At 47.1% G+C, this 57,671-nt stretch carries 46 protein-coding genes, 3 tRNA genes and 3 rRNA genes (1 of these 52 running past the window's edge); 13 read left to right on the top strand and 39 right to left on the bottom strand.

What is annotated here, in order from left to right; all coding sequences use genetic code 11:
* The 5 genes from M8332_RS00260 to M8332_RS00240 all read left to right on the top strand — a co-directional run.
* Positions 1–2, top strand: a 2-nt sliver of a protein-coding gene (locus M8332_RS00260; protein WP_252780154.1) for an NADPH-dependent FMN reductase. It extends 601 nt beyond the left edge of the window; just 2 of its 603 coding nucleotides fall inside the window; its start codon lies off the left edge, out of view; only part of the stop codon is in view: it crosses the left edge, with 2 bases visible at positions 1–2.
* A 93-nt stretch (positions 3–95) separates the two neighbouring features.
* Positions 96–422 carry a PadR family transcriptional regulator gene (locus M8332_RS00255; protein ID WP_252780761.1) on the top strand — a complete coding sequence of 109 codons (327 nt, stop codon included), beginning with the start codon at positions 96–98 and terminating at the stop codon, positions 420–422.
* The gene (locus M8332_RS00250) at positions 422–1,024 is read left to right on the top strand and encodes a DUF1700 domain-containing protein (RefSeq protein ID WP_252780152.1); all 603 of its coding nucleotides are present in this window, start codon (positions 422–424) and stop codon (positions 1,022–1,024) included. The genes M8332_RS00255 and M8332_RS00250 overlap by 1 nt, the downstream gene beginning before the upstream one ends.
* Positions 1,017–1,202, top strand: a complete 186-nt coding sequence (locus M8332_RS00245) for a hypothetical protein (RefSeq protein ID WP_252780150.1) — start codon at positions 1,017–1,019, stop codon at positions 1,200–1,202. Before M8332_RS00250 ends, M8332_RS00245 begins: the two co-directional genes overlap by 8 nt.
* A 131-nt stretch (positions 1,203–1,333) precedes the next feature.
* The gene (locus M8332_RS00240; RefSeq protein WP_252780149.1) at positions 1,334–2,278 is read left to right on the top strand and encodes a DUF4097 family beta strand repeat-containing protein; all 945 of its coding nucleotides are present in this window, start codon (positions 1,334–1,336) and stop codon (positions 2,276–2,278) included.
* Between the two features lie 119 nt (positions 2,279–2,397).
* On the opposite strand, the gene M8332_RS00235 is transcribed toward M8332_RS00240, so the two are convergent.
* The 3 genes from M8332_RS00235 to M8332_RS00225 all read right to left on the bottom strand — a co-directional run bounded on the left by M8332_RS00235 (position 2,398) and on the right by M8332_RS00225 (position 5,536).
* A complete protein-coding gene (locus M8332_RS00235; protein ID WP_252780147.1) occupies positions 2,398–3,276 on the bottom strand; it encodes a ketose-bisphosphate aldolase in 879 nt (292 codons plus the stop codon).
* A gap of 16 nt (positions 3,277–3,292) precedes the next feature.
* The gene (locus M8332_RS00230; protein WP_252780146.1) at positions 3,293–3,895 is read right to left on the bottom strand and encodes a 5' nucleotidase, NT5C type; all 603 of its coding nucleotides are present in this window, start codon (positions 3,893–3,895) and stop codon (positions 3,293–3,295) included.
* 195 nt (positions 3,896–4,090) lie between these two features.
* Entirely contained in the window at positions 4,091–5,536 is a 1,446-nt protein-coding gene (locus tag M8332_RS00225) for a catalase (protein WP_252780144.1), read from the bottom strand.
* A gap of 122 nt (positions 5,537–5,658) precedes the next feature.
* Here M8332_RS00225 and M8332_RS00220 point away from each other — a divergent pair, with 122 nt between their 5' ends.
* A complete protein-coding gene (locus M8332_RS00220; RefSeq protein ID WP_252780142.1) occupies positions 5,659–6,276 on the top strand; it encodes an NADPH-dependent FMN reductase in 618 nt (205 codons plus the stop codon).
* Positions 6,277–6,394: 118 nt separating this feature from the next.
* Here the strand turns inward: M8332_RS00220 and M8332_RS00215 are convergent, their stop codons facing one another.
* Entirely contained in the window at positions 6,395–6,985 is a 591-nt protein-coding gene (locus tag M8332_RS00215) for a cadmium resistance transporter (RefSeq protein ID WP_252780141.1), read from the bottom strand.
* A gap of 256 nt (positions 6,986–7,241) precedes the next feature.
* On the opposite strand from M8332_RS00215, the gene M8332_RS00210 reads away from it, so the two are divergent.
* From M8332_RS00210 to M8332_RS00195, 4 genes are all read left to right on the top strand, one after another.
* On the top strand, positions 7,242–8,471 hold the full coding sequence (locus M8332_RS00210; protein ID WP_252780140.1) for an MFS transporter: 1,230 nt from the start codon (positions 7,242–7,244) through the stop codon (positions 8,469–8,471).
* Positions 8,455–10,020 carry a bifunctional metallophosphatase/5'-nucleotidase gene (locus M8332_RS00205; RefSeq protein WP_252780139.1) on the top strand — a complete coding sequence of 522 codons (1,566 nt, stop codon included), beginning with the start codon at positions 8,455–8,457 and terminating at the stop codon, positions 10,018–10,020. Before M8332_RS00210 ends, M8332_RS00205 begins: the two co-directional genes overlap by 17 nt.
* Positions 10,021–10,759: 739 nt before the next feature.
* Positions 10,760–11,080: a hypothetical protein gene (locus tag M8332_RS00200; protein ID WP_252780138.1), complete on the top strand. Its 321-nt coding sequence runs from the start codon at positions 10,760–10,762 to the stop codon at positions 11,078–11,080.
* Positions 11,070–11,588 carry a hypothetical protein gene (locus tag M8332_RS00195; RefSeq protein ID WP_252780137.1) on the top strand — a complete coding sequence of 173 codons (519 nt, stop codon included), beginning with the start codon at positions 11,070–11,072 and terminating at the stop codon, positions 11,586–11,588. Before M8332_RS00200 ends, M8332_RS00195 begins: the two co-directional genes overlap by 11 nt.
* A 109-nt stretch (positions 11,589–11,697) precedes the next feature.
* On the opposite strand, the gene M8332_RS00190 is transcribed toward M8332_RS00195, so the two are convergent.
* The 10 genes from M8332_RS00190 to M8332_RS00145 all read right to left on the bottom strand — a co-directional run bounded on the left by M8332_RS00190 (position 11,698) and on the right by M8332_RS00145 (position 27,082).
* The gene (locus tag M8332_RS00190) at positions 11,698–12,249 is read right to left on the bottom strand and encodes a transposase (protein ID WP_252780136.1); all 552 of its coding nucleotides are present in this window, start codon (positions 12,247–12,249) and stop codon (positions 11,698–11,700) included.
* A gap of 870 nt (positions 12,250–13,119) precedes the next feature.
* Positions 13,120–16,293 carry a carbamoyl-phosphate synthase large subunit gene (gene carB, locus M8332_RS00185; protein ID WP_252780135.1) on the bottom strand — a complete coding sequence of 1,058 codons (3,174 nt, stop codon included), beginning with the start codon at positions 16,291–16,293 and terminating at the stop codon, positions 13,120–13,122.
* Positions 16,294–16,308: 15 nt separating this feature from the next.
* Entirely contained in the window at positions 16,309–17,388 is a 1,080-nt protein-coding gene (locus M8332_RS00180) for a carbamoyl phosphate synthase small subunit (RefSeq protein WP_252780134.1), read from the bottom strand.
* A gap of 264 nt (positions 17,389–17,652) precedes the next feature.
* Positions 17,653–18,942: a cation:dicarboxylate symporter family transporter gene (locus M8332_RS00175; RefSeq protein WP_252780760.1), complete on the bottom strand. Its 1,290-nt coding sequence runs from the start codon at positions 18,940–18,942 to the stop codon at positions 17,653–17,655.
* Between the two features lie 112 nt (positions 18,943–19,054).
* Positions 19,055–19,171 (bottom strand): 5S ribosomal RNA (gene rrf / locus M8332_RS00170).
* Positions 19,172–19,240: 69 nt separating this feature from the next.
* Positions 19,241–22,156 (bottom strand): 23S ribosomal RNA (locus M8332_RS00165).
* A 167-nt stretch (positions 22,157–22,323) separates the two neighbouring features.
* A tRNA-Ala gene (locus M8332_RS00160) sits at positions 22,324–22,396 on the bottom strand.
* Positions 22,397–22,431: 35 nt separating this feature from the next.
* A tRNA-Ile gene (locus M8332_RS00155) sits at positions 22,432–22,506 on the bottom strand.
* 84 nt (positions 22,507–22,590) lie between these two features.
* Positions 22,591–24,166: ribosomal RNA gene (locus M8332_RS00150) — 16S ribosomal RNA — on the bottom strand.
* The 16S, 23S and 5S rRNA genes sit together here with 2 tRNA genes alongside, the layout of an rRNA operon.
* Positions 24,167–24,547: 381 nt before the next feature.
* On the bottom strand, positions 24,548–27,082 hold the full coding sequence (locus M8332_RS00145) for a M1 family metallopeptidase (RefSeq protein ID WP_252780133.1): 2,535 nt from the start codon (positions 27,080–27,082) through the stop codon (positions 24,548–24,550).
* A 162-nt stretch (positions 27,083–27,244) separates the two neighbouring features.
* Here M8332_RS00145 and M8332_RS00140 point away from each other — a divergent pair, with 162 nt between their 5' ends.
* Positions 27,245–28,432 carry an MFS transporter gene (locus M8332_RS00140; protein WP_252780132.1) on the top strand — a complete coding sequence of 396 codons (1,188 nt, stop codon included), beginning with the start codon at positions 27,245–27,247 and terminating at the stop codon, positions 28,430–28,432.
* A 59-nt stretch (positions 28,433–28,491) separates the two neighbouring features.
* Here the strand turns inward: M8332_RS00140 and M8332_RS00135 are convergent, their stop codons facing one another.
* The 11 genes from M8332_RS00135 to yycF form a co-directional block, all read right to left on the bottom strand.
* A complete protein-coding gene (locus M8332_RS00135) occupies positions 28,492–28,641 on the bottom strand; it encodes a hypothetical protein (protein WP_252780130.1) in 150 nt (49 codons plus the stop codon).
* 48 nt (positions 28,642–28,689) lie between these two features.
* Entirely contained in the window at positions 28,690–29,472 is a 783-nt protein-coding gene (locus M8332_RS00130) for a sulfite exporter TauE/SafE family protein (RefSeq protein ID WP_252780129.1), read from the bottom strand.
* A 124-nt stretch (positions 29,473–29,596) separates the two neighbouring features.
* On the bottom strand, positions 29,597–31,417 hold the full coding sequence (gene spxB, locus M8332_RS00125; protein ID WP_252780128.1) for a pyruvate oxidase: 1,821 nt from the start codon (positions 31,415–31,417) through the stop codon (positions 29,597–29,599).
* A 132-nt stretch (positions 31,418–31,549) separates the two neighbouring features.
* Entirely contained in the window at positions 31,550–32,308 is a 759-nt protein-coding gene (locus tag M8332_RS00120) for a YibE/F family protein (RefSeq protein ID WP_252780127.1), read from the bottom strand.
* The gene (locus M8332_RS00115) at positions 32,305–33,426 is read right to left on the bottom strand and encodes a YibE/F family protein (protein ID WP_252780126.1); all 1,122 of its coding nucleotides are present in this window, start codon (positions 33,424–33,426) and stop codon (positions 32,305–32,307) included. Before M8332_RS00115 ends, M8332_RS00120 begins: the two co-directional genes overlap by 4 nt.
* 10 nt (positions 33,427–33,436) lie before the next feature.
* On the bottom strand, positions 33,437–33,916 hold the full coding sequence (gene rlmH / locus M8332_RS00110) for a 23S rRNA (pseudouridine(1915)-N(3))-methyltransferase RlmH (RefSeq protein ID WP_252780125.1): 480 nt from the start codon (positions 33,914–33,916) through the stop codon (positions 33,437–33,439).
* Between the two features lie 507 nt (positions 33,917–34,423).
* The gene (locus M8332_RS00105; RefSeq protein ID WP_252780124.1) at positions 34,424–35,224 is read right to left on the bottom strand and encodes an MBL fold metallo-hydrolase; all 801 of its coding nucleotides are present in this window, start codon (positions 35,222–35,224) and stop codon (positions 34,424–34,426) included.
* Positions 35,221–36,066, bottom strand: a complete 846-nt coding sequence (locus M8332_RS00100; protein ID WP_252780123.1) for a two-component system regulatory protein YycI — start codon at positions 36,064–36,066, stop codon at positions 35,221–35,223. The genes M8332_RS00105 and M8332_RS00100 overlap by 4 nt, the downstream gene beginning before the upstream one ends.
* Positions 36,066–37,391 carry a YycH family regulatory protein gene (locus M8332_RS00095; protein ID WP_252780122.1) on the bottom strand — a complete coding sequence of 442 codons (1,326 nt, stop codon included), beginning with the start codon at positions 37,389–37,391 and terminating at the stop codon, positions 36,066–36,068. The genes M8332_RS00100 and M8332_RS00095 overlap by 1 nt, the downstream gene beginning before the upstream one ends.
* Entirely contained in the window at positions 37,375–39,219 is a 1,845-nt protein-coding gene (walK, locus tag M8332_RS00090; RefSeq protein WP_252780121.1) for a cell wall metabolism sensor histidine kinase WalK, read from the bottom strand. The genes M8332_RS00095 and walK overlap by 17 nt, the downstream gene beginning before the upstream one ends.
* A gap of 30 nt (positions 39,220–39,249) precedes the next feature.
* A complete protein-coding gene (yycF, locus tag M8332_RS00085; RefSeq protein WP_252749553.1) occupies positions 39,250–39,963 on the bottom strand; it encodes a response regulator YycF in 714 nt (237 codons plus the stop codon).
* Positions 39,964–40,170: 207 nt separating this feature from the next.
* Between yycF and M8332_RS00080 the strand changes: the two genes are divergently transcribed.
* Both M8332_RS00080 and M8332_RS00075 read left to right on the top strand, forming a co-directional pair.
* Positions 40,171–40,243 (top strand) — tRNA-Lys (locus M8332_RS00080).
* Positions 40,244–40,354: 111 nt separating this feature from the next.
* A complete protein-coding gene (locus M8332_RS00075) occupies positions 40,355–41,269 on the top strand; it encodes a prenyltransferase (RefSeq protein WP_252780120.1) in 915 nt (304 codons plus the stop codon).
* A 36-nt stretch (positions 41,270–41,305) separates the two neighbouring features.
* Here M8332_RS00075 and M8332_RS00070 read toward each other — a convergent pair whose 3' ends face one another.
* The 14 genes from M8332_RS00070 to dnaA form a co-directional block, all read right to left on the bottom strand.
* Entirely contained in the window at positions 41,306–42,250 is a 945-nt protein-coding gene (locus M8332_RS00070) for a DMT family transporter (RefSeq protein ID WP_252780119.1), read from the bottom strand.
* Between the two features lie 139 nt (positions 42,251–42,389).
* Positions 42,390–43,361 (bottom strand): GMP reductase, encoded by a 972-nt coding sequence (locus M8332_RS00065; protein ID WP_252780118.1) that lies wholly within the window; start codon positions 43,359–43,361, stop codon positions 42,390–42,392.
* 130 nt (positions 43,362–43,491) lie between these two features.
* Positions 43,492–44,895, bottom strand: a complete 1,404-nt coding sequence (gene dnaB, locus M8332_RS00060; RefSeq protein ID WP_252780117.1) for a replicative DNA helicase — start codon at positions 44,893–44,895, stop codon at positions 43,492–43,494.
* Between the two features lie 32 nt (positions 44,896–44,927).
* On the bottom strand, positions 44,928–45,380 hold the full coding sequence (gene rplI, locus M8332_RS00055; RefSeq protein ID WP_252780116.1) for a 50S ribosomal protein L9: 453 nt from the start codon (positions 45,378–45,380) through the stop codon (positions 44,928–44,930).
* A 48-nt stretch (positions 45,381–45,428) separates the two neighbouring features.
* Positions 45,429–47,450 carry a DHH family phosphoesterase gene (locus M8332_RS00050; protein ID WP_435370807.1) on the bottom strand — a complete coding sequence of 674 codons (2,022 nt, stop codon included), beginning with the start codon at positions 47,448–47,450 and terminating at the stop codon, positions 45,429–45,431.
* Positions 47,451–47,602: 152 nt separating this feature from the next.
* Positions 47,603–47,854, bottom strand: coding sequence for a 30S ribosomal protein S18 (gene rpsR / locus M8332_RS00045; RefSeq protein ID WP_252749546.1), 252 nt, complete (start codon positions 47,852–47,854; stop codon positions 47,603–47,605).
* A 41-nt stretch (positions 47,855–47,895) separates the two neighbouring features.
* Positions 47,896–48,420: a single-stranded DNA-binding protein gene (gene ssb, locus M8332_RS00040; RefSeq protein WP_252780114.1), complete on the bottom strand. Its 525-nt coding sequence runs from the start codon at positions 48,418–48,420 to the stop codon at positions 47,896–47,898.
* A gap of 30 nt (positions 48,421–48,450) precedes the next feature.
* Positions 48,451–48,744, bottom strand: a complete 294-nt coding sequence (gene rpsF, locus M8332_RS00035; RefSeq protein WP_252749544.1) for a 30S ribosomal protein S6 — start codon at positions 48,742–48,744, stop codon at positions 48,451–48,453.
* Positions 48,745–48,940: 196 nt separating this feature from the next.
* Positions 48,941–51,424 carry a DNA gyrase subunit A gene (gene gyrA, locus M8332_RS00030; protein WP_252780832.1) on the bottom strand — a complete coding sequence of 828 codons (2,484 nt, stop codon included), beginning with the start codon at positions 51,422–51,424 and terminating at the stop codon, positions 48,941–48,943.
* A 72-nt stretch (positions 51,425–51,496) separates the two neighbouring features.
* The gene (gyrB, locus tag M8332_RS00025) at positions 51,497–53,446 is read right to left on the bottom strand and encodes a DNA topoisomerase (ATP-hydrolyzing) subunit B (RefSeq protein WP_252780113.1); all 1,950 of its coding nucleotides are present in this window, start codon (positions 53,444–53,446) and stop codon (positions 51,497–51,499) included.
* A 10-nt stretch (positions 53,447–53,456) separates the two neighbouring features.
* A complete protein-coding gene (gene recF / locus M8332_RS00020; RefSeq protein WP_252780112.1) occupies positions 53,457–54,569 on the bottom strand; it encodes a DNA replication/repair protein RecF in 1,113 nt (370 codons plus the stop codon).
* 8 nt (positions 54,570–54,577) lie between these two features.
* Positions 54,578–54,796: a S4 domain-containing protein YaaA gene (yaaA, locus tag M8332_RS00015; protein ID WP_252780111.1), complete on the bottom strand. Its 219-nt coding sequence runs from the start codon at positions 54,794–54,796 to the stop codon at positions 54,578–54,580.
* 169 nt (positions 54,797–54,965) lie between these two features.
* Positions 54,966–56,105: a DNA polymerase III subunit beta gene (gene dnaN, locus M8332_RS00010; RefSeq protein ID WP_252780110.1), complete on the bottom strand. Its 1,140-nt coding sequence runs from the start codon at positions 56,103–56,105 to the stop codon at positions 54,966–54,968.
* Positions 56,106–56,327: 222 nt separating this feature from the next.
* Complete coding sequence (gene dnaA / locus M8332_RS00005; RefSeq protein WP_252780109.1) at positions 56,328–57,671, bottom strand: chromosomal replication initiator protein DnaA; 1,344 nt, start codon at positions 57,669–57,671, stop codon at positions 56,328–56,330.

Below are 57,671 nucleotides of genomic sequence, written 5' to 3'. Positions count from 1 at the left end.
AATAAAAACGACCATGAAAATTCATGGTCTTTTTTTTACTTGCTTTTTATATTATACGATGTATAATATTAATGAAAGTGAAGGAGCTGATCATTATCGCCATTCAAATTAGTTCAGAAGTGCTGGAAGGCATCGTGTTAGCCTTGCTCGCCCAGGAAGATTACTACGGCTACGCCTTAACCCAGGGAGTCAAACAGTTTATTCCGATTTCAAACTCAACCCTCTATCCGATTTTACGTCGCCTAAAAAAGGAAGCTTGGGTCACCACTTACGACCAGCCCTTTGACGGTCGTAACCGGCGGTATTATCAAATTACGGAGACCGGATTAACCCAACTTGAAAAGGTCAAGACCGACTGGAATCATCACAAGCACATCGTTGACCAGGTCTTTAACAATCAAATGCCTAAGGAGGATGCCTAATGCCAACGGATCAAGAACAATACATCACGGAACTTAAGTACTACCTAAAAAACATTCCAACTAAGGAACGCGATGAGGCCGCGACCTACTACCTCGACTATCTCAAAGACGGTCAACTTAGTAACTACAAAGAAATTGTCGCAAACCTGGGGACGCCCCGGCAGCTAGCGCGCCAACTTGCCGCGAATTACTCCATCTCAGAGGACGAAAAGCAACCGACAAAGGGGAGCGTTAATCACAACGTTAAACTCATTATTACCATTTTGGCAGCCCTTGCCTCCCCCCTGCTGCTCGGGATTGCGGGCTTGATCTTACTGATGCTATTTATCTTTGTGGTTACCATGGCAGCCTTCCTGTTTGCCACCCTGTTTGCCACCGGCCTCCTAATTTGGGTCGGGGTTACGACCATTGCCAGCAAGGGAATCATTGCGCTCAGCCTACTAGGACTTGGCTTATTAATTTTGGGGGTCTTGCTGATGATTCCACCCATCGTGTACTTTGTAATTCGCTTTATTATTCAAATTGGGGCGAACTGGACCAAGAAAATCTATCGGTATTCACAAGCTAAATTGACTAACAGAAAGGATGGTTATCATGGCTAAATTCATGAAACGAATGCTAATCACTGGAATCATACTATCTGTGTCTGGATTAGTAATGGGTGTCATTGGTTTTTATGGTGGTGGTCGAACACACGGCTTAGAAAAGGCGTACTCCCACACTTCAACTCACATGTCGCTTAATTTTAGTGATGACGATGATGGTGACGACGATTACTAAAGGAGTTTGATTTAATGAAATTAGCAATTATTGGCATTCCCGTTTGTCTTAGTCTGTTACTAGCGCTGGGTATTATTGTTCTAGCGCTGATCATGGAATTAGGTTAGATAACCTAAGAAAGGATGTTTCATATGTACAAAAAAATCATTGGATTGACAATGTTAGGGTTATCCCTAGCAGTTTTACCAGCTGCATTCACACCACAAGCAACGGCCGCTAGCCAAACCCAGACCGTCAAAAATACCGCTCAACTTGATACTTTAAAAGTAAACGTTCCCGCCCAGGTGACAGTAAAAGCGGGTAACGAATTTACAGTGCAATCTAACTTCCGGGACCAGCAAAAACCCCACGTTACCAAAAAAGGTGATCAAATTGAGATCAACATCAAGGACCAAAAGCTCTGGGATCAAATGAACCACAGTCACAGTGACAAGCTTAAGCATAAGGTTGTAATCACCCTGCCCCAGGTCACTAATCCCAAGTCGGTCAAAATTAACGCTGGAACCCTGGACTTTAAAACGCCCACTCCCATTCAGAACTTTCAAGCTAATAGTAACGCATGGGACATGACAATAAGCAAGGCTAACTTCAAGCAAGCCAAACTAGCAAGCGAAAGTGGAGATGTAAATAGTAATGACAGCCAGCTCGGGACGACCATGATTAAGTCGGAAAGTGGCAACGTGTACTTACGCAACACCAAGCTGCAAGCTACCCAGATTGAATCAGAAGCTGGGAACGTCTTGCTTGAAAAAGTTGACTCAAAGCAGCCACTTAAAATCAACAGTAATTCGGGTGACATTAACATGAAGCAGGTCAACTTAACTAAAATCACCCTTAGCTCCGATGATGGTGACATTGAAACTCATAATTTAATTGCAAAAGACCTCGACTTTAACAGTGGGGCTGGAAATGTAGCAATTGATAACCAAAAAGCCATCACCTACGACCGAGTTAAGCTTAATACCGATAGTGGTGCTGTTCAGATTAAAAATGCCAAGATTAACCACAGTAAAATTAATGCTGATACTGGCGATGTCAGCTTAAAACACGTCAACATTAAGCATAAGGATAATTAAAGGTCCATTGTCAAAGAGACCTGGAAAAATAATCGTTCATATAAAAAATAGCTGGAAGTTAAGCTTAACTTCCAGCTATTTTTTATTTAGAAACTAATTTTTCTAGCCACGGTTTTTAACTAGGCTTTGTTTCCCGAACCAAAGACCCGAATCCGGTCTAAGCACATCTCAACCAACTGGTCGGTTCCAGCCGTGAGCAGGATCCGAGGATCATAGTGCTTACCCTTTAAGTCCGCATCACTCAGGATGTAATCCCGCAAACCCTGGTGAAAGGCTAGTTGTCCTTCGGTATTCACGTTCACCTTAGCAATTCCCAGCTGAATGGCCTTGCGTACCTGGTCATCCGGAATTCCAGAACCACCGTGTAGTACTAATGGAATCCGTTTGCCTAACGCGTCATAGATCGCATCATCAATCTTTTGCAAGTGCGCAAAGTTGAGCCCTTTCCAGTCCTTCGGGTACTGACCGTGAATGTTCCCAATGCCGACTGCTAACATATCAACGCCCGCTTTCGCCATGGCCACCGCGGAATCAACCGGCGCAATTTCACCATCAGCGATCACCCCGTCTTCTTCGCCACCGATTGTCCCAACTTCGGTTTCTAAACTAACGTCCTGATCCTTGGTGAGGTCTCTCAGTGTGGCGGTCTTCTCCAAGTTTTCATCAAGGGGTAGACTCGATCCATCGAACATAATTGACGTGTAACTAATCCCTAGCGTTTTAAGTGAGTCAAAGTAAGTTCCATGATCCAAGTGAATGGAAATCGGAACGGTAATGTGTAAGGCATCGTGCATGTCAACGATTAAATCGTAGGCGAGCCGGAAGCTCCCCATGTACTTAGCAGCTCCGCTGGTCACCTGTAAGATCAGGGGTGATTGGGCTTTTTCTCCGGCTTGTAAAATCGCCTTGGCCCATTCCAAGTTGTTCACGTTAAAGGCTGGAACGGCGTAGTGCCCAGCCCGGGCGGCTTGTAACATTTCCGTACTGTTTGTAATCATTAGTTGTTCTCCTTTATTATTCCCACGTTGCTGCCTGAAAATCCTTTAAATCACCGTGAACGAGATACGGGTTGGGACGCGCGTTCGCCGTTGTGATCGCAGCTGGTAACGCCTGTCCCTGTGCCTGGTTTTCGGCAATGTCTAAGAGGAAGTTCGTTAGTTCGTGCTGCCACTGCAAGCGCTCGTCAGCACCGTATTGCAACCAGGCGCTTGGAACCGCTGGGTCCACCCAAGCACTCGCCCCGTGGTATGGACGATCATCAACCAGTAATCCCCCGGTGCGATGGACCAAACCCTTGTCGTGCGCAATAATTACCCGTTTGTAAAAAGGATTCTCTGCCCCGACCCCAAAGTACTGTTGCAGCCAGGCGAGCTTATCCTGCCACGCACTCGGATTGTCCCACGGAGCCGTTGAGAGCACGTACATCTCATAGTGCTCTGCGAGTTTCGGTACACTCGTTAGGATGCCTGGCAACGGTGCCAAATCCCGAAAAACTCCCGTGATTTGATCGGGCTTGGGCTTGGTAAAGGGGAGCTTGGCTAATTCGTTCAAGACGGGAAGGGTATTGACCATCACATTGTCCATGTCTAAAAATAATTTGGGTTTCGCACCTGTCATCCTTGAACCTCACTTTTAAAAATTATCGGAGCATTAAACCCGCTCCCACTACTACTGATGATAAGGGAAGCCAGCACAAATGCAACTGAAATGACTCTCGGTCACCTTAACTACTCTCATTTTACCACCACTTCCACTGCTGGAGAAACACACAAAAAAAGAACGGCACTATAAAGATGCCGTTCTTAAGTTGGGTTAGTCTTTAATTTCGTCTACATCAAGTCCGAGTGCTGCTGCAACCCGCGTTCCGTATTCTGGATCCGCCTTGTAGAATTGCTTCGTTTCCAACACTTGAATTTCATGGTTATCAAAGGAGCCTAAGCCACCTTTAATCGTCTTAATCAGCCGATCCTGTTCTTCCGGACTCATCAACCGGTACAAAGCCCCAGCTTGGGAATAATAATCCTGGTCGTAGGGCCGGTAAGCTCCGGTTGCCCCTTGTAATTGTTCCGGCGTAATCGAAGCGTGCGGATCTTCAACCGGTCCATTTTTACTGTTAGGTTCGTAGTTAACTTCACTACCTTGATTATCAGCCATGAAGCCGTCTCGTTCGTAATTGTGGACTTCATTAACGGGCCGGTTAATCTTCAGTTGTTCATAGTTAGCGCCTAACCGGTACCGTTCAGCATCCTTGTACGCAAAGAGCCGTCCCTGTAACAACTTATCTGGAGAAGCTTCAATCCCCGGAACCAAGTTGGCCGGTGAAAAGGCAATTTCTTCCACGTTATCGAAGTAGTTCGTTGGATTTTCATTCAACGTGAACTCACCCACTTCTTGCAATGGGTAATCGTGGTGGGAAACAACCTTGGTCACATCGAAAATGTCGGCTGGGTAGTCAATCCCTTCTTGGTACGGCAAAATTTGAACGTAAACCTTCCAGGACGGGTAATCTTTTTGTTCAATCGCATCGTAGAGGTCGTGCATCAAGTAATCCGTGTCCTTAGAAGCAGCCTTGGCGGCCGTTTCGTCGGTCATGTTTTCAACTCCTTGTTGGCTAATGAAGTGGTATTTAACCCAGTAAACATCGTCAGCCTTGTTGACCCACTTGTACGTATGACTTCCATACCCGTTCATCGTCCGGTAACTAGCTGGATTACCCCGGTCTCCCATCAAGTAGGTCACTTGGTGGACTGATTCTGGTGAGTGGGACCAGAAGTCCCACTGCATTTCATCACTCCGCAAGTGCGTCTTGGGATCCCGCTTTTGCGAGTGAATGAAGTCGGGGAACTTTAATGGATCGTTGACAAAGAAGATGGGAGTGTTGTTCCCCACAATGTCATAGTTTCCGTCTTGAGTGTAGAACTTGATAGCAAAACCACGGACATCTCGAATTGTATCTGGGTAACCAGATTCACCAGCCACCTGCGAGAACCGAATGGCGAGTGGGGTTTCTTTGCCAACCCCGTTAAACAAGTCGGCCTTAGTGTATTTGCTCATGTCATGCGTTAACTTAAAGACTCCCTTAGCTCCGGCACCCTTTGCGTGCACCACCCGTTCTGGGATTCGTTCCCGGTTAAAGTGCGCGAGCTTTTCTAACAGTTGGTAGTCCTGCATTAAAACGGGGCCACGAACTCCAGCCGTTTGGGAATGCTCATTGTTCGCCCACGGTTGACCTGCTTCGGTCGTTAATTTATCTGCCATGTTAGGTTCCTCCTATTACGTAAAGTTATATGTAAATGATTCCAACCCTAGTACATAACAAAATCATGTTACTGTCAACGTAAAAGCCTTATAATTAAGTGATTCCAACCCACGAAAATTAGATGATTAGAAAGTGTGTCCCAATGATTACCATTAACGTGATTTTAGGCAGTTCCCGCGCTAACGCCGCGGGCCACCACCTCTTTGCTTACCTGCAAACCCACCAACCGACTTTTACCAATCCTGCTGACGTCCAGCTTAACTTCATGGACATTGCGAATTACGACTTACCCTTTTTCAATGAACCAGCGGCGCCCATGGATAATCCCAACCGGACCTTAACGCCTCCCGAACAGCAGTGGCTTAACGATTTACAAGCGGGCGATGGCTACGTGATCTTGACGCCGGAGTATAACCACTCCATCCCGGCCGTGCTTAAAAACGGACTGGATTACGTCGCCTTTGAAATGCAAGGAAAGCCGGTCCGCGTGCTTACGTATGCTCCCAGTGCTCAAGGTGGTCAGTTTGCCTTTTTAGCCCTATTACCAACCCTGAACCAACTCGGTTGTTGGGTGCTACCAAAGCCCACCATCATCGGGCGGGTAACGCAAAACTTTACGGCGGACGGAGAAATGCCAGTTGATGCCCCAGCAGCGGGACGCTATCCCGACCGGTTGGAACGCATGCTACAAGAGCTTGCTTTTTATGCGCAGGTCTTGCGGGAAAATCGCTTTGCATAACGCACATTCGTTGCTAATTTAAAACCAGGCCCGGACCCATTCAAAATGGATACCGAGCCTGGTTCGATTTGAAATGAAACTACGTTCCTATCCTGGGAATTGTCTTCTAGAAGCTGGCTTATTTCAAAAAATGCTGAATCGTCCCACTCCCAATTAACACGGAAAGGCCCAGGTAAATATAAATGACTCCCGCTAGATACCGACCATAGCGATTCAAGATTCGTTCCAACTGTTTGTTCTTACTAATCAGCAGGGCAATCAGGAAAAAGACGATTGCCATCCCAATCATCACGATGTAAATCACCACTAGCTGTTGCAAGGAGCGGTGCACGAAGAGCGGGATGTACACGGCAATGTTATCGGCGCCACAGGCCGTCACGGTAATAATCGCAGTGTGCAGGGCCGTTCTCCACCGCGAACCGTGGTCGGTTTCGTTCATTTGGTTCCCAGAATCTGGGAAAAAGAGCGCTTGGATGCCAAAGTACAGGGGAAATAAGCCCAAGAAGCCAATCATCCAGGTTTGGGTGACCGCCCCGACAATCGCTGCCAAGGCCATTGGCAGTAGAATCAAAACATTGGTTCCAAGCACATCCCCAGCTAGCACGGGGCCATCCTGATGGTTGGCGTGAATCAGTAACACCAAGACCAAAATGTAATCCATGTTGGTCGACACGTAGTAGGCGATGGCAGTTAAAATGGTAGCAAGCATAATTGACCTTCTTTAAAAAGATTTTAGCTCCTATTATACCGATTTTTAACCCAAGCGAAAATTAATCTGGCGAAACCAGACGTTGCGAATTCTAATAAAAGTGCTATTCTTAGAAAAAAGACAGAGCTTTAAGTTGGTTCAGAGAAACCACAAGCACGGTTATTTAACAGCAATTGAACTCCATAACCAAAGTGATTTTGTGTGCGCTGAACTTTCAGACCCTGCCTTAATCACTTTTTGATTTGGAGGAAGTCTTATGCACTTTAACCAGTTTACGAAATACCAAAAGCGGGTGTCCCTATCCACGGGCATCGGGTTTGTTCTCGAACGGATGGACTCCGCGTTCATTGGACTCGCGTTAGCGTCCATCATCGCTACCTTACATATCACCAAGGCCGAAGGGGGCTTAATTCCCTCGATTACTGCCATCGGCTCCCTCTTTGGGGGCATTGGCTTTGGAATCCTAGCCGATAAATTTGGCCGGGTCAAAACCCTCAGTTGGTCCATCTTCATCTACGCGCTTGGAACGGCTGGCATGGGGTTAACTAATTCGTTCTTTATGCTGTGTTTGTTCCGAATCATCATCGGTATCGGAACCAGTGGGGAATACGGAATCGCGCTCACAATGCTCAGTGAAGCCTTTGCGAAAAAATACATGGGGCGGATTTCGTCCGCCGCGGGAGTCGCTGGTCAACTTGGAGCCGTCCTGGCCTCGCTCCTAGCGGCCTTCATCATCCCTCACTATGGTTGGCACCTGCTCTTTTTCGTCGGCATTTTCCCCGTCATCTTAGCCTGGTTCATTCGCTTTCACCTGCCAGAAAGTGCTGACTTTAAGCACAATCACGAATTAGCGCAAACCAAAAAAGTCCAGCTCGGTGACGTATGGTCGCTCTTTTCCACGCCACACGAAGCCTCACTATCAATTCGGATCATCATCATGTTTCTGATTCACATTGCCGGTTACACCACGGTGATGAACTGGCTCCCCACGATTGCCCAGGAACGAATGCACGTGAACGTGGCTAGTTCGTCCGTGTGGATGGTCTTCACCATCATCGGCATGGCCGTCGGGATCTCTGTCTTTGGTTACTTACAAGACCACTTTGGCAGTCGCTTGGCCTTTGGAATCTATCTCTTAGGGTCTGCTGCCTCCGTGTACCTCTTAATCATGGCGCAAACTAAAATCGAATTTGTGGCCGCCGGTACCATCGTCGGGTTTCTGACCGATGGAATGTATAGCGGATATGGGGCCGTAGTTAGTAGCCTCTACCCCAGCAAGAACCGGGCCACAGCCAACAACACCATCATGTCGATTGCTAAAACGATTGGAACCTTTACCCCGGTTCTAATCGGGTTCATCATGGACGTTTCGACGATTACCATGGTGGTCGTCTTCATGAGTGGTTGTTATCTCGTGAGCTTCGTTGTCATGATGTCAATTAAACAACTACGGAAGGGACACCCACGTTATGCCAAAAACAATTAAAATTCTATCCACGAGTGACGTGCATGGCTACGTTTACCCGACCAACTACAGCACCAAGGATAACTATACGGGCATTGGCCTCTTAAAAGCCGGAACCATCATCAAGCAAGCCCGCGAACAGGCGCAACCAGACGAAATCGTGTTAGCCGTGGAAAATGGGGATCTAATCCAGGGATCCCCGCTCACCAGTTACTTAGCTGACCACCCGCAAGCTCCAACTGCCTTTCTCACCGGCATTACGAGCCAGATTGGTTATGATGCCGGCATCTTGGGTAATCACGAATTTAACTATGGATTAGAGTACCTCCGAGCTGCAGAAGCAGACCGTAATTATCCTCTTTTAAATGCCAACATTACCGGCGCTGAAGCCGAACACATCGCCGATGCTCCCTATCGAATCATTGAAATCCAGGGCGTTAAAATTGCCATCTTAGGCTTAACCACGGCCTTTATCCCGAACTGGGAAAAAGCCGCAAACATTGCGGGTTTAACCTTTGATTCCATTTTAACGGTTGCAAAGGATGTGGTGCCAAACCTCCGGCTCCAAGCTGATGTGGTGATTGTCGCTTACCACGGGGGGTTAGAAGCCGATCCAAAGACTGGTCAGCCCACCGAAGCAGCAACGGTCGAAAACGAGGGCTACCGGCTTTTAACGACCGTGCCCGGCATTGACGCCCTGATCACTGGACACCAACACCGGGAACTAGCTGGGACGATTAACCACGTCCCCTTCACCCAACCCGGGGTGCGGGGCAGCTACGTTGGCCAAATCACCCTGAATCTCGATGATGATCATCACGTAATCAATGGGACAAGCGCACTCTTAAAAACCGCAGACGTTGCCATTGATGAAACGTTACTTCCGGATCCCAAGGTCGAAAACCAGGTCCAGACCTGGCTCGAAGCCCCCGTGGGTACGGTTACCGGAGCCGACCTGCAAATTCATGATCCGATGCAAGCCCGCTTGCACGGTCATCCATACCTCACCTTAATTAATCAGGTCCAAATGGACGCACTTGGCGCGGACATCTCTGGAACTGCCCTGTTTAATAATGAAATTACTGGACTGAGCCCGCACGTTTCCATGCGCGAAATCATCAGTAATTATTCGTTTCCAAACGTGGCCGTTGCCGAACGAATCACGGGAAAAGAGTTGCGAGCCGCATTGGAACAATCAGCCACCTTTTTCACCGTCCAGGCCGGGCACATTGTCATCAACGAGGAATTCGTGAAACCAAAGTTACAACTGTATAACTACGACGTTTACAGTGGCATTGACTACGAATTTGACGTTGCACAACCGCTAGGGCATCGTGTTACTAACCTCAATTATCACGGTCAACCAGTAACCGACGAACAGGAATTAACGGTGGCCATGAACAACTACCGGGCCATCGGCGGCGGTAACTATCAGATGTTTTCGATTGATAAGGTCGTCAAACAGACCAGCGAAACAATCCCGAACTTAATGATTCAGTATCTGAAAGACCACGACCCCTATCATGCTACTGAACCGGATAATTTCCGGGTGCGGGCTAGTGAATCATAATAACCATAAATGAGAATAACATGAAAAAGGCTTAATTACGGTTTATGCTTTTCTTACGATAACGCTCACTCTAGCTTCATGTGACTCAGCTCGCAATAATCAAAATAAAAAAAGTAACCGATGAGGACTACAAATTTAATTATAATGGTTAATATTATCAAAAATACATTTGGTCAAGTGATTTAGATAAAATTCGTAAATGTATTTTTGACACTGATGCCATTAACTAATGTGAATGTGGTTAGTACCTTTTTTATAATTAGTGCAAATTCTATAATTGTTTCGAACACTAAATAAAATAAAAAAACAAAGTAATAGATTAAAATGGTAGTGACCAAACATACTAGTAAGGAGATATTACCTTTTAACATTTTCTGACTGCGGTAAGTTAGCACAATTAGTTAATGAAAGCCTTTCACTTCATGAAATGGCTGATAAACTAGTTTTTCCTAAATAAACGATTCATTATGAACCATCGCGAGTAACTCTTTATAATCCGTTATTAACTCAAGCTGATGCAGATTGTAAACGGTAAAAAAGGTGACAGAAAAACCCAATTAACCGCTTCGTTAAAACAGGTTGTGGAGAATCATTTGAAATTAACGTGATCACCGGCTTTGATTAACTGTTTTTATGAAGTAGCTATGGCCACCATCCATAATCTGTTAAACCGTGGTTTGCTTGATTTCAGTTTAGCTTGTTTACCTACTTAAAAACGATTAGTGGAGATTTCACAATTATGTTTGATTCATCTGATTGGTCAGGACTTTGGAATGAAAGGGTAAGTATATTAGGTTTGCTAAGATTAGGTGAAAGTAGTATCCCTTTTAGACTTTTTTCTCCGTTAATATTAGATGAAAATGGAGGAAAATTATCTAAGTCATTATATATAAATAATGAATATTATGACAAAAAATATAAGAACTTTTTAAACAGTGATATTATTTTAGATGATAAAAAATATTTTTTTAATTTATATAATGAAATGGAAAATTGGGTAAAAGACACAAAAAATTTTTGTAGAAATTATTTGGAGAAGATAATTAAAAATGATAAATAAAATTAGTGAAGTATATAATCCTCTTTTACCCACTCTTTTAATATCCATTCACAGAGAATACGTAGAAGAAATAAAAAAAGGATATAAGGTAGTTGAATATCGTAAATCTTTTTTTAAAGAACCATTTCAAGCTTTTATTTATACAAGTGGCAAAAATGGAGGAATTGAAGCATTTATACTTTGTGATCAACCTATTATTAGTGATGCAAAAAAACTAGCAAATATTGGGTCAATAATTGAAAATGATTCTTATAATGATATTTTTGATTACTTCAAAGAAAAGAATACTGGAGTTATCATTCCAATTATAGCTGTTTACCAAATTCATCCAATAAAATTAAATACACTTCGTAAGAAATTTGATAATTTCAATGCTCCCCAAAAATATACTTTTTTAGATAATACGAACAAGAAAAACATATTAGAGTATTTGCTAAGCAAAACGATAACAAAGTCCACTAAAAACAATTGGTCAAATTACTACAGGAAAATAAAAAATGAATTATAAATAATATGTATTTATTAGAGATTAATTTTGATGCTCAATCAAAATTAATCTTTTTGGCGCTTGGTCAAATGGTAATGATGAGTAAATAATTTAATAAATGAGTCTGAACCTAAGCGATGGAATCCTTAAAGGATTCTGTCGCCTTTTGTTTATAATTTTTTGAGAAATAGTTGTTTGAAAATGAGATGAGAATTCTAAGTCTGAAATTCTTGAAACTACGATGACCATAAGCGGTTCTATTGATAACATTGATTTTGTTATTAATTCCTTCTAAAGGACCATTACTGAAGGAATAAGTAAAGCTATTTTCAATTTCTTCTTGATGGCATTTTAATGTACGTCTGCCCTTTTTCATTGCTTCAGGAAGATTTTGATATTGATCTTGATGCTTAGCTGAATTAAGCAGATCGGCTAACTCCTGCTGATTATGCGTTTTGGTTACGATCTGAGTCATATCTTGATAGAAGTCATAAGCATCACGAAGTGATGGTGATAAGGAGAGTAATCTTTCTACAACTTCCGTATCAGTCAAACAAGCATATTGATAGTTTCTTCTTCGTTTGAAAACCTGATAGTCTAATTTTTCAACCTTTTTAAAAAGCAACTTGTATAAACTTTTTAATTGGCGGTATTTAGGGTTATTACTGACATACTCTTTCATGATTTTAATTAGTTCCTTATTTAACCGTGTAGGCCTGGTTAACAACATGAAAGCGGTCCGCTATGATTTGAGCTTAGGAAATACACTTTTGATTATGCCACGATAGGGAGAAAATAAATCTACGGTTACCGTTTTAACGGCGGCTCTAGCTAAGGTAAGGATGAATATCTTAGAAAATAATCCTCCAATAATCTACCATGTCTGCTTTGAATGATATCAATTAGTTGGTGTGTGTCTAAGTTCATCAGTGCGATGCTCATTCCGCTTAGCGACATTTTACCTGATTTAAAATCGTCAAAGGCAATATGTTGGGGTAAATATCGATAACCAGTTTTATGATACCTAGCTAAGCTTTCGGCTTGTATCATAACGGTATTCGTCGAGATAACAAAGTTTTTAGTTATTTGTTTCACGGTAATATCTCTTTGATTGTTATTACACATTCATAACAATTAACACCTTTTAGAGGATGGGAACATATCGTGGGTATCCGATATGTTATTTTTTATTTTCACTAATTATACAAAAAGGAAGAGCCATCTTTTTATTATGTCTATTTGTCAAATGATATTGATTAGTAAATAAATGCGTCTGTACTAGGTGATGTAATCCTAAATGTAATACTACATTTAGATAAAGGTAAATTTTTACTTTTTCTTATTGATGGTCTATCTTTTCTTTTGGGTAAGATTAAGTTAACTTTATAATTATATCCGTATTCTCTTACTCGTTTGAAAATAAATTTTAATTTTAACACATTGTAAAAATAATTATGCGGCTTCCCAGTCACGACCAACTAAAATTAGTCACCTAGCCCAATATGCTAGGTGACTAATTAATGATTATCTTATTGTTTCACATGAAACATTATTACAGACTCTCAGTCGTAAACGATTGATCCTCCAACATTTGTAAGATGGCCGAAACCGTATCCAGCGAGGTGAATAATGGGACTCCATCCGCAATGGCCGCGCTTCGGATCATGGCTCCGTCCCGCTCACTGCCCGGCGTGTTCGAGACCGTATTCACGACCATCTGGATTTGCTTAGCGACCATCATATCCAATAAGTCATGGTCAGCGCCCAGCTTCCCTACTGTTTGGACCGTGATTCCATGGTCCGCAAAGTACTTTGCGGTTCCCGGCGTAGCAAGAATCTGGTAGCCCAACGCGGCAAACCGTCGCGCTAACTGCGCCGTGTCTTCCTTATCCTCATCCTTCACAGTTAATAAGACCCGGCCGTGATCAGGAACGTGTAATTTGGCGGCTTCCAGCGCTTTGTACAACGCCTTCGGGAAGGTCCGATCGGAGCCCATCACTTCCCCCGTCGATTTCATTTCGGGTCCCAGCAGCGTATCCACATCGTTCAATTTCGAGAATGAGAAGACTGGGGCTTTAACGTGCACCAGTTTGCCTTCAGGGGCCAACCCCGAGTGATACCCCTGGCTGGCTAACCGCTCGCCAAGAATGGCTTGAGTAGCTACCTGAGCCATTGGAATCCCGGTGACCTTACTGAGGAACGGAACCGTCCGACTTGCCCGCGGGTTCACTTCGATTACGTAGGCCTGGTCGTCATGTACCACGAACTGAATGTTCATGAGGCCCACACAGTGTAACTCCAGCGCTAGCTTTTCCGTATCCGCTACGATTTGTTGTTTAACGCGTTCTGACAACGTTTGGGATGGATAAACGGCCATTGAATCTCCGGAGTGGACTCCGGCTCGTTCAATGTGTTCCATGATGCCCGGAATCAGCACCGTCTTACCATCACTGATGGCATCCACTTCACATTCTTTTCCGGTCAGATACTGGTCAATTAACACGGGGTGATCGTGTGATACTCGGACCGCATTTTCCATGTAATTTTCCAGGTCTTCGCGCCGTCGGACAATCTCCATAGCCCGCCCACCGAGCACGTAACTCGGACGCACTAGCACTGGATACCCAATTTGATCAGCAATTTGGAGCGCCGTAGCTGGATCCGTAGCGGTGCCTCCCACTGGTTGCGGAATACCTAACTTTTTGATAACTTGGTCAAATTCATCCCGATCTTCAGCCCGATTCACATCGGCCACGCTGGTTCCCAGGATCTTAACTCCGTGCTCTGCCAGTGGTTCCGCGAGGTTGATGGCCGTTTGCCCTCCAAACTGAACCACGACTCCAAGGGGTTGTTCCAAATCAATCACGTTGAGCACTTCTTCCACCGTCAGCGGTTCAAAGTACAGTTTGTCAGAAATGGAAGCATCCGTCGAAACGGTCTCCGGGTTATTGTTCATGATGATGGCTTCGTAGCCCGCCTGCTTGATCGCTTCGACGGAATGCACTGTAGCGTAGTCAAACTCGACTCCCTGACCAATCCGGATTGGTCCCGAACCTAAGACTAGGACCGCTGGTTTCTGACTAACCTGACTCTCATTTTCCCATTCATAAGTACTGTAAAAGTACGGCGTTTGCGATTCAAACTCACCGGCACAGGTATCAACCATCTTATAAACTGGAACAATCCCATTTTCCAATCGACGCGTCCGAATCGCCGTTTCAGACTGGTCCCATAGTCGGGCAATCGTGGCATCGGAAAAGCCGTACCGCTTGGCTTCCCTTAAAGTCGCCAGGTCTCCCGGTGTCGCAGCTAAGGCTTGGCTAAGCTCCAAGATGTGCAACAACTTATCCAAAAAGAAAATGTGAATCTTCGTCAGGGTTGCTAACTGGTCAATGGAAAACCCTCGGCGCAGGGCTTCGAACAGGTAAAAGAGGCGATCATCACGAGCCGCAACTAACCCTGCTTCTAACTCTGCCTGACTCAAGGCATGCAAAGCGGGATCATCAAGATCCTTTAAATCGATGTCTAACGACCGCACGGCCTTTAGGATGGAGCCTTCAACCGTTCGTTCAATCGCCATGACTTCCCCGGTGGCCTTCATTTGCGTGCCGAGGTGGCGGTCTGCCTGGGTAAACTTATCAAACGGCCAGCGGGGAATTTTGCAAACCACATAATCTAGGGCAGGCTCAAATTCAGCGTAGGTCGTCCCCGTGACGGGGTTCATGATTTCATCCAGGTTTAACCCAACCGCAATTTTGGCGGCAATCCGGGCAATCGGATAGCCGGTCGCCTTGGAAGCTAACGCACTGGACCGACTCACCCGGGGGTTTACTTCAATCACATAGTAGTGACTACTGTTTGGATCCAAGGCCAACTGAACGTTACAACCCCCTTCAATTTTTAGGGCGCGAATAATGCGTAACGCAGCGTCCCGCAGCATTTGGACCTCATCATCCGAGAGGGTTTGCGTGGGGGCAAAAACGATCGAATCCCCCGTGTGAATGCCAACCGGGTCAAAGTTTTCCATGTTGCAGACCACCATTGCGTTATCCGCATGGTCGCGCATCACTTCAAACTCAATTTCCTTGTAGCCAGCGATACTTTGTTCAATTAAGACCTGAGTCACCGGTGATAGTTCCAGCCCGTTGGCGGCAATTTCTGCCAACTGCGCTTCGTCGTGGGCAATTCCCCCGCCAGTGCCCCCCATCGTAAAAGCCGGCCGGACAATCACGGGATAGCCGTGTTGTTTAGCAAAGGCCAGGGCCTGCTCCGTGGTGGTTGCAATCGTGGATTCTGGCACTGGTTCTCCAAGTTCGCGCATCAAATCCCGGAATTGTTCCCGGTCTTCGGCTTCGTTGATAGCCGCTAGATCCGTTCCGAGCAGTTGAATCTGCAGTTCATCTAACACCCCGGCGTCGGAAAGTTCCTTGGCCATGTTCAACCCCTGCTGTCCCCCCAAGGTCGGAAGAATGGCATCCGGACGCTCCTTACGTAACACCCGCGTAACGAACTCGAGGGTTAACGGTTCAATGTACACTTCATCGGCCACCTCTCGATCCGTCATAATCGTTGCCGGATTGGAGTTTACCAAGACTACTTCATAGCCCAATTCTTTCAGAGCCAGGCAGGCCTGGGTTCCAGAGTAATCAAATTCAGCGGCTTGTCCAATAATGATTGGGCCAGAGCCAATTACCATGATTTTTTTAACGTCCGTTCTTTGGGGCATGTTCGTCACCTTTCTCTATTTCTGCACGGGATTTTGATCAATTAGATCCATGAATTTATCAAATAAGTAGTCGGCGTCGTGGGGACCTGGAGCAGCATCCGGGTGAAACTGCGCCGAAAACGCCGGAAATTGTTGGTGTTGTAAGCCTTCCACACAGTGATCGTTAATCTCTTCTAGGAGTACATCTAGAGCGGTCGCTGCTAACGAGTCCCGTTCGACCATGTAGCCGTGGTTTTGCGAGGTAAAATCAATCCGCCCGGTCACTAAGTTTCGAACTGGATGATTGAAACCCCGATGCCCAAACTTCATTTTGGTCGTGGTCGCTCCGTTCGCCAGTGCAAAGAGTTGGTGTCCCATGCAGATGCCGAACAAGGGATATTTTTGCTCTACGGTGCTAATCATGTTCAAGGTCCGTTCTGGAACCGCTGTCGGGTCCCCGGGGCCGTTAGTTAACAAGACCCCATCGGGATAAACTGCTTCAACGTCTTGAACCGTTGCCGTTGGTGGTAACACCACTACGTCACAGTTCCGCTTGGCCAGTTCCCGCAAAATCGAATACTTCAATCCAAAGTCAATCACGGCAATTCGCCGGCCGGTTGCAGGGGCCGAGTAGGCATTGTGAGTCGCACTTTCATTGATTGCCTGCGGATCACGCGACCAAGCTCGTACCCGCGCCAGAGTTGGCTCTTGCACGTCGTTGACGAGCGCGGCTTTCATTGCCCCGAATTGACGAATGTGTCGGGTGACCGCCCGGGTGTCAATCTCGCTAATTCCCGGGATGTCGTGTTGGGCCAAATAATCAGCCAACGACATCGTCATCCGCCAGTTCGTGGTGCGCCGCGCTACTTCGCGAACCACCACTCCCTGACAGGTTGGAACCTGTGACTCTAAGTTATCGCGATTAACCCCGTAATTGCCGATTAACGGGTTGGTAAACATCAAAATCTCATTGTTATAAGATTGATCGGTAATGGATTGTTGGTATCCAGACATTCCCGTGCTAAAAACCAGTTCGCCGATACTCTCGCGCTCACTACCAAAGGCCGTCCCGGTGTAAATCGTGCCGTCCTCTAAGACTAAATACCGTGCTGTCACAACAAGTCCTCCTCTGCCCTTTTCCAATAAAAAAAGCTACTCCACGGTCTCCGGGAGTAGCTAAATTGAATTCATAATAAGCCTGAACCTCAATTGGTTTCTCACCGGAAACGATTAATTGATTAGATTAGTGTGGGCGTTGGGCTCCCACGCTTGGTTAGTTTCACGGAACTAACTTACAAGCGCTGGTTACATTGCCAACCACCACAAGGTTTAATTTATCCTAGCATATCATCAAAGCTAAAAATGTCAATCTTTCTTTAGTTAGGACGCTGCTTTTTGCTTAACCTGCTGGTAATAAGTCGTCGCCTTGTGGGCATCAAATTCATGCTCAGAACTCCCAATCACGACGGTTGCTAACGAATTGCCAACCACGTTCACGGCGGTCCGACCCATGTCGATAAACCGATCGATTCCCGCAATAAAGGTTAACCCAGACATCGGAACTCCAATCGTTGAAACCGTGGCCAAGAGAACCACAAATGAAGCCCCTGGGACCCCTGCCATTCCTTTTGAAGTAATCATCAACACGAGCATTAACGTGATTTGCTGTCCGAGCGAGAGCTGGATATTATAAGCCTGGGCAAGAAACAGGGCAGCAATTGATTGATAAATGGCTGAGCCATCCAGGTTAAATGTATATCCGGTTGGAATTACAAATGAAACAATCGAGGGACTCACCCCAAAGTGATCCATTTTTTCAATCATCTTCGGCATTACTGCTTCTGAACTAGCGGTCGAAAAGGCCAGGACAATTTCATTTTTAATGACCACTAACAGTTCGTACAGTTTAAAGTGACAGAGGCGCGCCACAATTCCCATGATGAACAGGACAAAGAAAATCATGGTTAGGTAAACCAACAATACAAAGTAGCCCAAGGGTAATAAGGCCCCAATCCCTAATTCGGCGAGAGTGACTCCAATCAGCGCACAGACCCCAATTGGAGCCAGGTGCATTACCCAGTTTGTAATTTTAAACATGACCTGCGACACTGCCGTCATAAAATCAATGATAATTTGGCCACGTTCCCCAAGCGCGGCTGTTCCTAACCCAAAGAAGACCGAAAAGACAATGACCGGCATCATATCACCCTTGGCAAGGGAAGCAAAAATATTCGTGGGAATCAAACCAATTAACATCGACCACAAGCCCTCATTTTTAGAGTGTTGGGCGGTCGAGACGTACTTGCTAATATCGACCGAGGAATGCATTGCGTGGACGTCAATGAACGATCCGGGATGGGCTACGTTAGCAACTACCAATCCAATGATAATCGCCACGGTCGTCATCAATTCGAAGTAAATTAACGTCTTCCCCCCAATCCGACCAACTTTCCGAATGTCACCCATACTGGCAATCCCAACCGTTAAACACGAAACGACGATTGGCAATACGATCATTTGGATTAACCCAATGAACATGGTTCCAATGCTTTGCATCGCTGTGATGGCCGTTTGATTCTTATAAAAGACTACTCCCAGGATAATCCCCAGCAATAATCCCAGCATAATTTGCCATCCTAATGTAATCCGAAAAAAATGTTTCTGTTTCATCATCCTGGCTCCTTTATTCTGAACAATTGCCTTGATTATACAATAATTAGTTAGCTTTCACAAAAATACAAAAAAAGCGCCTTCGAATTACTTCGAAAGCGCCGTTTAATTGGCGTGGCAACGTCCTATCCTCGCAGGGGGCGATCCCCCAACTACTTTTGGCGTGCTAAAGCTTAACTACTGTGTTCGGCATGGGAACAGGTGTATCCTTTAGGCTATCGCCACCACACGACTGAGTGAACTTCGTTCCCTCAAAACTAGCTAATATTATTTCCTGCTGAGTCACCATTGCACTTCTTTGGTTAAGTCCTCGACTGATTAGTATTAGTCCGCTTCACGTATCACTACGCTTCCACTTCTAACCTATCGACCTGATCATCTTTCAGGAGTCTTACTTCCATATAGGAATGGGAAATCTCATCTTGAGGCGAGTTTCACACTTAGATGCTTTCAGCGTTTATCTCATCCATACATAGCTACTCAGCAATGCGCCGGGCGGCGCAACTGATACACCAGCGGTATGTCCATCCCGGTCCTCTCGTACTAGGGACAGCTCCTCGCAAATTTCCTGCGCCCGCGACGGATAGGGACCGAACTGTCTCACGACGTTCTGAACCCAGCTCGCGTACCGCTTTAATGGGCGAACAGCCCAACCCTTGGGACCAACTACAGCCCCAGGATGCGATGAGCCGACATCGAGGTGCCAAACCTCCCCGTCGATGTGAACTCTTGGGGGAGATAAGCCTGTTATCCCCAGGGTAGCTTTTATCCGTTGAGCGATGGCCCTTCCATACGGTACCACCGGATCACTAAGTCCGACTTTCGTCCCTGCTCGACTAGTCAGTCTCGCAGTCAAGCTTGCTTCTGCCTTTACACTTACAGAATGATTTCCAACCATTCTAAGCAAACCTTTGAGCGCCTCCGTTACTATTTAGGAGGCGACCGCCCCAGTCAAACTGCCAACCAGACACTGTCTCCGAGCACGCTAAGTGCTCAGGGTTAGAGTGTTCACATAGCCAGGGTAGTATCCCACGGGTGCCTCCACCGAGACTAGCGTCCCGGTTTCAATGGCTCCTACCTATCCTGTACAAGCTATGTAAACACCCAATATCAAGCTACAGTAAAGCTCCATGGGGTCTTTCCGTCCTGTCGCGGGTAACCTGCTTCTTCACAGGTATCTTAATTTCACCGAGTCTCTCGTTGAGACAGTACTCAAATCGTTACGCCTTTCGTGCGGGTCGGAACTTACCCGACAAGGAATTTCGCTACCTTAGGACCGTTATAGTTACGGCCGCCGTTTACTGGGGCTTCATTTCGAGGCGTCGCCGAAGCTAACCTTTCCACTTAACCTTCCAGCACCGGGCAGGCGTCAGCCCATATACTTCATCTTACGATTTTGCATAAACCTGTGTTTTTGATAAACAGTCGTTTGAGTCTCTTCACTGCGGCTGACCTGACGGTCAGCACCCCTTCTTCCGAAGTTACGGGGTCATTTTGCCGAGTTCCTTAACGAGAGTTCTCTCGCTCACCTGAGGATACTCTCCTCGACTACCTGTGTCGGTTTGCGGTACGGGTAGTTAATTACTAACTAGAAGCTTTTCTCGGCAGCGTGACATCGGTTCCTTCTCTACTTTAATTTCGATCCTCATCATCGCTTGTCAACCCGGTCAGAAGCATTTCACTCCTCACCTGACTTACGATTTGAACATACCTTTCCAATCGTATGCTAAACCTAGCCTTCTGCGTCCCTCCATCGTTCCAACATAATTAACTAGTACAGGAATCTCAACCTGTTATCCATCGCCTACGCTTCTCAGCCTCGGCTTAGGTCCCGACTAACCCTGGGAGGACGAGCCTTCCCCAGGAAACCTTAGTCATTCGGTGGATCAGATTCTCACTGATCTTTCGCTACTCATACCGGCATTCTCACTTCTAAGCGCTCCAACAGTCCTTCCGGTCTGCCTTCATCGCCCTTAGAACGCTCTCCTATCACGCAACGTAGTTGCGTCCGCAGTCTCGGTAAGATGCTTAGCCCCGGTAAATTTTCGGCGCAGAATCACTCGACTAGTGAGCTATTACGCACTCTTTAAATGGTGGCTGCTTCTGAGCCAACATCCTAGTTGTCTAAGCAACTCCACTTCCTTTTCCACTTAGCATCTATTTAGGGACCTTAACTGGCGGTCTGGGCTGTCCCCCTTTCGACGATGGATCTTATCACTCATCGTCTGACTCCCGGACATAAATCAATGGTATTCGGAGTTTATCTGAACTCAGTAATCCAAGACGGACCCCTCGCTCAAACAGTGGCTCTACCTCCATGATTCTAATTCCGAGGCTAGCCCTAAAGCTATTTCGGAGAGAACCAGCTATCTCCAAGTTCGTTTGGAATTTCACCGCTATCCACACCTCATCCCAGCACTTTTCAACGTACACGGGTTCGGACCTCCGGTGCGTATTACCGCACTTTCATCCTGGACATGGATAGATCACCTGGTTTCGGGTCTACGGCAACATACTAATTCGCCCGCTTAAGACTCGCTTTCGCTACGGCTCCGCTTCTTCGGCTTAACCTTGCATGCAACTGTAACTCGCCGGTTCATTCTACAAGAGGCACGCTATCACCCATAAACGGGCTCTAACTGCTTGTAGGCACATGGTTGCAGGAACTATTTCACTCCCCTTCCGGGGTGCTTTTCACCTTTCCCTCACGGTACTGGTTCACTATCGGTCACTAGGGAGTATTTAGCCTTGGGAGATGGTCCTCCCGGATTCCGACGCCGTTTCACGTGTGGCGCCGTACTCAGGATCATGAACTGAGGGAATTCAATTTCGCTTACGAGACTATCACTCTCTTTGGTGCAGCTTCCCAACTGCTTCAGCTATCAAATTCTTTTGTAACTCAAATGTTCAGTCCTACAACCCCGAACCACGAAGGTTCGGTTTGGGCTATTCCCAGTTCGCTCGCCGCTACTATGGGAATCGAAATTTCTTTATCTTCCTGTGGGTACTTAGATGTTTCAGTTCCCCACGTCTACCTCTCCGCAGCTATGAATTCACTACGCAGTGATTAGTCATGACACTAATCGAGTTTCCTCATTCGGAAATCTCCGGATCACAGCTTACTTACAGCTCCCCGAAGCATATCGGTGTTAGTTCCGTCCTTCATCGGCTCCTAGTACCAAGGCATTCACCATGCGCCCTTCTTAACTTAACCTATAATCCTACGGATTATAAATCATTGAGTTTAGCGATCAAACACATTAAAAAACTCAAATTACACAATGGTTGTTCTCGGTTGAAATTATATTAACAATATAATTCTTACAGAAAATAATATTATCTAGTTTTCAAAGAACCAAGTGGTACTAAAGTCAGTACCAATGGAGAATAGCGGGATCGAACCGCTGACCTCCTGCTTGCAAAGCAGGTGCTCTCCCAGCTGAGCTAATTCCCCAAAAGGTTAAATTGTAATGCCGAACCCGTCGGCGATGGGCCTAAGTGGACTCGAACCACCGACCTCACGCTTATCAGGCGTGCGCTCTAAACCAGCTGAGCTATAGGCCCAAAAAGCGCGAATATCATGTGAGAGTAATCCTCTCAAAACTAAACAAGACTTTGATTGGTGTAAGGTTCCGTATTATTCCTTAGAAAGGAGGTGATCCAGCCGCAGGTTCTCCTACGGCTACCTTGTTACGACTTCACCCTAATCATCTGTCCCACCTTAGGCGGCGGACTCCTAACGGTTATCCAACCGACTTTGGGTGTTACAAACTCTCATGGTGTGACGGGCGGTGTGTACAAGACCCGGGAACGTATTCACCGTGGCATGCTGATCCACGATTACTAGCGATTCCAACTTCATGCAGGCGAGTTGCAGCCTGCAATCCGAACTGAGAACGGCTTTAAGAGATTAGCTTGACCTCGCGGTTTCGCAACTCGTTGTACCGTCCATTGTAGCACGTGTGTAGCCCAGGTCATAAGGGGCATGATGATTTGACGTCATCCCCACCTTCCTCCGGTTTATCACCGGCAGTCTCTCTAGAGTGCCCAACTGAATGCTGGCAACTAAAGACAAGGGTTGCGCTCGTTGCGGGACTTAACCCAACATCTCACGACACGAGCTGACGACAACCATGCACCACCTGTCATTCTGCCCCCGAAGGGGACACCTAATCTCTTAGGCTAACAGAAGATGTCAAGACCTGGTAAGGTTCTTCGCGTAGCATCGAATTAAACCACATGCTCCACCGCTTGTGCGGGTCCCCGTCAATTCCTTTGAGTTTCAACCTTGCGGTCGTACTCCCCAGGCGGAATGCTTAATGCGTTAGCTCCGGCACTGAGAGGCGGAAACCTCCCAACACCTAGCATTCATCGTTTACGGCATGGACTACCAGGGTATCTAATCCTGTTTGCTACCCATGCTTTCGAGCCTCAGCGTCAGATGCAGACTAGACAGCCGCCTTCGCCACTGGTGTTCCTTCATATATCTACGCATTTCACCGCTACACATGAAGTTCCACTGTCCTCTTCTGCACTCAAGTTTCCCAGTTTCCGATGCACTTCTTCGGTTAAGCCGAAGGCTTTCACATCAGACTTAAAAAACCGCCTGCGCTCGCTTTACGCCCAATAAATCCGGACAACGTTTGCCACCTACGTATTACCGCGGCTGCTGGCACGTAGTTAGCCGTGACTTTCTGGTTAGATACCGTCACGCCGTGAGCAGTTGCTCTCACAGTCGTTCTTCTCTAACAACAGAGTTTTACGAGCCGAAACCCTTCTTCACTCACGCGGCGTTGCTCCATCAGACTTGCGTCCATTGTGGAAGATTCCCTACTGCTGCCTCCCGTAGGAGTATGGGCCGTGTCTCAGTCCCATTGTGGCAGATTACCCTCTCAGGTCTGCTACGTATCATCGCCTTGGTGAGCTATTATCTCACCAACTAGCTAATACGCCGCGGGTCCATCCAAAAGCACTAGCACCAAGGCCAGCTTTCAAACTAAAACCATGTGGTTTTAGTTGTTATACGGTATTAGCATCTGTTTCCAGGTGTTATCCCCTACTTCTGGGCAGGTTACCCACGTGTTACTCACCAGTTCGCCACTCGGTCCAATCTAAAATCCAACCCGTGCAAGCACGGGTTGTCAATTAGGAGACCGCGTTCGACTTGCATGTATTAGGCACGCCGCCAACGTTCGTCCTGAGCCAGGATCAAACTCTCATTTTAAATGAGAACTTTACTAGCTCTCCTTGATTTGTTGCTTTAAGCGAATTGACTTCGCAATTGTTTAATTTTTAAACTCACGTTTAAAAATTCCTTACACTTTTGTAATCAAAATCTTGTTCAGTTTTCAAAGAACTACTCCGCACTGCTCTTCAGCGCATAAATAATCATATCGCGTTTGTTAAGCATTGTCAAGCACTTTTTGAAGATTCTCACGAAAGTTTCAAAAAGTCAGCCGACCGTTCTTAACGAACGATTACTACTATATCGTCCTCACTTCTAAATGTCAACCCTTTAGTCAAAAAAAGTCAAAAAATTATTTGACTCCCTGCCACACAAAAAGGACCCGCTTTCAAAGCAAGTCCTTTCCTTAATTAAATCACATTAAACGTTACGCGTAAGTTCTCCTAAGACCGCGGCTTGTTCCCCGGCAATCAAATCAACCTTGCCAGCGATTGTCCGCGTATCCATCTTAATTTCTCGTTCTAATCCCGGTGTTTCCAATTTTGGTTCAAAGAACGCTTTAAATTCTGCTAGTCGCTCTGGTGTGTGGAAAATCCGAGCCGTTACCGTAATGAAGGTCGCAAATTCCATATCACCACCGACAGTTGCTTCTAGCCAATCCCAATTATTCCGAATCCAATCCCACGCTACCTGTTGGTTTAACTCATTAGCAAGTAACCCACGGTACCAGGCCCGCAAATCTTGGGGTTTAATAACATCCGCATTCTTAAACTGCGAAACGAGCCGTTCAGCTAACTGGGGGTCAGCTACATTAGGAACCGCAACTGCTAAATCTTCTCGGTAGTTAACGTCATTCGTCGTCGTGTAATCCGTCAGCAACTGGTCAAAGAGGTCTGCACTGCCATAATTTTGCACTTCATTCTTCAAAATTAAAGCCCGCACGTCCGCTGGCAGAGCAACTAAGTCCGCGTGGTGGTCAGTGAAAATGGCGTGGGCTTGTTCAATGACATCCGGTAATTGTGCATATAGAGCCGCATTAAATACAATGGGCCGGACCTTTTGATCATCGTTCGATTCGCCAGCCCGGGGTAGTAACCCTAACCGGTTCACGTTAGCGTGCACTAACTTGCCAAAGAACTCGCGGAGCTCTTGTTCAGCGGGGGAACCGGGCGTTACAAACATCTTTAGTGAGTTTGCAACGGCATAGAGTTCAGCATTCACAATCGCCGATTCACTCCCCGCAAACTGTTGGAGCAACGGAATTAACCGCGCGTAATCAATCCGTTGGGCGCTAGCTAATAGGCGCAGGTCCTGTAAAATTTGCCGTTGATCAATCGGCGTTAACGTTTCAACGTCCTCTAAAATGTCGGCCAATAACTCTGGATCATATTGCACTACTACGTGGGAGTTGTTACCAACGTTTACTCGGAACGGAACCCCTGCTTGCTTTCGCAAGGACTTGTAATCACCAAGTTTTAGCGCTGGTTTATCCATAATTTGAGGCGCTGCTGCGTAGTTACTATCTAACGGAATCTGCCATTGCCGGCCTTTGTCCGTTCCGCCTCCGATAAAGAACTGTTGTTGCCGTAAGGTTAACTGGCCATCATCCGTCACGGTTGCAGAAACCACTGGGTAACCGGGTTGTTCCAACCATGAATTCATGATCTTCCCAATCGCTAATCCCGAAGCATCACCGAGTGCTTGCCACAAATCCTGCCCTTCGGCGTTTCCATACTGGTGCGCAACAAAGTACTGGCGGAGCCCCTTCCGTAAGGCATCGTCCCCCAACAAAGCCCGTACCATCACTAACATCCGAGCTCCCTTGGCGTAGACAATTGCTCCGTCAAAGAGCGCATCAATCTCCGCCGGATTATTTACGGCGACGTGCACTGACTGAACACCATCCGTAGCATCCCGTGATAGGGCCATGGGCACTTCGGACGTCTGAAACATTTCCCACACGTGCCAATCGGGCTGGAGGGCATCAACGGCCACGTACTCCATCATGTTAGCAAAACTTTCATTTAACCACAGATCATCCCACCATTTCATGGTAACTAGGTCCCCAAACCACTGGTGGGCCAGTTCGTGGGTAATGACTGTCGCCACGAGTTCCTTCGTTTCTAATGGAGTATTATCAGGATCCAGTAATAACAGTGCTTCTCGGTAGGTAATTAGCCCCCAGTTTTCCATGGCTCCGGCCGAAAAGTCCGGAAGTGCAAGTTGCCAGGAATGTGGCAAGGGATAAGGAGTTTGGTAGAAGTCTTCATAAAATTCGATGGCGCGCTTAGCAATGTCTAGGGCAAAGTCGAGTTCCTTGGGTTGGTGGGCCTTGGTAGCAAAAACGCCAACTTCGACCCCACTCTTAGTGGTCGTAAGCTTACTCTGGAGGTCTCCAAAGGCAAACGCCACTAGGTAGGTCGACATTTTCAGGGTCTGGGCAAAGTAGTGAACCCCATTTTCAACCCGTTCTTCGGGCATGTTGGCTAACACCGTTTCTCCCGGGTGTTCGTCAAACTTCAGTGCCAGGCTAAACGTCGCTTTGGCTTCTGGTTCGTCAATACTAGGAAAAGCCTGCCGGGCAAACGTCGTTTCAAACTGGGTGCCTACCACCTGCTTCTTTTCCCCCCCGACTTCATAGTAAGAAGGGTAAATGCCCATCATGGTATCCGTCAACGGTGCTTGGTAGTCCAGTTCGACTTCCACTGCGCCGGCAGCCGGTAACTCAATGCGAATCGCTTCTGCTTCATCATCAGTCGTAAAGGGAACCGGGTTGCCGTTGGCCCGAACCTGACTAACCTGTAAATCCTTTTGGTTAACCGCTATCTTAGCTTGACTAGCATTCCCACGAATCTTCGTGGTTCCCGTAATCGTTTTCTGTTCCCGGTTAACATCAATGAATAAATCATAGTGTTCCGGTTGAAACAGGGGATAAAACCGTTCAATTCCTGCCATCGTTTCCACTCCTTTAAGATTCTAGCGTTATAAATTGTCTTAATTGTACACAATTTTCGGATTATTCGGAACCATTTTGTTTTGCTGCGCTTTAGTTCTCTTCTAACATAATTTGCCGTATAATAAACTTTTAACAACCAATTTACTAAGTGAGGAATCAGCATGAGCAAGGAAACGAGACGCGCGATTTTCATCATTATCGCAGCCAATTTTATCATTTGTTTAGGGTGGAGTTTAGTTATTCCGGTCGAACCCTTCATCAAAAATGAATACCATTTAACGGCGGGAGAAATGGGCATGATGACGTCCTTATTTGCGTTTACTCAATTTCTCTTTTCACCACTCATCGGGCGCCTCTCCGACCGCATTGGCCGGGCGCCAATTTTAACGGTCGGTCTGGTTCTCTTTGCCTTTTCTCAGTTTATCTTCGCCCTCGCCAACTCACTGTTGTGGTTTGACCTTTCCCGGTTAATTGGTGGGGTGGCCGCAGCGATGGTAGGAACGACCTCCATGGCCCTTGCAGCCGATTTGTCCAGCGAACGGGAACGAGCGCGGGTAATCGGCTGGATCTCCGCCGCCTTTAGTGGGGGGCTCATCATTGGACCCGGGATTGGGGGCATCCTTGCCAATTTAAGTTATAAGACGCCCTTTTGGTTTGCCGGAGTCTCTGGAATCTTGGCAGCCCTAGTCTTTATCTTTGGGATGCCCAGCCACCCCAAAGAACGCAGCCACGGTAAGCTGGTTGATGGCATGCCCCTCCGCACCGGCAGTTTCAAACAACTTTTAAACAAGTCGATTATTACTTTATTTTTCATGATCCTAGTGGCCTCCTTTGGTTTAGCCGGGTTTGAAAGCATCTATACCCTCTACGTCAACCAGGTCTTCCACTTCTCACTCAATCAAATCGCCCTCGTGTTAATTCTCAATGGAATTTTCTCCCTCTTTTTACAGGTGGTCCTCTTTGACCGCCTGGTGAACTGGGTCGGAGAGCTTGGCTTAACGCGGATCTGCTTTTTAGTCAGCATGGCTGGGATTCTCTGGATCTTGGTTGCTCACACGGCGGTGGAAGTGATTGTCGCCACCTTGCTAATCTTCTGTGCCTTTGACGTGCTACGTCCCGCGATTACCACCTTGTTGACGCGCTTTGGAAAGCACAATCAGGGACTGATCAACGGGGTGAACATGTCGCTCACCAGCATCGGAAACATCGCCGGTCCCATTTTTGCCGGAACGTTAATGGATAAAAATCCGAGCCTGCCCTACCTGATCGTTGCAATCATCATGTTCTGTTCGGCGCTGATTACTTGGGTAGTTAGTTACGAAATGAAACAACAACGGTCCCCGCAATGACCTTAGCCAATTAAAAAAGAACCTTTCTAGTAGAAAGGTTCTTTTTTGTGAGCTACACCTTAATGATGTTCTAACGCACAGGCAATGCTGTGGGCTAACATCCCAAAGATCATCATGTACATTGAAATCATCATCCCATCGGGCAATGCCATAAATAACAGCAACGTGATAATCCAGTAAATCGAAAGCAACCAGTAAAATAACTTCATCGGGGATCCTCCTCATTCAGATTATTCACATTCTAACATTGATTTTATTTAAAAGTAAGCCTTGACAAATAAGTCTGCCGCGAGTAAGAATGCCGCAATCGCAATTAGGAAACGGAGAACCTTAATGTTGACACGCCGCACGATTAACGGTCCGCAGTACCCGCCGATTAGCAAGCCCATGCCCAGCGGTAAAACCGCATACCAAGCCACCGTCGTCGTCATGATAAAGTACGCTGACGAACAAAGGTTACAAGCAAACGTCATCACGTTTTTGACGGCATTGTACTTGGCAAAGCTTTCCCGGGTAATCACCGCTAAAATCGCTAATAACACTACCCCACCGGCAGCTCCAAAGTACCCGAGGTAACCACCTACTAATACAATTCCGAGGTAACTAGCCAGGGTTAGGACCTTGTGCCGCGTAGGATGCATTTCCGCACGCCGTAAGCGCTCTTCCTCTTTCAGTTCCTTTCCTCGTCCTGAAAGCAGGAGCATTACCCCAGCTACTAAGATAAAGAATGGCACGATTTTTTCAAAGGTAGACGCCGGGGCAACCAGTAAGAGAGCACTCCCGCTCACACTTCCGATCACCGCCAGGATGGTATACCCCAGCGCCCGGCGCCACTGACCGTGCAGTTCCTTTAGGGACGCTGGAATGGCGCCCACCCCGGTAAAAATGAGGGAAACCGTATTCGTCACGTTTGCAATTACCGGTGGAATCCCCACCATCAGGAGCGCTGGATAGGAGGCAATTGATGCCAAGCCGGCAATCGTCGCCATTAACCCTGCCACAATCCCCGCCACTAATAAGAAAATAAATTGTAAAATCATGTACTCTAAACCCCTCTTTGTAAGTTAATTTACCGCTCTGTCTGTTTCATTATAGTATAAATAATCAATTGGATAAAATTAACTAAAAAAGCACCTCATTGGAGGTGCTTTTCGCAAATCTACGTTACAGTTCTACTTGGTATTCGTCAAAGTAGTGTTGCAGTGGTCGTAAGTCTTCACCATCATAGATTGCAAAGAAGTCGGCCAAGCTATACTGCTGTTGGTCTCCCTTATCCTTGCGGAAGTTCGGGCTCACAGTTTCAACTACCTTGCCATCCTCAATCTTAACCACTAAGTCTTCTACCGGTAAGGCCCGTTTGTCGTTAATGATTATGTCAATCAAGAACGGCCGTCCTGCTTTAACAGCTGCAACGGCTTGATCAAAGGCCGCTGGTAATTCAGCGTAGTTTGAAACCCGAACGGCGTCTAAGCCCATTCCCTTGGCAATCATTGCAAAGTCTTGGGATTGCAAATCCAAGCCAAAGTATGGCATGGCCAGGTCTTCTTGTTCACCCTTAATGAAGCTTAGGTCCCCATTTTGAGTCACGATGTTAATGATTGGTAACTGGTACTTAACTTCCGTAACTAAGTCTTGCATTACCATGGACAGCGCTCCGTCTCCAGCAATGTTAAAGACTTGCTTGTCCGGTTCATCTAACTTAGCCGCGATGGCCCCGGGAACTCCTGAACCCATCGTTGCAAATAAGGCGGAAATGACCCACTTCATTTGGTCATTGAAGTTCAAGTATCTGAAGGTACTGATGATGTTGTCACCAACGTCAACGGAGTACACAGCATCTGGTTCAGAAATCCGGTTAATTTGTTGGTAAACTTGAGCTGGACTCAAGCTGTCAGCTTCACTGTCCATAATCTTCTGGATGTATTCTTTCCAGTTTTGCATGTCAGCGACAGCAGCTTTGAAGAATGAGCTTTCTGGAGCTGGTTCTGATTGATCCAAAGCCTTTTCCACAAACTGAGTGGCATCTGACCAAATGGCAAAGTCCGGAGTGTGGTGCCGACCTAATTGAATCGTGTTGTTATCAACTTGAATGTACTTAAAGTCATGGCTAGCGTAAACGCTGTGAGCGAAGGCAAAGTCACCACCAATGGCAATTACTAAGTCAGCAGTTGCCAAAATTTCATCCGCTGGCTTCGAAGCCGCCCGGTTAGCAGTTCCAAGGTTTCCTTCGTAACCTTTGTCAACGTAACCCTGAGCCAATCCATCCATGATTAACGGAATTTGGAGTTTCTTTGATAATTCAATTAACTTGTCACCACCAGCCTTAATCCCGCGCCCAACGTGGATAACTGGACGTTTAGCTTCCTTCACCATGGCTAAGAATTGAGCTACTTCGGCATCAGTCGCAACTGGTTGCGGTGCCGGCTTCTCGTAGGTTGCTGAAGCCGAATCGTAACGCACATCTGGAATTTCGGCAAACCCAAAGTCGTTGGGAATTACCACTACGGCAACCCCTTTGTGCGCATAGGCCGCATGGATGGCTTGATCAACTACGTGCGGTAAACTTTCCGGGCTCATTACTACTCGATCGTAAACCGAAACGTCTTCAAACATGGGCACTTCTGGAAATTCTTGGAAGTAGTCATAGTTCATGTTCGTGTGCGGAACTTGACCTACCAGTGCTAACACTGGGACTTTATCTTCCTTTGCATCGTACAATCCGTTTAACAGGTTAACTGCACCTGGTCCAGCCGAACCAAAGGCCACCCCAATGTGACCGGTTAGTTTCGCATGAGCAGCCGCTGCGAGCGCGCCCACCTGTTCGTGCCGAATCTGCACGTAGTTAATGTTCTCTTTTTCAACGTCTAGGGCGTGTAGCGTCGAGTTAATGGACCCACCTGGGTAACCGTACACATCTTTCACGCCATAGGCCTCGAGGACCTTGAGCATTGCCACTGCAGCAGGAACTTTGTTTACAGCTTTCATAATGATTCCCTCCATTTCTTACTGTTAGCTTAGCACTATTTGAAACCGCTTACAACAAATTATCCTCTCTTCACCACTAGTTTTTTACTTCACAAACTGCACGCGGGCGTAGTCATTCGGACGGTTGCCCTGTTAGCCCTTGACCCGATGCCGTTTATGGTAGAGCACTACGCCAATCGTAATGGGAATCGTCAAAATGACCCCAATGGCGGAAATGATTGTCATGATCAGTTCGGCGACAAAAATTTTATCGTTAATAATCATCCCCAGCGTGTAGTGCAACCGGGCAAACCAGATAAAGAGGCCGAGGAGTTCCCCGTAAAATCCAAAGAACAGGGTATTAAAAGCCGTCCCTACGATTTCTTGACCAACGCGCATTCCGGTGCGAATTAACTGCTGCTCACTAATCGTAGCATCGTGATCCTCCAGCTCAACTAACCCGGTTGCAACCGCCACGGCGGCCTCTGCTACTGCTCCTAGACAGCTTAAAATCGTCATCGCACAGGAAACATCTAGAAACCGGACCCCTAGTTGCAGGGAGAGTCCTTCCAGGTCTTCCGTATTTTCGACTCCAAAGCCCTGCACCTGGGCCCAGTGTTCAATCGGGATGATCAATAAAATTACTAAGCCAACCACGATGATGGACGTTAAAAACGCAATGTCAGCATTGCGTCCCTGTTGATTACCAAAATAAATGGAAACTACGAGGATAATCACCGCGTTACACAACGTCACAATCAGGTACGGAATCCCCCAGGAAATCAAGACTACGGATAAAAAGACCACCGCAAAGTTAAACAGCAACCCGAGAAATGAAACGAGCCCCTGCTTACCACCAGCTAGTAACATCGCTCCTAGTAATACCAAAACTAGGGCACTAATCGTACTCATTTGCACACCTTCATTTCACAAATACCACCGGCTAACAACCCCGTAATTGGAACGGTTAGCGCAATTCCAATTCCACTAATCAAACTTTGGACGATTCCTAATGACATAATCATTGAGTACGAATAGCCCCAACTATTTCCGTTCTTTAAAAACAGCACCATCATGGGAAAGGTACTAGCCACAAAGATCAAAAAGAGTACGTTAATTAGGGGACCCATGATGGAGCGGCCAATCTTTCTGGCATTCGCAAACAACTCGGCAAACCGCATGGTCGGTTGCTCGCGATAGATTGCAAACACACTCGACGTGATATCGGCCGAAAGGTCCATGATGGCTCCGAGCGAGCCAATCATACTCCCCGCAAAAAAGAGGGGGAGCCGCTGCTGAGTCACGTAGTCCATCATTTCAAACTTCATGCCCCGTTGGTGCGTTACAGTTAGCACTAACCAGGCAATGATCAATGCCGCGGCGGTCCCCAAAATGGTGGCAATAATGGCTACCAGGGTTTCCTTAGAGCGCCCAAAGATTAACAAAGCGGTTACGACCGTAAACACTACCGCAAGGAGACTAAACAGCACAAAGGGATTCCAATCTGTGTGCACATCTAACTCCACGACTATTATGAACAACCAGGCATTTACTACCAGGCTTAGAAGTGCCATTGACCCCCGAAATTTCAGGATGAGTAACAGCAGACTCACGGTTAACCAAACCAAAAAGACCACCACGGTATCCCGTTTAAAACCGTTAATGAGACCAGACCGGTTGCGCTGAGCGTTCCCACCCAGATGTAAAAAAACCTGTTGGCCCGGGTGATATTCCTGATCGGTGGCATTTGAGCGCGAAAATTGATTTTGCACCCGCACCGTTTGGCACCGTTTGTTCCCATTGAGGATTTTGAGGGTCACCGTTTGATTTTGCTGGTAATCCTGATTACGAAACTCATCCGTAGTTTTCATCCGCGGGCCGTTTTTAACCTGCTGGACCTCAGCCACGGTCTGACTGTATAGCGGCGCATCGTAATGGGTCAATAAAACGGCAATGAGCCCCACGACTAGAACTACTAGTAACCACCACCATTTAACTGTGCTGCGGGGTTGAATTCTTTTCAAAACCATTCCTTCTTTCCTATTTGTGGTATGGACTGTTGCTATTAATCATCAAGGCCCGATAAATTTGTTCACATAAGACCACTCGCATTAACTGATGGGGGAGGGTGAACTTCCCAAACGATAGCTGATCGTTGGCCCGCGCTAAGACCGCTGGAGCTAATCCCAGTGAACCGCCAATGATAAAGGTAAGGTCCGAATGACCATACGTCGTCAAATCTTTAATCTGTTGCGCAAAGGTCTCTGACGTGCGTTCGGTCCCGTTAATCGCTAACGCAAACACGTACTCGCGCTCACTCACTTTGGATAGAATTCGGTCACCCTCTTTCGCCATCACCTGCTCCATCTCAGTAGAACTTAATGATTCTGGAGCTTTTTCATCCCGGACTTCAATCATTTTAACCTTACAAAAGCGCGATAACCGCTTTTGGTACTCAGCAATGGCCGCCGCAAAGTACTTTTCCTTTAGTTTTCCAACTACTACCAGTTTGATGTTCATAACTACCCGCCTTTCAACAGTTTATCCACAAAGTTATCCACAAGGAGTGGCTAATTTTCCGCAATTTCGGGGAAATTTAACCACCTGTCTTTTTCCCAGGTCTGTCAACAAGTTTTTTAGTTATCCACAGTTAGCACAGCAACATTTGTTCGTTAACACACATAAAAAAGACCGTGAAACGCCGTTATTACAGGCTTTGAAAATCGAACAAAAATGTTTCATAAAGTTATTAACAGCCCCTGTGGATAACTTTCAAAAAGTTATTCACGGAGATTATTCCGCATCGGAGCGCGCTTTTTCTCAGCACCAAAAACTTATCCACAAACTTATCAACAGTGATTTCCCCTATCAGCTACGCGTGTTATAATTTCTTGCATTTCGGCGCTGTGAAACTTTTTTTGTTCGGAATTACTGGAAACTTTGACCGGACTTCCGCTCAACAAAATCAACCATTTGCACGCCATTAAAAAAACACGGTTCATCGCTGAAATAGAACCGTGTCGTTTATTATAACTTAATTAACGGAGAGGGTTGTTCGACATCCGTATCAAAGAGTTCAAAAGCTTGGCCAACTCCAAATCCATGATTCTTCATGACCGACGCCACGGTCAGGCGGGCGAGCGCTTTAGTGTTGTTATGATGACTCCGGTGCGCCAGAAAAATACGCTTGGTTTGTGGACCCATCACGTCCATTAAAATCTCCGTACTGGCCTGGTTAGACAAGTGACCGGTGTCGCTGTTAATTCGCAGTTTCGTGGAATACGAATAATCCCCATTCATTAGCATGTCGGGGTCATAATTACACTCAAATAAATACGCACCTGCATTCCGAATCAAACCCGCGACCCGGTCTGAAACTGACCCGGTGTCCGTGATGATCACAAAACTTTTTCCGTGATGGTGATAGTTATAGAACTGCGCCTGCGCTGCGTCATGGGCGACCGTGAAGCTTTCGACGTCCAAATCACCCCATAATTCGGTGGTATTGGGATCAAACACAAACTTTTGCTCCAGTGGCACCGCGCCGATTTTTGGGTCCATCGCCTTCCAGGTCGCCTCGTTTGCATATACGTTCATCCCATATTTTCGGGCTAAAATTCCAACGCCCTTAGCGTGGTCCGTATGTTCGTGCGTAACGAGCATGGTGTCGACATCGGCAAGGTCCTTCCCGATGCCTTCCATTAACCGTTTAATCCGAATTCCCGAGAGCCCCGCATCTTGAATAATTTTGTGCTGGGGCGTTTCAATGTACGTGCAATTTCCCCCACTACCACTCGACAACACACTGATTTTAAACTCATCATTCATTCGTTTTTCACGCTTTCCACTTTCGCAGTTCCGTTTGGTTGTTCTTGCACCTTTTCCGTATTAAACGAAGCCCCGTTCAGGGCATTAATCCGTTTAATTTGCACCTTCGGATTCGACTTCGTGTTCATCGCAATGACCCAGGTCGGAATATAAACTTCCTTACCACTTAATTCTAAGAAGCGGGTATACGCTAGCTTGGTCCACAAAATCTTGGCGTTATTCGGTAACTCGTTATATTGATACAAACTAATCACCGCCCGTTCCTCCGTAATTAGGTCCGCTTTATCATGCAGAATCTTGACGTTTCCAAGTTCCCGTTGGGTATAACCAATCACCCGTTGGTTCACAATGCTAAACGTCAGTTGTGCGTTTGCAGAGAAGAAGGGGCCCGCTGGACTTTGTTGGGCATAAACCACCTTGGTCTTGGTGGATAAATCCGGATCATACCGATACTGCTTAGCGTCCAGCACAAACCCGGGCCGCTTCCGCAGCAACTTGGTGAGCGTCCGCTCCGGATGCGTTGCAGCAACCTTCACGGGCGTCCGCAAATCACTAACGATTGTCCCGTTCTCACTGCGCGCGTTCTGATTTTTTAACGTTGCCAACCGGGGACCAAAATCCGTCTGCGGTTCAGCCGACAAATAGTAACCCGTGTGCTTAGCCGTACTCAAGGAACCCACCGTAATGTTGTCCCGTTTCATGTCTTTGATAATGGTGGTATTCACATTGCCAGCGTTCGCACTGTCATCTTGAACCTTACTATTCTTAGTCATCATGAATAAAAAAACGTCAATCACAATGAAAGCAATTAAGAAGATTCCCTGAATTCGTTTAAAATTCATTAGAAGCTCTCCTTTCGGGCCTTAGTAACGTTCCCCTGTTGCAAGTCGACGTAATTAACCCACTGGTTATCATACTTTACGAACCAGCTGGGTCGTAGCAGTACTAGTAACTTATGCTCGTCATTGGGCACAATTTGGTACCCAATTTGCACGTTACTAATCCGCTTCGTGTCAACATTAGCCTGGGCCAGTTGGGCTAACATGGTCTTACTGCTCGGAAGCGTGGTCTGCTGTTCATCAGTTGGCACCGGAATTTGAAAATCACGCAGGGAGAATTGGTAACGTTCCGAAGCCCCGTTCACATACTGATAGGCGTAATTCCCCAGTTGCTGATTGCCAAAGATGGGGAAGCCATCGATAAAGGAGCGATAGCTGACCGTCTTATTCTGCGCCTGGTAAGCATCAAACTGCGATGCCGCTAGGGGGACCCCAAGCTGAACCGCGTTGTGGTACGCCACCTGGAGCGCATCTTCCTCCGTTTTAACCGCTTTTTGCGGCCGAAAGTTATTGTAGGTAACGTCATCATTGGCCGAAAAGGTCAGCTCCTGGTTCGCAGAAGCATAGGTCGTTTCACCCTGATGGTGTTTGACAGTCGTATCCGTACTATTGCCAATGATTCGACTTAGGTAGGTGGACTGGGATTGTTCCTGCAGCATGTACCCGTAGTCTTTGAGCTGGACAGCGTGCGGGAAGTACAAGAATGGTTTGTTGTTAAGGGCCCGGATTTCCACCCGATTACTAGCTACGTCATGTTGCAACGTCCGTTTTAGGCGGGCGAGGTTCAGTTGCTGCACGGAGGCTTCGTACACTTGATAATTCTGATCGGTTAAAAAGTAAAGTTTCCCCTTCTCGTTCAGCGGAATCACAATCCGTTGCACCTTCAGCTGCTTTGCAAAGAGCTGCGGTTGCTTTAAAACCTGTCCTAACATCTGTCCCGCGAGGGCGTTATTGTAATTCAACATGATTGAATTCGGCTGGTTTAAGACGTCAAAATACCGCTGCTCATGCTTAGTACTAATCCGATGTAAATCGGTCATCTGGGTCCCCCGGAGCTGTTTTACAATCGTCCCCACTAGGTTGACAGTTGATGACGTCAACATGGTTTGTTGGTGGTGCTGATTCGTTTTGATGACCCGCAGGGGAGAATATACGTCCTGTAGCGGGCGCACGTTCGCGTCGTTATGAAGAGCAACGGCCCGATTTTGATGAGTCCGACTGCTAAAGCGAGCTGGATTCGTCAGTAAAGAAACCGACAGACCGACACTAATCAGGACGGCGATTGCTAGCGCAACTGGTAAAAAATAGCGTTTAAGCTTCTCCATCATCCCAGAGATCCTCCTCAATTGGTTCATACGGAAGGGAGATATAGAAAGTCGAACCCTTTCCTTCCGTACTTGCTACCCGAATGTCACCACCAAACGATTCGATGATTTCCTTTGAAATCGCTAAGCCGAGGCCACTGCCCCCTTGCGCCCGAGACCGCGCTTTATCCACCCGGTAGAACCGGTCAAAAATGTGTTTTAACGCACTCTGGGGCATCCCGAGGCCTTGGTCACTGATACTCAAGACGATCCGATTATGATTCTCATACAGCCGACAAGTAATCGTGCCCCCGTCCGGCGAATACTTCACCGCATTGTTCATCACGTTATCGAGCACCTGGGTGAAGCGGTCGGGATCGACCTCGGCCCATAAATCTTGGTGCGTAAATTCGCGCTTAATCCGGTAGGGTTTCTCAGCATCATTTTTCACAATCATATCAAACCGGTCCAGGATGTAGTTAAACAACTTGTTAATGTTGACGAGCTCGGTATTATACTTCTGGGTTCCCGAATCCATCCGTGACAACGTCAACAAGTCATTAATCATCCGAATCATCCGATCCGTTTCATCCTGCGTCACGTTTAAAAACTTCGGTGCTAATTCGGGATCTTCCCAGGCCCCGTCCGAGAGCGCCTCTAAGTAAGAATGCACACTGGTTAACGGGGTGCGCAGTTCGTGGGAGACGTTTGACACAAACTGGCGGCGGTCCTCATCAATTTTTTGTTGGGCGGTAACATCGTGGAACACGCAAACCAACCCATTAATAAAGCCGGACTTTCGTTGAATTAAAGAAAAGTGCGCCGATAGAATCAAGCGCCGTTCTGGAGTCGAAAAGTCTAGGTACACCTGCCCCGGATCTTCAATTAAATCCCGCAAGTTAAACTGATCCTGTAAATTTAACACCTGCAAAATTGGTTTGCCAACGACCGCCTGCTTGGTGGTGCCCAGTAACTCGAGCGCTTCGTCGTTAACGATGGTAACGAGGCCACGCCGATCGGTAGCTACCACGCCGTCGGTCATGTTATCCAACACGGAATCCAGTCGGCGCCGTTCGGACTCTGTCGATTCCTGAGACTCTTCCACCTGTACCGACAGGTTATTAACGGCATGCGCCAGTTGGCCTAATTCGTCGTTGCCGTAGACCTGCACGTGCCCCGAATAATCCCCCCGGGCAATTTGTTCGGTTTGGCGTTTCAATTCGTCAATCGGTTTCGTGATTGCCCGCGAGATAATGAGGGTCAATAGTAACCCTAGAATAATCGACAGCACCGCGGCAAACAGGTAAATAATCGTGATGTTATTAATGTTGTGGTAAACCTGACTAAGGTTCGCCCGAATGTAAACGACCCCCTCGATATTGTTCTGATTTTTAGCGCTGTTAATCAGCGGCGTTACCAACACATAATACCGATTATTGTTACTCGAGGTCGTTTTTTCAATCGTCTTACTACTGTACAGGGCACTCTTAACGTCGCCGTCGGTGTTTTTCTGTCCGACCAACGACTGTTCGTTATTTTGGTTAGTTCCCCGGATGTTACCCCGGGCATCAACCACAGTGACCTCTGCGTTATTACTAATATCGGCATCCTGCAGAATCGTTTGAATTTGCTTATTTGCCTTAATTTGGTTGCGACTGGCGAGTTGTTTTTTTAACGACGTATTGATGTACGGTTTCAGTTGCAACGATGCTTTAAACGTGTTGAGATTTTGGTACTCCAACTGCCGCACAAACACGGCGCCCACGGTTTCCAGCGTTAGCAGCATCATCAGCACGAACACCAGCGCAATTTTAAAGTGAATGGATTTAAAGAACTTCCATTTTTGAGCCATTCTGCTGCTCCTTCAGTATCAGTGCTTAAATTACTGGGCGTCCGGTGTATCGCGGACGTAATAACCAACGCCGCGCCGGGTTACCAACCACTGCGGATGACTAGGATCATCCTCAATTTTTTCCCGTAACCGACGGACGGTAACGTCCACAGTCCGCACGTCCCCAAAGTAGTCATAGCCCCACACCGTTTGTAAGAGGTGTTCCCGGGTCATCACCTGACCACTGTGCTGAGCGAGGTAGTGAATTAGTTCAAACTCCCGGTGGGTTAAATCAACCGGCGCCCCGTCCTTCGTTACCGAATAGGAATCGGGGTGAATGGTCAGGTTGCCAATCGTCAGGTCCTGATTTTCTCCCGCTGCGGGACCCGCGGCTTCCGTTGCCACCGATTGGCGACGCAAGTTCGCCTTCACCCGGGCAACCAGTTCGCGGTTAGAAAAGGGTTTCGTCACGTAATCATCAGCCCCAATTTCTAGGCCCAGGACCTTGTCTAACTCCGAGTCCTTAGCCGTAACCATGATGATGGGCATGTCGTGGGTCTTGCGAATCTCCTTGGCGACCTCTAGCCCGTCCATTTTCGGCAGCATCAGGTCTAAAATCACTAGGTCCGGATGATCATCTTCGACCTTGGCGAGGGCTTCCTCACCATCGTAGGCGACGATAACCTCGTATCCTTCTTTTTCTAAACTAAATTTTTCAATGTCTGTAATTGGTTTTTCGTCATCAACAACTAATATTTTGGCCATGATTATCAATGCTCCTACCATTTTTTCGGTTTCAATCCAGAATTGATCAAGACTTATTTAACTGCTCAATCAAAACTTAGTATATCACACCTCTAGAGCAGGCTCCGCTTTGCGACCAAGTCGGTCCATCGCCGTTGCGATTTTTTTCGAAAAAAGTGTTGCACCACTAATGTGCCTATGCTAATATAATACATGTACTTTTGATTTGGGCAGTTAGCTCAGCTGGCAGAGCAACGGACTCTTAATCCGTGGGTCCAGGGTTCGATCCCCTGACTGCCCATTTTACAGAACGACTATAATGGTCGTTCTTTTTTTATGCTCATTTTTCGCTAGCCAACCGGGTGGGTTACAATAAAAGGGACTTTAATTTTAAAAAGGAGCGAACCAACTCATGAAAAAGTGGCAGCAAATTGCAAAAATCACACGCCTACACTCGTTAATCGCATCCGTTCTACCGTTTTGCCTGGGGATCTTATTTGCCCTCTTTCGCTACCAAAAACTGAACGTCTTAAACAGTGTTATTTTCTTTTTAATTACCTGCCTGATGCAGATTATCGTTAACCTCTTTGATACCTATAAGGACTACAAAAAGGCGGTCAAGTATCACCTCAACCAAAAAGCGGATGGAATCTTCACCAAGGTTCAGGATGAGACTGAAGCTCGGCATTTAAAGTGGGCCATTTACGGACTAACCGCCTTGGGCGCACTATTGGCTCTCTGGTTGGTGCTGCGGACAAGTCCCGTCATTTTACTGCTCGGGTTAACTGGGGCAGCCGTTGGCTACCTGTACAGTGGGGGCCCGCACCCCATTCAAAATGGTCCCCTCGGTGACGTCGCCTCTGGGATCATTATGGGCTACATCATCTCGCTCGCCGCCGTCTTAATTAACATTTCCGCCGGCCAATACAGCTGGAGCATTGCCGGTGAAATGATTCTGGTGGCCGGCATTGCCGTGTGTGCCATCGCTAACATCAGTCTGGCTAACAACCTTTGCGATTACGACGAAGACGTTAAGTTTCACCGCTTTACGAGCGTTAATTACCTCGGAAAAGAAGGAACGCTGCGTTTCTACGCCCTTAACTACCTGATTGGTTATCTTTGCGTGGTTGCCGCTATTTGCCTGAACTGGTTACCGTTTTCCACGATTCTAGTCGTGGTGACGATTCCGTTAGTAATCAAAAATACCCGCCGCTTCTGGGCAGTGCAAAGTAAAGAAAAAACCTTTGTCCTGACAATTCGCAATGACATTGCCATTACCCTCGCGGTCGTGGTGGCCACCATCATTTTTATCCTGTTTCAGGTCTAACTAAAAAGCGTGTTGCAGAAACTGCAACACGCTTTTTTATTCGCTTGATTTCACGTCAATCCGATATCCGTACAGGGTAATCAACGAACTAACAATAATAATGGCAACCCCGATGATGGTTGGCAAGCTAATGTTTTCCCCGATTAGGAAGAAGGCGAAGATTGGTGAGAGCACCGGTTTAAAGAAGAACACCAGTGAGGCCATCGTAACGCCCCCTTCTTGTAGGGCGAGGAAGTAAAAAGCAAAGCCCCCACCTGTAACTGCGACCCCAACAAACAGTAAGATCCAGAGGTTTGGTAAGTTCACGTTGGTAAGGATGGGAATCGCCGCAAATGGTTTTAACCAGCTCACGGAACGCATGCCCGCCGCCACTGGCGGTAGTTTCGTGATTAGAATAATCACCAGTAACTCCAGTGCTCCTGCAATAAAGGTGAAGCTGGTCATTACGACCCCGTCAAGTTCCACCCGCAGGGAGGCAGCTTGCGACATGATGCTATAAAACCCAAACGTTGCGGCCGCCAGGATGGCAAAGAAAATTCCGAGCGGGTCCGTTAACTTAAAAGGATCCACGATTACCAGTAACCCAATCACGGAGAGAACCAACGAAATAATGTCCGTTCGTGACACGTTCTCATGCAGAATCAGGTACGCAAAGATTAACGCAAAGACCGGATTACAACTAAACAGAACGGCGACGATGGCCGGTTCTCCGTATTCAATCGCCAGTTGGTAGAGCGTCATGGAAATGACGACACACAAAAAACCGGTGAGAGAAAAGAACTTCCAATCGGCGATTTTAATGCGCCGGCGTTGCTTTTTTAAGTGCGCGACGGCAAAGGGCAGGATCACCAAGCCCCCGAGGGTAAACCGAATCAGGTTCAACTGAATCGGGTTAAATTGGTTCCCCGCTGCTTTCAAGGCAATTTCCATTAAACTAAATAACACCGTTGAAAGTAAAACGTATATTAATGATTTTTTCATTGGTTTGGATTCTCCTCTTCCTTTCCAAAATACAAAAAAAATGCGGAAATTGCAAATTCAGCGAAAAGAGCACCCCATAACTGGGATGCTCTTTTCACTGAGCGGGTCGGTTTGTTTCACATGAAACAAACCGCCCGACCTAATCACCGTTATAAATCGTATCTTTCACAATTACGTAATCAACCGTCCGGAGCGCCTTTAAATCACGACCACCGGCGTAGGAGATTGAAGATTGCAAGTCTTCCTTCATTTCTTGCAGCGTATCGTAGATGCTCCCCTGATACGGCACCAGTAATTTCTTGCCTTCCACGTTATGGTAGGCACCCTTTTGGTATTCCGACGCCGAGCCAAAGTATTCCTTATACTTCTGGCCAGCTTCTTCAACTTCTTTTCCGGGTGATTCTAAGTGCCCCGCAAACAGCGAGCCAATCATACACATTGTGGCTCCAAACCGTAGAGACTTCGCAATGTCGCCATCCGTCCGAATTCCACCATCGGCCACAATTGGTTTTTGCGCAGCTTTAGCACAATACCGGATCGCCGCTAACTGCCAGCCCCCAGTTCCAAAGCCAGTCTTGACCTTTGTAATGCAAGCCTTCCCAGGACCTACGCCCACCTTGGTGGCATCAGCTCCAGCATTTTCTAAGGCCCGAACTCCCTCAGGAGTCCCCACGTTGCCGGCAATTACAAACGCCGTGGGTAACTGTTCCTTAATGTATTTAATCATTTTAATGACGGAATCGGAGTACCCGTGGGCAATGTCGATGGTAATGTATTCTGGTTGTAAGTCATCGGCCGCTAAGCTCGCAATGAAATCATATTCAGCGGGCTTTACGCCGACGCTAATTGACGCAAATAAATTCTGGTCGTGCATCCGTCTAATAAAATCGTGCCGGGCTTCCGGTTGGAACCGGTGCATTACGTAAAAATACCCGTTTTGTGCTAGCGAAACGGCCAATTCTTCGTTAATCACGGTTTGCATGTTCGCCGGAACCACGGGGAGTTTAAACTGTCGTCCCCCAAATTCCACCGTTGTATCGCATTCACTCCGGGAATTGACAATACACTTGTTGGGAATCAATTGAATGTCATTATAATCAAATACTTCCATGCTTTTCTCTCCTATTCACGAACATTAATCTTTATTTAAATTCTTTCATTCGCGGACCTTCCATATCATACCGAAGCCACCTGCAATAGTCAATTAATTAACCAAAAAAACAGCATCCCCTCGGATCCTGTTATTCGTGTGCATATGAAATTGAAGAAAACTTATTAAACGACTTTACAAACAAGAGTTTAACCGTGCCACGGGGACCCGAACGGTTCTTTTCGATGATAATCTCAACTTCACCCACATTATCATCATCGGAAGCCGGGGCATTCGCCCCCTGCTCGTCCTCGGTTGCACCTTCGCGTTCGTAATAATCATCCCGATACAAGAAGGCGACAATGTCTGCATCCTGTTCGATCGAACCAGATTCTCGAATATCGGAAAGCACCGGCCGCTTATCCTGCCGTTGTTCCACGCCCCGGGACAGTTGTGACAAGGCAATAATTGGCACCTGTAACTCATTGGCAAGTTTCTTTAACTGCCGTGAGATTTCAGACACCTCTTGTTGCCGACTTTCCCGGGTACTGCCTTCAATCAACTGCAGGTAGTCAATCACGATTAAGCCCAAGCCACCATCGGGATCCCGGTCGGCTTCCTTCTTCAACCGCCGACAGTTCGCCCGGATGGAGGCAATTCGCGCTCCCGGAGTATCGTCAATAAAAATCTTGGCGTTCGATAACGTTCCCATAGCAACCGTTAAACTATTCCATTCGTCGGAGCTCAGTTCCCCGGTCCGCAGGTGGTTGGCATCAATACTGCCTTCCGCACACAGCATCCGGTTAACCAGCGATTCGGCACTCATTTCCAAACTGAACAATGCTACCGTCTTATTGGTCTTCGTCCCAACGTTTTGGGCAATGTTTAGGGCAAAGGCCGTTTTCCCGACCGCGGGCCGGGCGGCTAAGATTACTAATTCGCCCGGATGGAGTCCCGTGGTCATCTGGTCCAAGGCTTTGTAACCGGTCGGCAGGCCGGTCACATCGTCACCACCATTTTCAGACAACTCGTTAATCTTTTCAAAGGCCTGCGTCAAGACATCGCGAATGGGTTGAAAGCCACTCTGATTGCGATCCTCCGACACATCCATGATTTCCCGTTCCGCGTTATCTAGGAGCGTGTCTAGGTCTTCATCCTCATCGTAACCATCCGTAGCAATCTTAGTCGCCGTTTGAATTAGCCGCCGCAGGACCGCCTTTTTACTCACGATTTTGGCGTAATACCCCAAGTTAGCGGCAGTTGGAACCGATTCTGCGAGTTCGACAATCGCTGAAACGCCCCCAACGTCTTCTAGTTGATCCTGACTTTTTAACCGGTCGGTCACCGTTACGGCATCAATTCCTTCATCCTGATCCGCTAAGTCGACCATTGCTTGATAAATTAATTGATGAGCTCGTTTGTAAAAATCAGCGGCCTGTAAAATTTCCATGGCCTCAGGCAACGACGCAGGGGCTAAGAAAAGTGAACCCAGGACCGCCTTTTCCGCTTCAATACTATGCGGTGGCGTGTGGTCCATTAACACATCGTTATTCATGCTCTAACCCTTTTCTAATGTGACGCATTGCTTTATTTTTCGGCAACGTGGACCCGAATTCTAGCCGTCACGTTGGGGTGCAGCTTTACGGGAACGTTGGTGTAACCCATTGCTTTAATGGGTTCTGCAAGTTCAAGCTTACGCTTATCAATTTTAACTTGGTATTGTGCGGCCAGTGCCTGCGCAATTTGTTTGCTAGTAATGGAGCCAAACAACCGCCCGTCTTTACCGGATTTAGCCCGTAGTTCCACCACCGTGTCATCCTTTTCCAAAAAGGCTTGTTGTTGTTGTGCTTCTTCTAATTCTTCTTCGGCATTTTCGGCCGCGTGTTTTTGTTGCGCTTTTACCCGGCTGACTGCTGATTTAGTTGCTGGTTCAGCGAGGCCGTTCTTAATCAAATAGTTTTGGGCATACCCAGCTGGCACCTGTTTGATTTCGCCCCGTTTTCCTTTACCACGCACATCTTCTAAAAAAATCACTTGCATAATCCTTCACTCCTTTTGGTCTAATGTAACAAATTTACTGCATTCATGCTATTCGTCTGTTGGTGGATTGTCGGAGAGACTGGTTTTAATCGTCGTTTTTAACAATTCACTAGCTTCTGGAACAGTTTGGTCGGTCAACTGGGTGGCTCCCGCACCTAAGTGACCGCCACCGCCCAGTTGCTCCATAATTAATTGGACGTTAATCGTCCCCGTACTGCGAGCTGAAATCCCAACGTTGCCATCCTGACGCCGAAAGACCACGAACGAGGCCTCAACCCCGTCTACCGACAGCAAGGAGTCAACCGCCTTCGCCGCGGTCACCGAATCATACGCTACCTCGTCTTCAGCCGTAATTAAGGCAATGTGATCACTTTCAAATTTTACCAACGAAATCAGATGGTTCTCATCCATGTAATTTTTCACGTTTTCCTTCATGAACGAGGCAATTTCCTCCACGTTGGCACCCGCCGAACGTAAGTAACTGGCCGCATCAAACGTCCGAGTTCCGGTTTTAACCGTAAAGGATTGGGTATCCACCACAATCCCAGTCAACATCGCGGTTGCTTCCAACTCGTTCATTGGATCAGCAGACTGCGACTGGTATTCAAACATTTCCGTGATTAATTCACACGCAGACGAAGCGTAGGGTTCCACGTACGCCAGCAAAGGATTCGGAGGGAAATCTTCGCCGCGCCGGTGATGGTCAATGATGACCACCCGGTTTTCGAGTTTCTGGTACAACTCCTGAGCGACGCCAATCTTTGGATTGGAGTGATCAACCATGATCATTAGGCTATCATCGGTTGCTAATTTCACCGCTTCATCGGTGCTGATAATGGACGCTTCGATGTCTGGGTAGTCCTTGATTTTATCCAAGAGCCGCCGGATGTCTGTGTGTACGTCTTGATCATCAAAGACAATGTAACACTGCTTGCCATTCATTTGCGCAATCCGGCGAATCCCCAAGGCTGCCCCCCAGGAATCCATGTCCGGCTGTTTGTGACCGTCCACAAAGATCTGGTCGGCCGTGCCCATTAATTGCACTAGAGCGTGCGTGATCATCCGCGCCCGGACCCGGGTCCGCTTCTCCATCGGGTTCGTCTTGCCCCCGAAGAAAACGGCCCTCCCGTCCTTAGACTTAATCACGGCTTGATCCCCACCCCGACCAAGTGCGAGATCCAAATTATTTTGGGCTAAATCGGCCAGTTGGTTCAAATCCGTATCACCATACGCAATCCCAATGCTCAACGTAATTGGGAAGTTCTGTTGCACCGTCCCCTTCCGAATCGTGTCGAGAATGTTAAATTTATCGGCTTCAACCGCCGTTAACGAGCGCATGTACATCATAATTGAATAGTGCTCGGCATCAATCCGTTTGAGATAAATCCCGTACCGTTGCGCCCATTCGGTTAGCTTATTCGTGACGTAATTTCGCAAGTTTGAAATTTCTTGGTCCGACATGGATTGACTAACCTCATCAAAATTATCAAGGTAAATCTCCCCAATGGCCACTTTCTCGTTTTCATACTGAACTTCCACCTCAGCGTAGTGCGTGATGTCCATGAGATAAATGGTTCGGTACTGCCGTTGAATCAAAAGGTTAAAGTACCGACCGTTCCAGGTGGCTTCAAACGGATCATCCTGTTCCCAGTTGGTCTGAATCACCTGCGCGAGGTGGGGGGCAACTTGTTCCAACTGCTTACCTACCACCCGATCCGTTTTAAAATAGGGTTGCAAATACGGATTAATCCAGCTAACCCGTTGTTGGCTATCTAAAATTAAAACCCCCAACGGCATTTCCAGCATTGATTCTTGTTCCCCCCGTTTGATTAGGTACGAGAGGCTGTCCATGTAATTATTGGCTTTTTGTTCGACCACGTTTAGTTCTTTACTTACAAAGAAGAGACCCACGCAGGCTAGCAGCAGGAGAACTCCTCCAACCCACACGTTGTAAACAAACGCAATTACCAGACCCAAGACCAAGTTCAGGGAAATGAAAATGGCGATGTTACGCAGGTGTCGATTATGCATAAAAGGTGGCAACGCCAGCGTTGTGTTTTCCTTTTTCATCATTTGCTCCTTTACTCAATGGGGATCTATTACGCTTTATTTTATCACAAACTCTCCCCTAAAAAGGAGCGAATCCGATCTGCCGAACCAGGCCTAATTGCAGCAAAGAAAAAAGAGCTTCTCATCTCTGAGAAACTCTTTGCAATTACCCATTAGTCTTCAACAACGAATGGTAACAAGCCCATGATCCGAGCCCGTTTAATGGCAATTGTTAATTTCCGTTGGTTCTTAGCGCTAGTTCCCGTTACTCGACGGGGTAAAATCTTACCCCGTTCTGAGATGAACCGCTTTAATAAATCAACATCTTTGTAATCGATGTAGTCAATGTGGTTTGCAGCGATGAAGTCAACCTTCCGACGCCGACGTCCACCTCTTCTACCTCTTGCGTGTCTTTGTTCAGCCATGTGTAATCCCCTCCTCGTTCGTTAATCAGATTTGTCCCACTTTAGAATGGTAAATCATCATCGGAAATATCGATTTGGTCTCCTGAACCGGCAAACGGATCGGCAGAATTATCATTCCCATTGCTAGGATTACTCTGGTTTGCACCATTGTGATCAGCTTGGCCGCCGAAGTTATTCGATTGCGGAGTTCCAAATGGATTTTGTTGAGGAGCTTGGTTGCCAGCGTTGTTGCCTTGTTGACCACTATTTCGTGGTTCCAACAGAGTAAAGTTTTCAACAACGACTTCCGTTACATAAACTCGCTGGCCCTGCTTGTTTTCATAGTTCCGCGTTTGCAGGCGGCCTTCTACCCCAAGCAATGACCCTTTATGAACGAAGTTGGCAAGGTTTTCAGCTGATTTCCGCCAAATAACACAATTAACGAAGTCAGCTTCCCGGTCACCATTTTGATTGGTGAAGCGGCGATCAACGGCCAGGGTAAAGGAACCCACGGCTGCCCCGCTTTGGGTGTATCGTAAATCGACATCTCGTGTTAATCGTCCAGTTAGGACCACGGTATTAATCATACTGAAACGCTCCTCTCGTTCTTAGATAGCTTATTTATCACGTTTAACAGTCATTTGCCGTAAAATGTTGTCACTAAACTTCGACAACCGGTCGAATTCGTCAATTGCTCGACTGTCTTCCGCAGTTAAGTTTACAACGTGGTAGATTCCTTCGTTGAATCCATCAATTTCGTAAGCAAACCGCCGCTTCGACCAATCCTTTGAATCGATCAACTTGGCACCATTATCAGTCAAGATTTTGTCAAACCGTTCTACTAAAGCAGTTTTAGCAGCGTCGTCAAGATCAGGACGGATGATGTAAGTAATTTCATATTTGTTTTCCATGAATTTGCACCTCCTTATGGACTTTCGGCCCTCCAACGATTTGAAGAGCAAGGGTTGCAGTTTGACTCAGAGTCAATCTACAGCTTTACATTATAGCATTGCTTAGGCCCGTTGACAATCCACGAATGCGATTTACCGATACTTAGTTAACTACGTAAAAAAAGATGCCAACGTGGCATCTTTTTTTCGTTTTTAATTATTCGTCATCAGGTGCTGATGCATTTGCTACCGGTGTAGCCGGTTCATCATCCGTTTTCGTGACGATCGCCATCGTGGCCACCTTCGAATCTTCATCAATCCGAATCAGGTGAACCCCCATGGTGGCCCGGCCCGTTTCCGAAACATTTTCCGTTGCGAACCGAATCATAACCCCTTGGTCGGTAATTAACATGATGTCTTCATCGCCGAGCACAACGCCCAGACCAACGACTGGTCCGTTTTTCTCAGTAACGTTGGACGTCTTAATCCCCTTACCGCCCCGGCCTTTAATTGGATACTGGGCAATCGGAGTTCGTTTTCCGTAACCCTTTTCTGAGATTACAAACACATCTCCACCGGAAACAAGCACGTCAGCGCCAATTACGTAGTCCTGGTCCCGAAGTTTCACACCTCGAACTCCAGTGGCGGAGCGGCCCATTGACCGAACGGCATTGACCTTAAAACTCACGGCGTAACCCGCGTGCGTTCCAATGATGACATCATCGGTTTCGCTTACTAACGAAACCTTGATTACTTCATCCGTGTCCCGCAGATTAATGGCCTTGAGCCCATTGTTTCTGATGTTGACAAATTCAGCTAACGGGGTCCGTTTGACCGTTCCCAGCTTCGTGGTAAAGAAGAGATCCTTGTGAGCAACATCTTCTGTATCACTAATGTCTAAGACGGTTTGAATCTTTTCGTGTTCACCCAGTTGTAAGAGGTTGACGATCGGAATTCCCTTGGCCGAGCGTCCGTATTCCGGAACTTCATAGGCCTTTAGGCTGTACACCTTCCCTGCCGTAGTGAAAAACAGCAGTTGGTCATGCGTGGAACCGGTCAGTAAGTGTTCAATAAAGTCATCCTGGTTCACACCCATTCCCTTAATTCCACGACCACCGCGGTTTTGGGCCTTAAAGTCATCGGTCGGAATCCGCTTGATGTACCCGTTATGGGTTAACGTAATGGTGACATTCTTGGCCTCGATGAGGTCTTCATCCTCGATGCTGGTAATTTCCCCCACCATCAATTCCGTCCGCCGGGCATCGCCAAACTTCTTTTGCGTCTCTAACAACTCGTTATAGATGATGTCTGTGACCCGGTCGTGACTATTTAGAATATCCCGATAGTCATTAATTTGTTCCAATAACTTTTGATGTTCATCGGTGATTTTTCCGCGTTCCAATCCGGTTAACCGGACCAACCGCATGTCTAAAATAGCCTGAGCTTGTTTATCGTCTAACGCAAAGTTATCAATCAACTGTTGTTTGGCAATCTCACCCGTTTTGGAACTCCGAATGATTTGAATTACTTGGTCAATGTGGTCTAACGCCACCAACAATCCCGCTAAAATGTGTGCTCGGGCTTCCGCCTTTTTCAGGTTAAAACGGGTCCGACGGGTAATGACATCTACTTGGTAATCCAAGTAGCTATTCAAAATCTCTCTGAGGCTCAACACCTTGGGCGCTCCGTCGATGATTGCCAGCATGTTAAAGCTGTACGAAGTTTGCATCAACGTCATCTTGTAGAGGTTGTTGAGTACCACTTCGGCACTGGCATCCCGGCGCACTTCGATGACAATCCGCATTCCTTCCCGGTCGGACTCGTCATTAATTGCCGTAATCCCGTTAATACGTTTATCCCGAACTAAGTCCGCAATTCGTTCAATTAACTTCGCCTTATTAACCATGTATGGCAACTCGGTTGCAACGATGGTTTGTTTTCCATGGCGGTCCTCTTCGATATCGACCTTAGCCCGAACCACGATGTTGCCGTGACCAGTTTCATAGGCATGTCGAATCCCCGATTTCCCCATTACGATGCCGCCAGTTGGAAAATCAGGCCCAGGCAGCACTTCCATCAACTCGTTAACCTTGGCTGCTGGTTTTTTCATCAGCAAGTGAATGGCCGAGATGACCTCACTTAAATTATGCGGGGGGATGTTCGTGGCCATTCCCACCGCAATTCCGGTTACTCCATTTAGCAACAGGTTCGGAATTCGAGCCGGGAGGACCACTGGTTCCCGTTCCGTACCGTCGTAGTTCGGGGCAAAGTCAACGGTATCCTTATTCAAATCCCGCAACATTTCTAGTGAAATCTTGCTTAACCGGGCTTCGGTATATCGCATGGCAGCGGCGCCGTCGCCATCGACGGAGCCAAAGTTTCCGTGCCCATCAACTAGTAGGTAGCGGTAGCTAAATTCCTGCGCCATCCGCACCATCGCCTCGTAAATGGAGCTATCCCCGTGGGGGTGATACTTCCCCATAACGTCCCCGACAATCCGGGCAGACTTTTTGTAGGGTTTATCGGGCGTGACTCCGAGTTGATCCATGCCGTACAAAATTCGCCGGTTCACGGGCTTTAAGCCATCCCGAACGTCTGGTAGTGCCCGCGCCACAATCACACTCATGGCATAGTCCAAAAATGAGGACTTCATTTTTTTCGACAATTCGACGTTGGTTATTCTAGTTTCTGGCGTTTCCATTTCGTTAGCCACGTAACTTGCCTCCGTTCCCTCTAGGTAACTCTTTTCCCGGTTGTTTCACATGAAACAAAGTTAAACATCCAGGTTTTCAACAAACTTAGCATTCTCTTCGATAAATTGCCGGCGGGGGCCCACTTTTTCTCCCATCAACATCTGGAAGGCCGCTGTTGCGGCGGCAGCATCGTCAGACGTTACCCGGAGTAGGCGGCGGTTAGCCGGATTCATCGTGGTTTCCCACAGCTGTTCGGCATCCATTTCCCCTAACCCTTTGTACCGTTGAATTTGCGGTTTGGGGGCAGCGGGTAATGAACTCAACAGTTGTTGTAGTTCTTCATCCGAGTCAATGTAGCGTTGGAACTTATTCCCCTGCCGCACCCGATAGAGCGGTGGTTGAGCGATGTAAACGTAGCCCTTATCAATCATCGGCCGCATAAAGTTGTAAATTAAGGTTAACAACAGGGTTTGGATGTGGGCACCATCGACATCGGCATCGGTCATGATGATTAACTTGTGGTAGTTCACCTTCGTAATGTCGAACTCTTCACCAAAGCCCGTTCCCATCGCCGTAAATAACGACCGAATTTCCTCGTTAGCTAAAATCCGATCCATGGTGGCCTTTTCCACGTTCAGGATTTTCCCCCGAATGGGTAGAATCGCCTGGGTTAACCGGGATCGCCCCTGCTTAGCAGACCCACCAGCCGAGTCCCCCTCAACGATGAACAATTCTGAAATTGCGGGATCCTTACTAGTATTGTTTGCAAGTTTCCCCGGGAGGCTGTTAATTTCTAGTCCACTTTTTTTCCGGGTGACTTCGCGAGCTCGTTTGGCTGCTGACCGTGCCTTCGCTGCTAGTAACCCCTTTTGCACGATTTCCTTGGCCACCTGCGGATGTTCATCCATAAACTTCGCAAATTCCTGGCTAAAGACGTGATTTGTGGCCGTCCGGGCGTCCGAATTTCCCAACTTTGTCTTGGTCTGGCCTTCGAATTGCGGATCCGGGTGTTTAACGCTCACAACGGCCGTTAGCCCCTCACGGACATCCGGTCCCGTAAGGTTATCCTCGTTATCCTTAAGCAGGTGGTTATTGCGGGCATAGACGTTAATGATCCTAGTCAACGCCTGCTTAAAGCCCTCTTCGTGGGTTCCACCTTCGTAGGTATTAATATTATTCGTAAAGGTTTTTAACGTACTGTGGTAGTCATCCGTATATTGCAACGAAACTTCCACCGTAATGTCGTGTTCGACCCCTTCCACGTAAATGGGATCCTGAAACAGCGCGGTCCGATCCCGGTCTAGGTATTCCACGTAATGCCGAATCCCGCCCTCGTAATGAAAATCGTGTTCAACGGGCGGTTCCTGCCGGTTATCCTTAATTGTGATCCGCAGTCCCTTATTTAGGAACGCTAACTCCCGAATCCGGGTCGTCAGGGTTTCCATGTCATAAACCGTGGTTTCCGTGAAAATATCTGGATCGGGTAAGAAGTGAACCTTCGTTCCGTGGGTCTCAGCTGGGGCGGTTCCAATTACTTTCAAAGGCGTCTGCACGTGTCCACGCACAAAGTCCATGTAATAGCGTTTCCCGTTTCGAGTCACCTCCACAGAGAGGTTTTCGGAGAGCGCGTTAACCACTGAGGCCCCGACCCCGTGCAATCCACCAGAAACCTTGTAACCGCCACCGCCGAACTTTCCACCGGCGTGCAGAATGGTGTACACCGTTTCCAACGCTGACTTACCGGTTTCTTTTTGCTGGTCAACCGGGATCCCCCGACCATTATCCGTGACCGTGATGCTGTTATCCTTTTCAATGACCACATCAATCTGGTCGGCAAAGCCGGCGAGCGCCTCATCAATTCCATTATCAACAATTTCCCACACGAGGTGATGCAACCCCTGCGAATTGGTCGCACCAATGTACATTCCCGGCCGTTTCCGCACCGCTTCTAGTCCCTTTAGGACTTGAATTTGACTTGCATCATACTCATTTGCTCGTTCTGCCTTGGTCTCATTCGAATGCTCTGTCATGTTCATCCTCCTACTGGTCAATCTTTCCGCCGTGAATGTGGAACAAGCGGGGATCATGAATCAACTCCGCTGACACCCCACTCAGACTAGTTGTCGTTAAAAACGTCTGCACTTTATTTTGAATTGCCGTCAACAAATGGGTTTGCCGGATGTCGTCTAGTTCTGACAAGACGTCGTCTAAGAGCAAGACCGGGTACTCCCCCGTCTCATCCTTCATCAGATCAATTTCCGCCAGTTTAGTGGCCAGGGCTGCAGTCCGTTGTTGTCCCTGTGATCCAAAGGTCGCAACGTCCTTACCATTAACCAAAAACCGGAGATCATCCCGTTGCGGTCCGTAGAGGGTCGTCCCCTGCTGAATTTCTTTTGCCTGATTATCCGCGAACTTTTGCAATAGGGCCTGATAAATCATGTCAACACTTGCCAGTTGCTCCCGCGGAAGCGCCGTCGAGTAACGAAACTGCAACTCCTCGCGATGCTGCGAAATTTCGGCATGCAATGCTTGCGACCAGTGTTGCAAGCGCCGCAACAGTTGCACGCGCTGAAAAATGATTTCTGCAGCGTAAGCGGCTAACTGATCCGATAAAACCGTGAGGTACACCCGATCGTGCGCGGTTTGAAAGTGCAACTGGCGGAGGTAAGCATTGCGCTGTTTCAAAATCCGGCGGTACTGACTCACGTTGTATAAATACCGGTTACTCATCTGCCCAAATTCAATATCCATGAACCGCCGGCGTACCTGTGGCGCACCCTTAACGAGTTTCAGATCCTCTGGGGCAAACAAAATCACGTTTAACTGTCCCACGTAAGTTGAGAGTTTCGCCTGTTCAATGTGATTGACCTTCGCCTGCTTCCCACTCGGGTTAAGCCGCAGTTCCAACTGAGTGGGGCCGGCCGCGCGCCGAATCTTACCCCAGAGCGACGCCGTTTTGTACTCCCATGTAATCAAATTTCGGTTATTAGAAGTGCGATGACTGCGGGCTAACGCTAAGACGTAAATCGCCTCCAAGAGGTTCGTTTTGCCCTGCGCGTTTTCCCCAATCAAAACATTGACGCCGGGAGCAAAAGCGACGTCGAGTCGTTCATAATTACGAAAATTTCGCAGTTTTAGTTCGTCAATCCGCATGAAATGGCCTACTTTGCCTTAATAAAAAACAAACCCACCTCGGGAACCCGGACGACATCACCGTCGTACAGCTTCTTCCCGCGTCGGTTTTCTGGTTCATCATTTAGGTAAACGGTTTTTTCGCGTAAAAACCACTTTGCTTGTCCGCCTGAAGCAATCACATTTTCCATTTTAAGCAATTGGCCTAACGTCACGTACGGCGTTGTAATTAAAACCTCTTTTTTCATCTTGCCACCTGCTTTCATTACTTCTAATTATAACCTTTAAAATTCAAAAAGTACACCCAGCTCGCATTTATAAGCCGTTTCAGCCCGTTCAGGTCATTTAGACATTTAAACCGTTAAAGCACCAAAAAAGCCCATAAACTAAATTATGGGCTTTTAGTGCGATTTTAGGTTAAAAAGTTCGTACAGGAGTGATCAGTTGAATAAAGTTCGTGTGGTTATCGGCCGGGGTGATCGTAAACGGTCGTAAGGCCGAAGTAAAGGCGATTTCAACGTCAATCGGACCAAAGACGCGGAGCGCTTCTTTCATGTAATCCGGATTAAACGAAATTTCCAAGTCCGCCCCACTAAGGGTAGCGGGCGTTAACTCTTCTTCCACTTTCCCTACGTCTGGGGAGTTCCCCGTGATCGTTACAACTTGATCAGCAGGCTTAATTGTAAATTTGATGACGTTGTTGCGGGATTCATGGGAGAGCAAGGACGCCCGTTCCACGGCAGCGAGTAAGTCAGTTGCTGCAAACTTGACCTGGGTTTCTGAGGAAGTTGGGACCAGCCGCGAGGTATCTGGATAGTTGCCCTCAAGGAGTCGGGAGTAAAACCGAGTCGCCCCAAAGGTGAAGAGCACCTGATTTTCCGACAAATGCATGTCAATGGCATTCGTTTCACCATCTAGCATCCGAGCTAATTCCTTTAGACTTTCGCCCGGGATGACCACGTTATAGTCACCTTCGGCTTCCTTGGGTAATTCCACGTTCCGTTGGCTAAGCCGGTGACTATCGGTAGAAACGGCCAGTAGCTGATTGTGGTCTAACGTAAAGTGAACTCCAGTTAAAATCGGGCGGCTTTCTTGTTTAGAAACCGCGATTACAGTTTGGCCAATGACCTCCCGAAAAATTTCAGCTGGAAGGTGAATGGGATGTTCGCTATCAACTTCAGGTAAGTGTGGGTATCCATTAGCATCCAATCCATTAATTGTAAATTCAGAATTTCCTGACTTAATGGTGGTTTGGAAGTTATCACCGACTTCCACCGAGAGTTCCCGATCCGGGAGTTTTTTAACGATTTCACTGAAAAACCGAGCGGGTAACGTGATTTTCCCAGTTGAACTAATGGTTAATTCATGATCTGGATTATTCCCACTAATCGTGGTTTGAATGGATATGTCAGCATTACTACCCGTTAATTGAATGTTGCTGTTGGAAACATCAATCAGCAGGTTGGTAAGGATGGGAATCGTTGTCTTGCTTGAAATGGCTCGTTGAACAATTCCTAAGGCTTTAATAAACGAAAGTCGATTAATGGAAAATTGCATACTTCAGTTCCTCCTTCAGGGCCGGTGGGTTAATTTAATTAATTAAAACAAAAATCGTAGTAGTAGTAGGGCCTGTGATTTCTGTGGATAACTCTTAAAGAGCAAAGTGGTTAATCAGTTATCCACTGTGGATAAGTTTGTTAGTAAGTGCCCTAGTTTTTTAATAATTATCCACAACTAGCATTATACCATTTTTCCAGGATCACTTACGCCCCCGCTCGCTTAGTGCCGAATTTCAGTTTTTAAATCGGCAATTTGTTTTTGGAGTTCGGCATCGGAAGCAGCCATTTTGGTAATCTTTTCGTGCGCATGAATTACCGTGGTGTGATCCTTGCCCCCAAAGGCCTCTCCGATTTTGGGGAGGGAATTATCGGTGAGTTCCCGACAGAGATACATGGCGACCTGTCGCGGAATGACGATGGCTTTTACCCGTTTTTTCCCCTTCAGCTCCTTAACCGTGACGTGGTAATAAGACGCAGTTACTTTCATAATCGTTTCGGGGGTGAGCGCACTCTTTTCCTTGTTGAGCTTTAGGGGTTTTAGCGCTTCGGAAACGAGGTCCATGGTTACTGGTTCCTGCTTTAAGTCGGCAAAGGCTTTAATGCGGGAGAGCGCACCTTCTAGTTCCCGGACGTTTGAATCAATTTGACTGGCGATGTAACTCATAATGTTATCGTCGACTTGGAGTCCTTCCGACTGGGCCTTAGCCCTCAGAATGGCAGCTCGGGTTTCCAAATCGGGCGCCGTAATGTCAACGGATAATCCCCATTTAAACCGGGAGACTAAGCGATCCGTGAGCGAGTTAATTTCGTTTGGGAGTCGGTCGGCCGTCATCACGATTTGTTTGTTTTCTTCGTAAAGGGCGTTAAAAGTATTAAAGAACTCATCCTGGGTTCCCTCTTTATTAGCAAGGAACTGGATGTCATCAACTAATAGTAAATCGACGTTGCGATACACCCGCCGAAATTCCTGCATTTTGTTGTTTTGCAGGGCATCAATGAAGTCATTGGTAAATTTTTCCGTGGTAACGTACTTAACGTTTGCGTTGGGATGGGTCTTTAAGACCTTGTTACCAATCGCCTGCATTAGGTGGGTTTTTCCTAGTCCAACGCCACCATAGAAGAACAGTGGATTGTAAACCTTTCCGGGATCTTCGGAAACCGCGAGGGCCGCGGCGTGCGCCATTTGATTCCCCTGCCCAATCACGAAGGTATCGAAGGTGTAGTGCGGATTCAGGTGGGGATCAATGTGCGGCGTAGTTGGCTTGGCGTGATTTTGCTGAAACTGCGCGAGATTGTCAGTGTTCGGTCCGGTTTCGCCCTTTAAAACTAAATTGGGGCGGACATCCGTTTGGGTAACTGCATAAGCGTATTCAATAAACGTTGATTTTAACTGGCGTTCCCAGTAGTCACGGTGCAGCGCAGTTGGAAGTTCGAGGGTTAAGACGTGACCATCGTATGAAATTGGGGTAACGGAGTTGATCCAAGTAGCATACGTATTTTCGTCAAATTTAGGGTTTTCCTTAAATTTGGCTTTAATTTGATTCCATAGTTCGGTGTGATTCAT

The organism is Fructilactobacillus ixorae, assembly GCF_024029915.1.
GTDB classification, from domain to species: domain Bacteria; phylum Bacillota; class Bacilli; order Lactobacillales; family Lactobacillaceae; genus Fructilactobacillus; species Fructilactobacillus ixorae.
This window is presented reverse-complemented; position numbering and strand designations above follow the sequence as displayed.

Excerpts from the sequence above, each read along its gene's own strand:
- dnaB (WP_252780117.1), bottom strand. The coding sequence starts at position 44,895 with ATGAATAACGATGTGTTAATGGACCACACGCCACCGCATAGTATTGAA.
- M8332_RS00120 (WP_252780127.1), bottom strand. The coding sequence starts at position 32,308 with ATGAGTACGATTAGTGCCCTAGTTTTGGTATTACTAGGAGCGATGTTA.
- M8332_RS00115 (WP_252780126.1), bottom strand. The coding sequence starts at position 33,426 with ATGGTTTTGAAAAGAATTCAACCCCGCAGCACAGTTAAATGGTGGTGG.
- M8332_RS00250 (WP_252780152.1), top strand. The coding sequence starts at position 422 with ATGCCAACGGATCAAGAACAATACATCACGGAACTTAAGTACTACCTA.
- M8332_RS00105 (WP_252780124.1), bottom strand. The coding sequence starts at position 35,224 with ATGAATGATGAGTTTAAAATCAGTGTGTTGTCGAGTGGTAGTGGGGGA.
- gyrA (WP_252780832.1), bottom strand. The coding sequence starts at position 51,424 with ATGGAAACGCCAGAAACTAGAATAACCAACGTCGAATTGTCGAAAAAA.
- M8332_RS00140 (WP_252780132.1), top strand. The coding sequence starts at position 27,245 with ATGAGCAAGGAAACGAGACGCGCGATTTTCATCATTATCGCAGCCAAT.
- walK (WP_252780121.1), bottom strand. The coding sequence starts at position 39,219 with ATGGCTCAAAAATGGAAGTTCTTTAAATCCATTCACTTTAAAATTGCG.
- M8332_RS00075 (WP_252780120.1), top strand. The coding sequence starts at position 40,355 with ATGAAAAAGTGGCAGCAAATTGCAAAAATCACACGCCTACACTCGTTA.
- M8332_RS00050 (WP_435370807.1), bottom strand. The coding sequence starts at position 47,450 with ATGAAAAAGGAAAACACAACGCTGGCGTTGCCACCTTTTATGCATAAT.
- gyrB (WP_252780113.1), bottom strand. The coding sequence starts at position 53,446 with ATGACAGAGCATTCGAATGAGACCAAGGCAGAACGAGCAAATGAGTAT.
- M8332_RS00245 (WP_252780150.1), top strand. The coding sequence starts at position 1,017 with ATGGCTAAATTCATGAAACGAATGCTAATCACTGGAATCATACTATCT.
- M8332_RS00070 (WP_252780119.1), bottom strand. The coding sequence starts at position 42,250 with ATGAAAAAATCATTAATATACGTTTTACTTTCAACGGTGTTATTTAGT.
- rpsR (WP_252749546.1), bottom strand. The coding sequence starts at position 47,854 with ATGGCTGAACAAAGACACGCAAGAGGTAGAAGAGGTGGACGTCGGCGT.
- yaaA (WP_252780111.1), bottom strand. The coding sequence starts at position 54,796 with ATGAAAAAAGAGGTTTTAATTACAACGCCGTACGTGACGTTAGGCCAA.
- M8332_RS00145 (WP_252780133.1), bottom strand. The coding sequence starts at position 27,082 with ATGGCAGGAATTGAACGGTTTTATCCCCTGTTTCAACCGGAACACTAT.
- M8332_RS00130 (WP_252780129.1), bottom strand. The coding sequence starts at position 29,472 with ATGATTTTACAATTTATTTTCTTATTAGTGGCGGGGATTGTGGCAGGG.
- M8332_RS00210 (WP_252780140.1), top strand. The coding sequence starts at position 7,242 with ATGCACTTTAACCAGTTTACGAAATACCAAAAGCGGGTGTCCCTATCC.
- dnaN (WP_252780110.1), bottom strand. The coding sequence starts at position 56,105 with ATGCAATTTTCCATTAATCGACTTTCGTTTATTAAAGCCTTAGGAATT.
- M8332_RS00190 (WP_252780136.1), bottom strand. The coding sequence starts at position 12,249 with ATGAAAGAGTATGTCAGTAATAACCCTAAATACCGCCAATTAAAAAGT.
- dnaA (WP_252780109.1), bottom strand. The coding sequence starts at position 57,671 with ATGAATCACACCGAACTATGGAATCAAATTAAAGCCAAATTTAAGGAA.
- rlmH (WP_252780125.1), bottom strand. The coding sequence starts at position 33,916 with ATGAACATCAAACTGGTAGTAGTTGGAAAACTAAAGGAAAAGTACTTT.
- M8332_RS00175 (WP_252780760.1), bottom strand. The coding sequence starts at position 18,942 with ATGAAACAGAAACATTTTTTTCGGATTACATTAGGATGGCAAATTATG.
- M8332_RS00205 (WP_252780139.1), top strand. The coding sequence starts at position 8,455 with ATGCCAAAAACAATTAAAATTCTATCCACGAGTGACGTGCATGGCTAC.
- M8332_RS00135 (WP_252780130.1), bottom strand. The coding sequence starts at position 28,641 with ATGAAGTTATTTTACTGGTTGCTTTCGATTTACTGGATTATCACGTTG.
- M8332_RS00065 (WP_252780118.1), bottom strand. The coding sequence starts at position 43,361 with ATGGAAGTATTTGATTATAATGACATTCAATTGATTCCCAACAAGTGT.
- M8332_RS00215 (WP_252780141.1), bottom strand. The coding sequence starts at position 6,985 with ATGCTTGCTACCATTTTAACTGCCATCGCCTACTACGTGTCGACCAAC.
- rplI (WP_252780116.1), bottom strand. The coding sequence starts at position 45,380 with ATGCAAGTGATTTTTTTAGAAGATGTGCGTGGTAAAGGAAAACGGGGC.
- carB (WP_252780135.1), bottom strand. The coding sequence starts at position 16,293 with ATGCCCCAAAGAACGGACGTTAAAAAAATCATGGTAATTGGCTCTGGC.
- M8332_RS00200 (WP_252780138.1), top strand. The coding sequence starts at position 10,760 with ATGTTTGATTCATCTGATTGGTCAGGACTTTGGAATGAAAGGGTAAGT.
- ssb (WP_252780114.1), bottom strand. The coding sequence starts at position 48,420 with ATGATTAATACCGTGGTCCTAACTGGACGATTAACACGAGATGTCGAT.
- M8332_RS00095 (WP_252780122.1), bottom strand. The coding sequence starts at position 37,391 with ATGATGGAGAAGCTTAAACGCTATTTTTTACCAGTTGCGCTAGCAATC.
- rpsF (WP_252749544.1), bottom strand. The coding sequence starts at position 48,744 with ATGGAAAACAAATATGAAATTACTTACATCATCCGTCCTGATCTTGAC.
- M8332_RS00195 (WP_252780137.1), top strand. The coding sequence starts at position 11,070 with ATGATAAATAAAATTAGTGAAGTATATAATCCTCTTTTACCCACTCTT.
- M8332_RS00225 (WP_252780144.1), bottom strand. The coding sequence starts at position 5,536 with ATGGCAGATAAATTAACGACCGAAGCAGGTCAACCGTGGGCGAACAAT.
- recF (WP_252780112.1), bottom strand. The coding sequence starts at position 54,569 with ATGCGGATTGACGAACTAAAACTGCGAAATTTTCGTAATTATGAACGA.
- M8332_RS00230 (WP_252780146.1), bottom strand. The coding sequence starts at position 3,895 with ATGACAGGTGCGAAACCCAAATTATTTTTAGACATGGACAATGTGATG.
- yycF (WP_252749553.1), bottom strand. The coding sequence starts at position 39,963 with ATGGCCAAAATATTAGTTGTTGATGACGAAAAACCAATTACAGACATT.
- spxB (WP_252780128.1), bottom strand. The coding sequence starts at position 31,417 with ATGAAAGCTGTAAACAAAGTTCCTGCTGCAGTGGCAATGCTCAAGGTC.
- M8332_RS00100 (WP_252780123.1), bottom strand. The coding sequence starts at position 36,066 with ATGAATTTTAAACGAATTCAGGGAATCTTCTTAATTGCTTTCATTGTG.
- M8332_RS00240 (WP_252780149.1), top strand. The coding sequence starts at position 1,334 with ATGTACAAAAAAATCATTGGATTGACAATGTTAGGGTTATCCCTAGCA.
- M8332_RS00220 (WP_252780142.1), top strand. The coding sequence starts at position 5,659 with ATGATTAGAAAGTGTGTCCCAATGATTACCATTAACGTGATTTTAGGC.
- M8332_RS00235 (WP_252780147.1), bottom strand. The coding sequence starts at position 3,276 with ATGATTACAAACAGTACGGAAATGTTACAAGCCGCCCGGGCTGGGCAC.